The sequence below is a fragment of the Burkholderia reimsis genome (assembly GCF_003294055.1).
Taxonomy (GTDB): domain Bacteria; phylum Pseudomonadota; class Gammaproteobacteria; order Burkholderiales; family Burkholderiaceae; genus Burkholderia; species Burkholderia cepacia.
In genome coordinates, this window is sequence record NZ_QMFZ01000025.1 from 57,443 (window position 1) to 115,113 (window position 57,671).

Genomic DNA, 57,671 nt, shown 5'->3' on the forward strand with positions numbered 1-57,671 from the left:
GGCGGTGACGACCGCGGCCGCGTCGGGCGAACACACGTACGTGGTGAAGGCGGGCGACACGCTGAACATGATCGCGGCGAGCAAGCTCGGCAGCGGCCAGCGTTATCGCGAGATTCAACGCCGCAACAACCTCGCCAACCCGAACCTGATCCTGGCGGGCCAGCATCTGGTGATTCCGGTGCGCTGACGGCGGCGTGAAGTGAGCGAAATGGAAGGGACGTGAAGGACTGCGTGCGGCCCGGCGGAGGTGATTCGCCGGGCCGCGCGCAGGTGGGCGTCAGTGGGTGATCGACAGGAACAGGTACGCGGCGAACAGCGACAGGTGCACGACGCCGTGCAGCACCGTCGTGCGGCCCTGGCTGAGCGTCAGCGTGCTGACGAGCAGCGTCAGTGCCAGCAGCACGGTTTCCATCGGGCCGATGCCGAGCGTGAGCGGCTGGCCGACCCAGATGAACACGGCCGCGACGGTCGGGATCGTGAGCCCGATACTCGCGAGCGCCGACCCGAGCGCAAGGTTCATGCTGGTCTGCAGGCGATTCGCGCGTGCGGCGGTGACGGCCGCGAGCCCTTCCGGCAGCAGCACGAGCGCGGCGATCACGATACCGACCGCGGCTTCGGGCGCACCGAGCCGCAATACGGCATGCTCGACGGCCGGCGACAGCAGCTTCGCGAGCAGCACGACCGCGACGAGGCTCGCGAACAGCAGCAGCAGGCTGATCAGCGCGGTGCGGCTGCTCGGCGGCGCCGCGTGCACCGATTCGTTCGCGCTGTCGTGCGCGGTGAGAAAGTAGTCGCGGTGACGCACGGTCTGCACGAACACGAATGCGCCGTACAGCACGAGCGACGACACACCGGCGAACGCGAGCTGCGATTTCGAAAAGAACGGGCCCGGTGCGGCGTTCAGGTAGTTCGGCATCACGAGCGACAGCACGGACAGGGAAGCCAGCACCGCGAGCGCCTTGCTCGCGCCGCGCCCCTGGAAGTCCTGCTCGCCGTGCTTCCACGCGCCGACCAGCAGGCAGATGCCGACGATACCGTTGCAGATGATCATCACGGCGGCGAACACGGTGTCGCGTGCGAGGCCCGATTTCTCGGGGCCGGCGCCGAGCATTACCGACACGATCAGCGCGACTTCGATGACGGTCACGGCGACTGCGAGCACGAGCGTGCCGAACGGTTCGCCGACCCGATGGGCGACGACTTCGGCGTGGTGGACGGCGGCGAACACGGCGCCGGCGAGTGCGGCGGCGAACACCGCGATGACGAGGCCTTCGGCCGGCACGACGCGCGACAGCGCGAGGACCAGCCATGCGGCAAGCGGGGCCACGAGGGTCCAGCGCGGGAGCTGGTTGGACGAGAGCGGCATGGAGGGTTTCCTTATGCGAGTGGCGACGCGCGACGCGCCGTCACGGGTTGACGAAGCCCGGCCGTACTATCCGCCGAACGAGGGTGATGAAACCGAAGGGCGGCAGCACGCAACGGTGCTGCCCTGGGTTCGCTGCCGCGCGGCAGCGAGGGGCGCGGGCGGGCCGGAGCCCGTCGCGGGATGAAACGATTCGATGCGGCCGCCGCAAACGGCGAGGCGGGCGCGTGAGACGACGCGCGTGCCGGAGGCTCGATTCCGACCCCGGAAGGGCGGCCGGCAATGGACGGCGGTGGCGGCGTGACACGCGGTTTCCCCCTGAAATCCGGCGGTTTGCCGAATTTTATCAGGCGTTCGGGGGTCACTATCTCATATTCGAGTGCTTTCATTGACCTTTCGGTTTGCAAAAAGTGCCCCGATCGTTCGAATTTTTTGTCTTTGCAGTTTCCGTAACGGTCTCTTGCACGACAAATTCGGGCACGCCCTGACATAAATCTACCGACCGGTCGGTTTATAATCGCTCGCACTTCCACTTCATGACGGATCGCAAGCGATGGCTGTTTCTTCTGCACATTCGGTGAACTCGGGCGCGCTGGCGCCGTCGGCCGTCGTCGGCGTGATCGGTGCCGGCGCGATGGGCGCGGGCATTGCGCAGGTCGCGGCGGCGGCCGGCCATACGGTGCTGCTGTACGACCTGAACGAAGCCGCTTGCGACAAGGCACTGGCCGGCATCCGCGCGCAGTTCACGCGGCTCGCGGAGAAGGGGCGGCTCGAACCGGCCCAGGCCGATGCGGCAGGCAGCCGGCTCCGCGCGGTGCGTGCGCTGGCCGATTTCGCGGGTGCCGCGCTGATCGTCGAGGCGGCCGCCGAGCGGCTCGACGTGAAGCGCGAGATCTTCGCGACGCTCGAGCGCCATGTCGACGACGCGTGCCTGCTGGCGACCAACACGTCGTCGATCTCGATCACGTCGATCGCGGCCGGGCTGCGCGCGCCGCAGCGCGTCGCCGGCCTGCATTTCTTCAACCCGGCCCCGCTGATGGCGCTCGTCGAGGTGGTCAGCGGGCTCGCGACCGCGCCCGAAGTCGCACAGGTGCTGGTTGCGACCGCCGCCGCGTGGGGCAAGCAGCCCGTGATGGCCAAATCGACGCCGGGCTTCATCGTGAACCGCGTCGCACGGCCGTATTACGCGGAGGCGCTGCGCGTGCTGAACGAACAGGGTGGTGCGCCGGCGTCGATCGACGCGGTGATGCGCGAGGCCGGCGGCTTCCGGATGGGGCCGTTCGAGCTGATGGACCTGATCGGCCACGACGTGAACTTCGCGGTGACCGAATCGGTGTTCCGCGCGTACTTCAACGATCCGCGCTACACGCCGTCGCTGATCCAGCAGGAACTCGTGAACGCGGGTTTCCTCGGGCGCAAGTCGGGGCGCGGTTTCTACTCGTATGCGGACGGCGCGACGCCGCCCGCGCCCGATCTCGAAGCCCCGCGCGACGCGCCGGCCGACGTCGCGCTGTTTGCGCAGGACGGCCCGGCCGCCGCGCTGCATACGCGCTTCACCGCACGCATCGCGGGCGCCCGGCAGGCCGGCACGCATGCGGACGACCTGCTCGCGACGGCCGGCCGTGCATCGATCGCGCTGACCGACGGCCGCACCGCGACCGCGCGCGCCGCGCAGACGGGCGTGGCCGATCTCGTGCTGGTCGACCTGGCGCGCGATTACACGCAGGCCGGGCTCGTCGCGCTGACGCGTGCGCTCCAGTGCAGCGACGCGGCCTATGCGGACGCGGTCGGCCTGTTCCAGCAGGCGGGTTTTCGCGTCGTCGGCGTCGCGGACGTGCCGGGCATGGTCGCGATGCGCACCGTCGCGATGCTCGCGAACGAGGCGGCCGACACGGTGAACCAGGGCGTGTGCTCGCCCGCCGATCTCGATCTCGCGATGGAGAAGGGCGTGAACTACCCGTGCGGCCCGCTCGCGTGGGCCGATGCGATCGGCGTCGGCCGCGTGTTTCGCGTGCTGTCGAACCTCGCGGCGAGCTACGGCGAGGACCGCTATCGCGTGTCGCCGCGCATCGCCGCACTGCATGCGGCCGGCCGCACGTTCCGGTCGTAACGCCGGCTTCGTCACCTCGAACACGATAACGACATCACTCCATTGGAGGAGCACCCCGATGACCCACCCGACGCATCCCGCCGCCGCCCTCGAGCCGATCGAGACCGCCAGCCGCGACGAACTGCAGGCACTGCAGCTCGAGCGCATGAAGTGGTCGCTGCGCCACGCGTACGACAACGTCCCGCACTATCGCCGCACGTTCGACGCGGCGGGCGTGCATCCGGACGACCTGAAGTCGCTCGCCGATCTCGCGAAGTTCCCGTTCTCGACCAAGAGCGATTTGCGCGACAACTATCCGTTCGGGCTGTTCGCGGTGCCGCGCGAGCAGGTCGTGCGCGTGCACGCGTCGAGCGGTACGACGGGCAAGCCGACGGTGGTCGGCTACACCGCGCGCGACATCGATACCTGGGCGAACGTGACCGCGCGCTCGATCCGCGCGGCCGGCGGCCGCCCGGGCGACACGCTGCACAACGCGTTCGGCTACGGCCTCTTCACGGGCGGCCTCGGGATTCACTACGGCGCGGAGCGGCTCGGCTGCATGGTTGTGCCGATGTCGGGCGGGCAGACCGAGAAGCAGGTGCAACTGATCCGCGATTTCGAGCCGAAGATCATCCTCGTCACGCCGTCGTACATGCTGAACCTGATCGACGAGATGGTGCGACAGGGGATGGACCCGGCCGAGTCGTCGCTGAAGATCGGCGTCTTCGGTGCCGAGCCGTGGACGCAGGCGCTGCGCGAGGAAGTGGAGACGCGCGTGGGCATCGACGCGCTGGACATCTACGGGCTGTCGGAAGTGATGGGGCCGGGCGTCGCGTGCGAATGCGTCGAGACGAAGGACGGCCCGGTGATCTGGGAAGACCATTTCTATCCGGAGATCATCGATCCCGTCACGGGCGAAGTGCTGCCCGACGGCAGCCAGGGCGAGCTCGTGTTCACGTCGCTGACGAAGGAAGCGATGCCGGTGATCCGCTACCGCACGCGCGACCTCACCGCGCTGCTGCCGCCCACCGCGCGCGCGATGCGCCGGCTCGCGAAGATCACCGGCCGCTCCGACGACATGCTGATCGTGCGCGGCGTGAACGTGTTCCCGAGCCAGATCGAGGAGATCGTCGTCGCGCTGCCGCAGCTGTCGGGCCAGTTCCAGATCACGCTGTCGCGCGACGGTCACATGGACCGGCTCGACCTCGCGGTCGAACTGCGCTCCGAAGCGGCCGCGTCCGTCACCGAAAGCGATCGCGCGGCGCTCGCGCGCGAGCTGCAGCACCGGATCAAGACGATGGTCGGCGTGTCGTCCGGCGTGACGGTGCTGGCGGCCGGCGGCATTCCCGCGACCGCGACCGGCAAGGCCCGGCGCGTGATCGACCGCCGCCAGGCCGCGTAATTCCGATGTTTGCCGTTCTACCCGAGGAAACCTGTTCGATGGATGGATTGAAGACCCTGGCCGTCACGGTCGATGCGCGCGGCATCGCAACCGTCGCATTGCAGCGCGGCGACGTGCTCAACGCGTTCGACGAAACGATGATCGCCGAACTGACCGCCGCGTTCACCACGCTCGGCTCGCGCGACGACGTGCGCGCGATCGTGCTGCGTTCGGACGGCCGCGCGTTCTGCGCGGGCGCCGACCTGCAGTGGATGCAGCGCGCGAGCGCGAACGACGCGGCCGCGAACCTGCGCGATGCGGAGCGGTTCGCCGCGATGATGCGCGCGATCCGGCAATGCCCGAAGCCGACGGTGGCGCGCGTGCAAGGTCACGCGTTCGGCGGCGGCGTCGGCCTGTGCGCGGCGTGCGACATCGTGATTGCGAGCGATCACGCGCGTTTCTCGGTCAGCGAGGCACGCTTCGGGATCCTGCCGGCCGTGATCGGGCCGTATCTGGTCGAGGCGGTCGGCCAGCGCCAGGCGCGGCGGCTCGCGCTCACCGCGACGCAGCTCGCCGCCGGCGAGGCGGTCGCGATCGGCCTGATCCACCAGGCCGTGCCGCTCGATTCGCTCGACGAAGCACTCGACCGGACGCTCGCCGAATTCGGCCGGAACGGCCCGAACGCGCTGATGGAGATCAAGCGCTTCTTCGACACGATCGGCGAGTATCCGTCGTCCGACGAGCGCGCGGCGTTCACCGCGCAGACGATCTCCCGCGTGCGGGCGACGCCGGAAGCGAAGGAAGGCTTCGCCGCGTTTTTCGCGAAGCGGCCGCCGGCATGGGAGGCGGGCGCCGAATAAGCGCAAGCGGAGACGCTCGGCGGCGCAACGGGCGAGCCCGCATTTTGCGCCGCGGGCGCTTGCTCTACAATGCGTGACCCCCGGCGCCCCGCCGGCCCAGCCCCGACCGATTCTTCATCCGATGATCGTCAACCGCCTTATCTCCGAGATCCTGTTCGGCTTCACCGGCCTGATCGGCATCATCAACCCGATCGGCATCGCGTTCCTGTTTCTCGAGCGGACCGAGGCGCTCACCGAACACGAGCGGGACCTGCTCGCCCGGAAGGTCGCGTTCAACTCGTTCATCGTGCTGCTGGTCGCGTTTTTCGCCGGCACGCCGGTGCTGCATTTCTTCGGGATCTCGATGGAAGCGCTGCGGATCGGCGGCGGCTTCGCGGTTGCCGTGGCCGGCTGGCAGATGCTGAACGAACCCGACGGGCCGGGCGGCGGCGACACGCCGGTCAAGCCGATCGACGCGAACGCGATCATGACGCGCGCGTTCTTCCCGCTGACCGTGCCGCTGACGGTCGGCCCCGGCTCGATCGCGACCGCGATCGCGCTGAACGCGAACCGCACGCACAAGCTGTCGGAGTTCATGCTGTCGAGCATCGTGTCGATCGCCGTGTCCGTGCTGGTCGCGGTCGTGATCTGGCAGGTCTACAGCCGCTCCGCGCTGCTGTCGCGCTACCTCGGCAGCGAAGGCACCAAGGTCGCGAAGCGCGTGTCGGCGTTCCTGCTGCTGTGCATCGGCGTGCAGATCATGCTGACCGGCTTTTCCGCGTTCCTGCAGCCGATCGCCGACCAGGCCAAGTAAGCGGCCCGAGCCGCAGCGCACGTCCCGCGCAGACGGCGCCTCGCTCGGTCTCGCACGCCCTCGCGCCGGCGAACGCCCCTTCGTCCGACGCGGCGACGCCGCACGTCTTTTTGCCGCCCGGGATACCATGCGACGGTCCGGCGGATGCGCGGCGCGCAACCGGCCGTCAGCTCAACTTCAATCGCGAGGCGTGCAATGGAATACGTGAAATTCGGATCGACAGGGCTGGAAGTGTCCAGACTGGTGCTGGGTTGCATGACGTTCGGCGAACCGTCACGCGGCTCGCACCCGTGGACGCTGCCGGAAGCGGAGAGCCGCCCGATCATCCAGCGGGCGATCGAAGCCGGCATCAACTTCTTCGATACCGCGAACATCTATTCGGACGGCACGTCGGAGGAGATCGTCGGCCGCGCGCTGCGCGATTTCGCGAAACGCGACGAGATCGTGATCGCGACCAAGGTGTTCTACCGGATGCGGCCGGGGCCGAACGGCGCGGGGCTGTCGCGCAAGGCGATCATGACCGACATCGACCAGAGCCTGAAGCGGCTCGGCACCGATTACGTCGATCTCTACCAGATTCACCGCTGGGATTACGGCACGCCGATCGAGGAGACGCTCGAGGCGCTGCACGACGTCGTGAAGGCCGGCAAGGCGCGTTATATCGGCGCGTCGTCGATGTTCGCGTGGCAGTTCGCGAAGGCGCTGCATACGTCGAAGCAGCACGGCTGGACCCGCTTCGTCAGCATGCAGAACCACCTGAACCTGCTGTATCGGGAAGAAGAGCGCGAAATGCTGCCGCTGTGCGCAGACGAGGGGATCGCGGTGATTCCATGGAGCCCGCTCGCGCGTGGCCGCCTGACGCGCAACTGGGACGAGTCGACCGAGCGGCAGCAGAGCGACGAGGTCGGCCAGCGGCTTTACGATGCGACGGCGCAGTCGGACAGGGCGGTCGTCGACGCCGTTGCGACGATCGCGGCCGCACGGAACGTGCCGCGTGCGCAGGTGGCACTCGCGTGGGTCGCGCAGAAGGCCGGGGTCACCGCGCCGATCGTCGGTATTTCGAAGCCGCGGCAACTGGACGACGCACTGGCCGCGCTCGAACTGAAACTGACCGACGACGAGATCGCCACGCTCGAACGCCCGTACGTGCCGCACGCGATCGCCGGGTTCAACTGAGCGGCGGTGCCGCGCGGCCGTCAGCGCGCGGCGGCGAGCATCGGGTAGGTGAACAGTCCGAAGTGGATGACGTTGAGCCCCGCATGCGCGAGCGCGGACGCGAGCAGTCCGCCGCGCCGCCATGCGAGGCCGTAGCCGACGCCGGCCACCGTGCCGAGCACGATCCATGACCAGCCGCCGGCCGCATGCGCGGCGCCGAACAGCACCGCGCCGATCGCCAGCGCGGCCCAGGGCCCCCACGCGAACGCACCGAACGCGCGCGTCAGCCCGCCCTGCACGTAACCGCGGAACAGCGCTTCCTCGGCGAGCGTCACGAGCAGCAGGTTATTGACGAGCCACAGCCAGCCCGACGCCGGCCACTTGGGCGCCCAGCCGACCATGCCGAACGCGAGCGCGCCGGCCAGGCACGCGGCCGCCGTGGCGACGGCCGCCACCGCGCCGGTGCGCAGCGCGCGCGACAGCGGGACGTCGGGGGCGACCCACGGCAGCACCCACACCAGCCACAGGCCGACGAGCGGCTTGTCGAGGTTCAGGTACATCGTGAACGGGACGGCATCCGGCGTGAAGCGCGTCGGGGCGATCACGAGGGGATTGTGGAAGCCGGGAAGCAGGTGCAGGCTGAGCGCGATCGCGAGTGCGGCGAAGACGGCGTGCGCGGCGATGCGCACCGCGCGCGGGCGCCCGGGCATCACGCCCCAGGCGGCCCCGGCCAGCAACGCGAGCGGCGCCAGCGCGAGCGGCGCGAGCTTGCCGAACGCCAGCGCGCACGCATAACCGAGCGCGGCAAGGCCGACGCTCAGCCCGTGCTGCGGGCGATACCACGCAAACGCGGCGGCCGCGAACAGGGCGAGCCAGATCGTGGCGGATGGAAGGAGCGAGAGGGACATGACAGGAGCGGCATTCGTCGGACGAGACGCCGCGCATCATACAGCAGCCTTCCGGTCATGCCGGCCGGGAGCCGTCAGCGGCCGGCGGTTTCGGTGACGCCGTCGCGGCCCGGGATGTGGACGCTGTTGCGCACGCGCATCCGCCGCCGGTACCAGAACGTCCACGTTAGCAGACAGCCGAACACGGTATAGCCGATGATCGGCGACACGACCAGCACGCGTTCGACCGGCCAGGTCACGACCATCCAGCAGCGCAGCAGCATTTCCAGCGTCATGAACCCGCCCCAGACGAAGGTCATGCGCCGGAGCATCTGTCGCAGCCCCGGCTGCGCGTTCCAGACCGCTTCGAAATGCGCGGCACCGCCATCCATTTCGCGGGCGATGGTGGCGCGGGCGAGATAGAAGATCAGCGGGCGTTCGCGGAACAGCGACAGCAGGAACACGACGCCGATCGTGCCCGACGCGAGCGATTCGCGCATCAGCAGCGTGCGCGCGCTGCCGCCGAACGCCATCCCGATGATAGACAGCGCGATGCCGAGCAGCACGATGGCCGCCACCGCATCGACGCGGCGCGAGCGGATGAATTCGACGATCGACCAGATGACCGGTGGGACCGCCGACGCGTACAGCGCGCCGGTTTCGCCGAAATACGGCTGCGCGGCCCGGTAGGCAACCCAGGGCAGCACCAGGTTGACGAAGAGTTCGAGAATCAGTCCGGCTCGCGGTTTCACGGTGAGCAATTCCACGCAGGTTGGGGCGAACGCGCAATGGGTGTGGTGGCCACCGGTTGCCCCGAAAAGGGTTCGGTCCAGTATATCGAAGAATCGCGCGGGGCTGCGGCACGGCTTCGGCCGCTTTCCGCCGGCACCGGCGGCACCGTCGTCATGGTGCCGCCGCGGCCGGCAGCGTGATCGTGATGGTGGTGCCCTGCAGCACGACGCTGTGCACGTGGATGTGGCCTCCGTGCCGTTCGACGACGGCCTTGACGAACGCCATGCCGAGCCCGACGCCGCTGGTTTCCGGCTGGCCGGCGGTGCGGAAGCGCCGGTAGCGCTCGAACAGCCGCGTCTGGTCCCCGCTGCTGATTCCGCACCCGCTGTCGCGGATCGTGCAGCGCACGGTCTTGCCGTCGGCGCCCGGCTCGACCTTGCATTCGACGCTCGTCAGCGGCGCGCTGTACTTGATGGCGTTGTCCAGCAGGTTGATCAGCGCGCGCGACAGCAGCGCCGGGTCGCCCCGCACGATCGTGTCGTCGCGCCGCGGCACGTCGTCGATCGACATGGATTTCCGGTGCGCGAGCGGCCACACCGCATCGCGTGCCTCGTTCATCAGGTCGGCGAGGTTGACCGGCACGCGTTCGTATTCGCTCGCCTCCGCACGCGACAGCTGCGCGAAGCCGTCGGCCATCGCCAGCGTGTGCCGCGCCAGCCTGGCGATTCTCGCGAACTGCTGCTTCATCTGCGCGTCGCCCGCCCGCTGCGCCTGCGTGTCGATCAGGATGATCAGCGATGTCAGCGGGGCGCGCATGTCGTGCGAAAACAGCGTCAGCATGTCGTTGCGCTGGCGCTCGAGCATGTCGCGGCGGACGGTCGCGTTGCGCAACGTTTCCAGCGACGCGTGGATCCGCGCGATCTCGGGCCCGACGCCGCGCGGCAGCGCGACGTGCGACGTATCGCCTTCGCTGAGCGCGACGATCCGGCGGCCGAGCACATCGAGCGGCTTCGACAGCAGCCGCTGCATGCCGCGCGCGAGCGAGGCCAGGATCGCGATGCACAGCGTCGTGGCGAACGCCGACCCCCCGACCCTGACCCGCGCGGCGTTCCGGTCGCCGATCGCGCGATGCCGGGCAAGGTCGATCACGCGGTCGCGCAGCAGCTCGCTCGGCCGGAAATGCGGCACGATCGCGCGGGAGAAATCGGCGGCGCTCATGGCATACGCGCCGTCCCGGCCGCCGGCGACGGTCGCGTCGACGAGCGGCAGGATGCGCGCGTCGAAGGCCGCGTTGAGCTGTGCATATTCGCGTGCGACGTCGGGGTCGTCGAGCTGCGTGCCGATCGCGCCGTCGATCAGCGCACGCAACTGCTCGATGCGGCCGCGCATCCTCATGATGTCCGCGAACTGCGCGCGATCGAGCGCCTGCCGCGCGAACATCGGCGCGATCAGCAGCGAACCCGTGCGCCCCGCGTATTCCCGGAGATCGCCGAGGAGCCGCGCGAGCAGGATCGCACCGGACGTGCGCGGGTCGCGCATCGCCGTGTCGCTCATCGCGCCGTCGATCAGCAGCGACAGCGTGTCGACGATCCGGAACAGGCGCGCCTGCGCGTGCTGGATATCGTGAACGGTGCGTGACGCGAGCGGCCGCGCGTCGAGCGCATCGACTTCGGCACGCGCATCGGCAAGCATCATCCGGACGGAGTCGAGTGCATGCAGCAGGTTGCCGCGTTCGCGGTCGTCGAGCACGGCCGCCTGCGCGATGCCGGCGCGAAAACGTTCGAGCGCGTTGTCGGAACGCGCGCGCGCGGCGAGCAGGTTGCGGATCTCGGCGGCGCCGTCGTCCTGCAGGCGTACCAGCAGGTCGTTCGTCGGGCCGCGCTCGGCCGAGATCACGTTGGCGGCGCTCATCGCGCCGCGGACGAATTCGAAGCTCTGCAGGTCGGCGTTTTCCTGCCGGTATTGCCGGAAACTCCCCCAGATGATCGTGCCGCAGAGCAAGGCCAGCAGCGTGGTGACGAGCGCGAAGCCGATATGCGTCTTCTGCAGGATCGTCAGCGATCGAATGTTATATGCGTGTTCCCGGCTAAACGAGAATGAACGATTCATGACACACCATGTTTGCAAGCTATCCCGGGTGGGCCCGTATTCTCGGCCTGTCGGCGCCGTGACGCCGTAAGGTTTTGTGGGGGGCGCGGCCGCCTTCACGGGGCCGCCACGATCCCGGCCGGGAGGCCGGATCTCGCGTTGCACAGGATCGCCTTGCGTCAATGCGCTGTCGACATCGGGCGAATCGCGCTTGATCCGGAGAAACCCTGATCGCGTATCGAACCCTTGGCGCGCTACGGCAGATGGTTTGGATAACGAATATTTTTGATTCGCGCGTCTGTCGTGAGGTGCGGCATCAGGTCCGCTTAGGACGACGGCGGCAAGGAGGGAGCTGGACGGGAACGGAAGGCAGGTGCGCCGCCCATGTACGGGCGACGCTTCAGGACGATGCTGCGGCAGGCGTGCCGCGGCGCGAATCGGTGCCGCGGCCGCGCGAGCGGTCAGGCGACGGCGGGCCGAACGATGATCTTCACGTTACGGTCCTTGTGATTGACCAGTTCCTCGAAGCCGTGCGAGACGATGTCGCCGAGCGCGATGCGCCCGGTGATGAGCGGCTGCACGTCGATGCGGCCGTCCGCGATGAAGCGGATCACGTCCGCGAACTCGCCGTTGTATGCGAGCGAGCCGATCACTTCCTTTTCGGTCGACACGATGTCGAAGAAGTTGAACGGTGCCGGCTCCTCGAAGATGCCGACCATCACCGACTTGCCGGCCTTGCGGATCACGTCGATCGCGAGTTTCGCCGTGGCCGTGTGCCCGATGCACTCGAACGACACGTCGGCGCCGTAGCCGTCGGTCAGCGCCTTGACTTCGGCGATCGCGTCGGACGTCTTCGGGTCGATGACGACGCTCGCGCCGACCTCGAGCGCCTTCTGCTTGCGCGCGGCCGACATCTCCAGCGCGATCACGCGCCCGGCGCCCGCGGCCTTCGCGCACATGATCGTGCACAGGCCGATCGTGCCCGCGCCGACCACGACGACGGTCTGCCCGACGATGTTGCCGGCCTTCTTGACCGCATGCAGCCCGACTGCGAGCGGCTCGATCAGCGCGCCGGCCTCGGTCGGGAAACCGTCGGGCAGCTTGTACAGCAACTCGGCCGGCACGTTCACGTATTCGGCGAACGCGCCGTTGTTCATCAGCCCGGTGAACGCGAGGTTCTCGCAGATGTTGTACAGCCCGTGCCGGCAATACCAGCAGGTGCCGCAATGCTGGCATGCGTCGGCCGTCACGCGGTCGCCGACCGCGAAGCCCGTCACGCCCGCGCCGAGCTCGGCGATCTCGCCGCTGAACTCGTGGCCGAGGATGCACTGGCCCTTCAGGCCCGTCAGCGGATGAGGCGCGTCGACCGGGATGAAGACGGGGCCGGCGACGTATTCGTGCAGGTCGGAACCGCAGATCCCGCACCAGTGCACGCGAATCGTGACCCAGCCGGCCGGCGGGCGCGCCGGAACGGGAACCTGTTCGACGCGGATGTCGTGGCGGCCATGCCAGACGGCGGCTTTCATGCTGGGGGCGGTGGTCGATGCCGGTGTACTCACGTTGCTGTCTCCGTCAGGTTGTCGTCGGGCACGCGGCATGGCTGCCGATGCGCCCGTTGCGCGATTGCGCGATCGACCGGTATGCAGGAACGGGGCCAGCTCGAGCGGGTACGCCGGGTGGCGATTCGACGGAACGTGCGTGATGCGATGCACCATTCGCCTGTTCGTTGACAGGAGACGATTCGACGCGGGAGAGACGTGAAGCTTGCTGCAACCGCTGAACGGCACGCCGGTGAGACGCTGGGACGTTCGTCTCAGTGCAATGAGACGAATCGCGAGACGCGCGGCGATGGACAGCGCCGTTCGACGCGCGGTCAGGCGACGATTTCGTCGACCGCGACCGGTGCGAGCCGCGTGAATCCGGCGGCGCGGTACAGCGGCAGGCCGGCCTCGGTCGACACGAGCCACACGCGCTGCGCGCCGCGTTGCCGTGCGTGCGCGACGATCGCGGCGAGCAACTGCATCGCGAGACCCCGGCGGCGGTACGCATCTGCCGTCGCGACGCGGTCGACGACGATATCGTGCGCCGACGCAAAACCGTAGCGCGCGGTGGCGGCGATCTGCCCGTCCAGGCGGTGCGCGAACAGGAACGCGGCCGGATTCGGCTGGAATGGCGGGAACGGGGCGTCCGCATTGAACGTTTCGACGTCGCGCGGCGTGTGGCAACCGAGCGCCTGCGCGAGTGCATCGTCGCCGGACAGCGTGTCGATATCGGCGGCCATGAAATGCTCGTCCGACAACCGGCGTGTCCTGCCTTCCAGCGCGGGCGGCAGCGGCGCGGCGCCGAAGCGCGTGATCCATGCGCCGACGGTGAACGGGCCGTCGCCATACGCGGGCGCGCCCTCGATCACGAAGTGCTCGAAAGGCCGCCCCATGCCGGCGTCGAACCGCACGACCTGGCCGTCCGGGCTGTCGTGCAGCGGCGCATCGCGCCGGTCGCGTGCGGCGCAGTAGCCGGCGACGAAGATGCGCACGGCGGCCTTGCGGCGGGGGAAGGTCGACCAGGCTGCGTCGAGCGGAAGCGGGGCGGCGGGAGCGGGAGAGGCGGTCGGCATGCGGGCGCAACGTGGTCGGGGCGAAGCCGACAGCTTAAATCAGGCGGCCGCTCGCCGCCGCGCGGGCCCATTGCCGCGATCGGCGAAACGGATCGTTGCGCGCGATACCCCTTTACTTGAAGTTAACTTCAATTTGTATCATGTGCGCCAGTCCGATCGCGGACGCGTGACGCACCCCATTGCACGCGGCCGCTCCAACGGAGGTGGAGATGACCGAATCGCCTGTCGCGGCCGATGCCGCGACGCTGCCGTCGCGCAGCTACCGGGCCGCCGTCGCGAACGTCGTGCTGGCGAGCATCGTGTCCGCGTTGCACGTCGGCAAGGCGACGATCGCGTTGCCGTCGCTGCAGCACGAGTTCGGCGGCTCGCTCGCTTCGCTGAGCGGGATCATGTCGGTGTTTCCGTTCGTCGGCGTGTTCGGCGGCATCGCGGCCGGGCTGCTGGTACGGCGCTGGGGCGACCGGCGGATGCTGATCGCGGGCCTGGTGATCCTCGGCCTGTCGAGTGTCGCCGGCGCGTCGGCCGGCAGCTTCGCGCTGCTGCTCGCCACGCGCTTCGCGGAGGGGCTCGGTTTCGTGATCGTGGTGGTCGCCGCGCCGGCGGTGCTGAATCGCGTGACGCCGCCCGAGCGGCGCAATCTCGCGTTCGGGCTGTGGAGCACGTTCATGCCGGCCGGCATGGCGCTGTCGATGCTGGTCGGGCCGCTGCTCGGCGGCTGGCGCAACGGCTGGCTCGCGGCCTCGGCGCTGACGCTCGCCGCGGCGGCCGCGGTGCCCGTCACGACGTCCGCCGAAACGCCGGCCCGGCAGGCCGCGGCGCCGCGCATCGGGCCCGCGCTGCGCGACGTGCTCGCGTCGCGGTCGACCACGCTGCTCGCGCTGGGTTTCGCCACCTACAACGTGCAGTTCTTCGCGGCGATGACTTTCCTGCCGGTTTTCCTGATGCAGCGCCTCGGCGTCGCGGTCGGCGCGGCGGGGCTGATCAGCGCGGCGATCGTCGCCGCGTGCGTGATCGGCAACCTGACGGCCGGCTGGTTGCTGTCGCGCGGCGCACGGCCGGGGATCGTCATGGCTGCGACGTCAGTCGCGATCGGCGCGGCGGGCGCGGGACTCTTCAGCGCGGCCACACCGGCACCGCTCGCGGTCGCGCTGGGTTTCGCGTTCTCGGCGATCGCGGGGATGCTGCCGGCGACGATCCTCGCGTGCGCACCGGGCTCCGCGCCGACGCCGTCGCTGGCGCCGCTGAGCATCGGCTGGGTCGTGCAGGGCAACTATCTCGGACAGGTGATCGGGCCGCTGGCAATCGGCGCGATCGTCGGTGCATTCGGCTGGTCGGGCGGCATCGGACTGATGCTCGCGGCCGCCGTCACCGGCGCGGCGATCGGCCTGTCGCTGCTGCGCGAACCGATGGGCCGGCGCTGAGCGCGGCGCCGTTCAACCTGCACGGAAATCCGTCAAGCATGCTCAACACCATGGAAAGCCTGATTTGCGAAGAAGACGTGCCGTGCGATGCGCCGGCACGGATCGAACACGATGCGATGCCGCCGCGCGGCGGCGCCGCGCATCCGCTCGTGACGCCCGGCGGAGCGCCTGCTCCCGAGCATGCCGCGGCGGCCGTCTCGCCGTTGCGCCCGCAACTGTTCGTCACGGTGCTGGAGGCCGGCGACGACGCGTTGCTGGTTCGCTGGGTCGAGAGCGGCCGTTGCCATTACGGCGAACAGCGCTGGCGCTTGCGCGTCGCGTTGCAGCCGGGCCGCTGCGCGATCTCGGGGCAGCCGATCGAGCCGGGCGAGCCGGTGTTCCGGCCGGTGCGACGGCCCGTGCCGGCCAATGGCGACGAGATGATCTGCCCGGCGTCGGTGCCCGGTGCAACCGACGCGGCGTGTGGCGTCACGGCGGAGGGTGATGACGACGCATACGCGCCGGCCGACGTTCGCGGCTGAACGCCGGCCGGCCGGGGCATCCCGTCATTTCTTCACGTCGTGCCGGTACTGGATGAACCCGGCGTTGTTCGCGAGCTTGTCGTACAGCGCGCGCGCGGTCGTGTTGGTTTCGTGCGTGAGCCAGTACACGCGGCTCGCGCCGGCTTCGCGGGCATGGTCGTACACGGCTTCGATCAGCGCACCGCCTGCGCCTTGCCCGCGTGCGTCGGGCGCGGTGTACAGGTCCTGCAGGTAGCAGTACGGCCCTTCGGTCCAGCATGAGCGGTGGTAGATCGAATGCACGATCCCGACCAGCGCCCCCGATGCGTCGAATGCGCCGAGCACGAACATCGGCTCGGCAGGATCCATCAGGCGGGCCCACGTCGTCGCGAACACAGCGTCGCTCAGCGCGGTGTCGTAAAACTTCTGATAACCCTGCCACAGCGGGCGCCACGCGGCTTCGTCGGCGGCGACGAGCGGGCGCACCGTGACGCGCGTCGCGTCGTGCGCGCGGCCGGCCGCATCGCGCGCGCGCGCCTGCGCGTGGCGGATCGCGGTGAGCGACTGGCGCTGCTTGCCCTGCGCGTCGAAGTTTTCCGGTGCGAGCCACGCGTCGAACGCGGCGCGGACATCCGGCCATTCGCCGTCGATGATCGAGAACCACGCGGTGTCGCGATTGCGGCCGCGGTAGATGATCGCCTGCCGGAACGTGCCTTCGTAGCGGAAGCCGAGCCGTGCGGCGGCCTTGCGCGACGGCACGTTCAGGTCGTCGCATTTCCATTCGTAGCGCCGGTAGCCGAGCGTGTCGAACGCGTACTTCATCAGCAGGAACTGCGCTTCGGTCGAGACGGGCGTGCGCTTGAGCAGCGGCGAGAACGTGACGGAGCCGACCTCGATCACGCCGTTGGCCGGATCGATGCGCATCAGCGCGAGCGTGCCGACCGCGCGCCCCGTGGCACGGTCGATCACCGTGTAGTGCAGCGGATCCGCGCTCGCCTGCGCGCCGCGCGCGTAGTCGCGGTAGCTCGACTCGTCGGTGTACGGGCCGTGTGCGAGATAGGTCCAGTCGCTGCCGTCCGGCGCCTGGGCGTAGGCGGCGTACAGGTCGGCCGCGTGGCGCTCGGCGTCGAGCGGTTCGAGCCGGCAGTAGCGGCCTTCGAGCACGATGCGCTCCGGGCGCGGGCGCGCGGACCAGTCGGGGACGGGGTGGCCGATGGATTGCTGGAAAGCGTTGGTGAGCGTGGACAAGGTCGATCTCGCTTCGGTTGGCGGCCGGCGACATGCCGGCATGCAGACGATCGTAGTCGTGGCGAGGTACCATGAGAAGCGCCAGAGATTGGCGAATTTATGGTGCCACGAGCCACGAGCCACGAGCCACGAGCCACGAGCCACGAGCCACGAGCCAAGAGCCAAGAGCCAAGAGCCATGCGCCGTGCGCCGTGTGCCGCTGGCCGTCAGCAACCGGCCGTCCGCAACTAGCCGTCCGCCACGTTCCGACATTTTCACGCTGAGATGTTCCGATGACGACAATCCTGCCTTCCGGCGACGCGCCGTTATTGCCGCTCGACGCGCCGCTGGCGCGCACGCCGGGCGCGCCTTCGCTGCAGCGCCAGTTGCTGCGCCGCGTGCGCGATGCGATTCTCGGCGGCGCGATGCCGGCCGGCACCCGGCTGCCCGGCACGCGTGCGCTCGCCGAGACGCTCGGCGTGTCGCGCAACACGACGGCCGCCGTCTACGAGCAGCTCGTCGCCGAAGGCTTCCTGCAGTCCGACCGGCGCGGCACGCGTGTCGTCGGGTTGTCGCGGCCGGCGCCGCCGCGCCGGCGTGCCGCGCCGCCGGCCGTTGCGCAGCGGCTCGGCCGCATTCGCCCGAGCCGCATCGGCACCGGCGAAACGGAGGGTTTCCGGCCGGGCGTGCCCGCGCTGACGCATTTCCCGGTGGACGCGTGGCGCCACGCGATCGACCGTGCGCTGCGCCGCAGCGGCCGCGACCTGCTCGGTTATGGCGATCCGCTCGGCGAGCGCGCGCTGCGCGAATCGATCGCGCGCCATCTGGCCGTGACACGCGGCGTGCGCTGCGATCCCGAGCAGATCGTGATCACGGAGGGCGCACAGGGTGCGATCTCGTTGTGTGCGCAGCTGCTGACGAACCCGGGCGATACGGTGTGGGTCGAGGAGCCCGGCTATCGCGGCGCGCGCACCGCGATGCAGGCGGCCGATCTCGACGTCGTGCCGATGCCGGTCGACGCGGAAGGGCTGCGCGTCGAAGCGGACGACTGGCGCGAGCGGACGCCGCGCCTCGTCTATACGACGCCGTCGAACCAGTTCCCGACCGGCGCCGTGCTGTCGATCTCGCGCCGGCTCGCGCTGATCGATGCCGCGCGCCGGCATCGTGCGTGGATCATCGAGGACGACTACGACAGCGAATTCCGTCACACCGGCGAGCCGATCGGCGCGATGCACGGGCTCGCGGACGATTCGCCCGTCGTCTATCTCGGCTCGTTCAGCAAGACGATGTTTCCGGCGCTGCGCATCGGTTTTCTCGTGCTGCCCGACGCGCTGCTGGCCGCGGTGCGGCCGGTGCTGCCGGAGATGCTGCGCGGCGGCACGCGCCACGTGCAGCTCGCGCTGGCGGATTTCATCGAGACGGGCGAGTACGGCCGCCATCTCGGCCGCATGCGCCGGCTGTACCGCGACCGGCGGCGGTTGCTGCTCGCCGCGCTCGACGGCAGCCTGAGCGTGCCGCACCAGATCGAGGGCGGGCCGTGCGGGCTGCATCTTGCGCTGCGGCTGCCTGCGCGCTACCGCGATCGCGCGATCGTCGACGCGGCGCGCGCCCACGGCATCGGGCCGTTCCCGCTGTCGGGCTTTTCGATCGATGCGGCATCGGCAGGCAACGGGCTGGTGCTCGGTTTCGGCAATACGTCGGCCGACGCGTTCGAGCCGATGTTGCGGATGCTGTCGGCGATCGCGGAGCGGGTGGGCGGGGCGTGACGTGCGTACGCGTTGCCTGAGCCGGCGGCGCGGCGATCCGGTGAAGGAAGCCGCCAACCTTTGACTCGATACCGCTTCTCGGCGGTCGGCAGCAGCAAGTTCACCGCTGTCAGCGGGCTGTTCTTCGTACATCGACCGGATATGCAGCCGCCGGGTTCGGCTCCGCATACCAGCACACACCGCTCACCGCCGCGCACGACAATCGGACTTGTGCGGATTGACGAACCGCACACTTTGTTCGAAACGAACGCCGTCGCGGCTCCGCGCCTGCCGTGCTGCCCGGCATACGGGTTTCGATTCGTATGTTCGAACAGGCCGCGTGGACTATAAATGGATGCGTGTACCGGTGCTTGTCAGGCGCCTGCGCGTCTCGCGCATGTCGGTGCCGCGACGCCCGGGGGAGGTGCACCGTGGTTCGCCAGACGCTTGCTCGCGCCGTGCTTCGCACCGCGTTGATCGGGGGCGTGTTTGCCGGCTGTTTGCTGCCTTCGCCGGCCGCCGTTTCCGGAACCCTGTCGCCATCTGCCACGCCACCCGCGACGAAGCAAAGGCCGGGTGCGACGCCTTACGCGATGCCGGTCGATTTTCCGGCGATCGTCGACCGCTACGGCCCGGCGGTCGTGACCATCATGACCGCCGCACCCGACCAGCAGGCCGGTGCCCAGTCGTTCACGATCCTCGATCCCGACGATCCGCTCGCCGCATTCTTCCGGCGCGGCGCGCCGCCTCCCGCGCAGGGCCCGCAGACGCCGGCGCCCGACACGGCGCCGCGTGCGGTATCGGGCACCGGCTCGGGTTTCATCGTCAGCGCCGACGGCCTGATCCTCACCTCCGCGCACGTGGTCGACGATGCGACCGACGTGACCGTGCGGCTCACGGACCGCCGCGAATTCAAGGCGACCGTGCTGGCCGTCGATCCGCAAAGCGATGTCGCCGTGCTGCGCGTTACCGCGACGAAACTGCCGTTCGTGCGCATCGGCGATTCGGCGAAGGTACGCGCGGGCGAACCGGTGATGACGATCGGCGCGCCGGACGGATCGGGCAACACGGTCACGGCCGGCATCGTCAGCGCGACGTCGCACCGGCTGCCGGACGGCAGCGCGTTTCCGTTCTTCGAAACCGACATCGCCCCGAACCCCGACAACTCGGGCGGTCCCGTATTCAATCGCGCGGGCGACGTGATCGGCATCGCGGTGCAGGTGTATACGGGCACCGACCGCTACGCGAGCATGACGTTCGCGATTCCGATCGCGTTTGCCGCAAAGGTGCGTGCGCAACTGCAGAAGCAGATGCAGGCGCAGGCGCAGCAGTCCCAGGAGCCGGGCGAGCCGTCGTCCGGCAACGCGCTTGGCGTCGACGTGCAGGATGTCGGCATCGGGCTGGCCGCGGCGTTCGGGCTGCCGCGTCCGGCGGGCGCGCTCGTCAACGGCGTGGCGCCCGGCTCGCCGGCGGCCGCGGCCGGCGTGAGGCCCGGCGACGTGATCGTCAAGCTGGGCGACAAGTCGATCGGCCGTTCGGCCGAGCTGAACGACCTGGCCGCCGCGCTGCCGCCCGGCCAGAAGACGCCGCTGCGCGTGATCCGCAATCGCGCGCCGGTGAGGCTGACGATCACGGGCGCCGACGAGGCCGCCGGCAACGCGGGCACGACCGTCGGCATGGCCGCGCCGAAGGCGGCCGCACGACCGGGGCCGGGGGCGGGAGCGAGTGCGGGCGCGGGCGACGGCGGCGACCGCCTCGGGCTGACGATGCACGCGCTGAGCGACGACGAGCGCCGCTCGACCGGGCTCGCGGTCGGGATGATGGTGGACGCGGTGCACGGCCCGGCAGCCCACGCGGGCATCCAGCCGGGCGACGTCGTGCTGGAGCTCAACGACACGCTGCTCGAGACGCCGGACGACGTGCAGTCGCTCGAAGCGAACGGCGGCAGCGTGATCGCGGTGCTGATCCAGCGCAACAACGCGCGGAAGTTCGTGTCGGTGCGGGCGCGTTAGGGCGTTGACGCGGCCGGTATCGTCCGCCTACCATCGTCCGGTATCGTCCGACACCGCACCAGGCCAGCCCGGCAATCAGGAGCCATCCGGCATGAAAGCAGCAACCTTCATCGTAGTCGTACACAGGCGCAGGGTCCGGTAGCGGCACCGCGCCGGCATCCCTGCGCCCCCGACTCGTTCGGGGGCTTTTTTTTTTGCATTGCGCACGGCCGTGCGGCACGTGCGCGGAGGACATCCGCTTGCAACCGAACCTGCCGATCGCTTCCGAACGGGCGTCGCCGCGACACGCGACGCTGATCCTGCTGTGCGCGTGCTCGGTGCTGCCGCTGAGCCTGTTCCTGCCGTCGCTGCCGGCAATCGCGCGCGACCTGCGCGCGGACTACGCGCTCGTCGCGCTGTCGCTCGGCGGTTACGCGGCGGTGGCCGCGTCGCTGGAGTTCGTGATGGGGCCGCTGTCGGACCGGTTCGGGCGGCGGCCGGTCGTGCTGGCGAGCGTCGGCATCTTCGCGCTCGGCTCGCTCGGCTGTGCGATGGCGACCGATATCCGGGTGTTTCTGGCATGCCGGCTGATGCAGGCGGCGATCACGTCGGTCTATCCGGTGTCGATGGCGACGATCCGGGATACCGGCGGCGGTGCGCGCGCGGCGAGCCGGATCGGCTACGCGGCGATGGCGGCCGCGTTCGCGCCGATGCTCGGCCCGACGCTCGGCGGCGCGCTCGACCAGACGGCGGGCTGGCGCGCGAGCTTCTGGCTGCTCGGCGCGGCGGGCGTCGCGCTGTTCGTCTGGTGCGGGTTCGATTTCGTCGAAACCCATGCGAACCGGTCGTCGAGCCTCGGGCAGCAGCTGCGCGCGTATCCGGCGCTGCTGCGCGCGCGCCGTTTCTGGGCCTACGCGCTGTGCATGGCGTTTTCGACCGGCTCGTTCTACGCGTTCCTGGCCGGCGCGCCGCTGGCCGCGCAAACGGTGTTCGGCATCCCGCCCGCGGAAATCGGCTTCTACATGGGGACTATCACGGCCGGCTTCGTGTGCGGCAGCTTCCTGGCCGCGCGTTACGCGCGCCGCTTCGCGCTGGCCACGACGATCCTGTGCGGGCGGATCGTTGCATGCGCGGGACCGTTGATCGGCCTCGCGTCGATGTTCGGCGGCGCGACGCATGCGATCGCGTGGTTCGGGCCGTGCGTGCTGGTCGGCATCGGCAACGGGCTGACGAATCCCGGTGCCCATGCCGGCGCGGTGTCGGTGCGCCCGGCGCTGGCCGGGAGCGCGTCGGGGCTGGCCGGTGCGATGACGATCGCCGGCGGCGCCGCGCTTTCGTCGTTGACGGGGGCGGTACTGACGCCCGGCAACGCGGGCTATGCGCCGCTGGCGATGATGCTGCTGTCGGCCGCGATCGCGCTGGCGGCGGCCGTCTGCGTGCGGGTGTTCGACGCACGGGACGCCGGGCGGTGAACGCGAGTACGCGGTATCGCCGCGCAGAATCGGGCACCGGTGCGGGCATGGGCGCGGACATGGGTGCGGGTACCGCTACCGTCCCGCGGGCGATGGGCGGACAATCGATCGCATATCGGGAGACGACGAACCCGCCGCGCGCCGAGCATGCTCCGGCGCGCGAAGGTCGATTGGACGAGGGAACGATGAGCGACTTTTCTGATTTCCAGCGAGACATCGCCGACGCCGCGAGAGCGACATTCAGGGCGCTGCGGGCGCTGCACCCGGACGAGCATTTCTACGCGTTCGCGCTGTATACCGACAGCGGCGCGATGACGGTGGTGCCCGCAGCCAATTCGGTCGAGGGGCTGCGCCGGGTCCGCGAGCAGCAGGCTGTCGCGGACGACGACCCGTGGTATGCGTGGGGCTTTTCGGAATGGGCGTATGCGGCGGCGGAAGCGTCGCCGTTCAATGCGATCTGCGGCAAGCTCGCCGACGACGTGCTGAGCCCGCAGTTTGTCCGGTCGAGATTCCCGGAATTTTCGCGGCAACTGCACGCCGACATGATCGGTGCGTTGCGCCTGCTCGACCGCGAGGGCCTGTTCGGCACCGGCGACGAACGGGCGGCGATCACGCTGTTCGTGTCGATCAGCGACGACGACGCGGCCGAAGCGCTGGAAAACGAATCGGCGAAAGCGCTGAATCCGCCGGCCGTCGCCGACGCATTTCTGCGCCGCTACGACTGACCCAAATCGGGATATTGCCCGGCGGCCCCGCGCGGGCGGCCGCCGTGCTTGCTGCGGTACGGCTTACGGCTTACGGCTTATGGCTTACGGCTTCGCGCCCACCACGAACTCGAACGTCGCGACGCCGTCGACGCCGCCCGTCACGCGGTCACCGGGTTGCAGCGCGCCGACGCCGGCCGGCGTGCCCGTGAAGATCAAATCGCCGGCCTTCAACTCGACCGAGCGCGACACGTACGCGATGACATCGGGCACGGCCCAGATCATGTCGGCCAGGTCGCCTTGCTGGCGCGTGTCGCCGTTGACCGCGAGCCAGATGCGGCCCTTGGCCGGATGACCGGTGGCCGACGCCGCGCGCAACGCGGTCACGGGGCCCGACGCGTCGAAGCCTTTCGCCCAGTCCCACGGACGGCTCAGTTTCTTCGCTTCGGCCTGCAGGTCGCGGCGCGTGAGGTCGACGCCGACGCCGTAGCCCCATACGTGCGACAGCGCGTCGGCCGGGTCGATCGACCGCCCGTCCTTGCCGATCGCGACGACCAGCTCGATTTCGTGATGGAGGTCGTTCGTCAGCGGCGGATAGGGGACGGTGCCGCTGGCCGGGACGATCGCGTCGGCCGGCTTCGTGAAGAAGAACGGCGGTTCGCGGTCGGGATCGGCGCCCATTTCGCGCGCGTGGTCGGCGTAGTTGCGGCCGACGCAGAAGACGCGGCGCACCGGAAAGCGCGCGGACGACTGGTCGACTTCGACGGAAGGACGCTCGGCAGCGTCGATGACAAATGCGGACATCGGATGGCCTCGTTCGGTGGGAAGACGGATGCCGCGCCCGTGCGGCGCACGGGCCGGCATGCGTGCAACGATACCCGACACCCGTGCGGCCGGATGCGACGCAACTGCGTTTTACCGGGACAAAACTACGCGTCGGGCGCTGCCGGCGTGTCGTCGCCGTCCGGCAGCGCGGCGTTCGCGTCGCGATACGCCTTCGGCGACACGCCGACCCGCGCGCGGAAGCGCCGCGCGAAATACCCTTCGTCGCGGAAGCCGACCGAGCGGGCGATGTCTGCGATGCGCCGGCTCGTGTGAGCCAGCAGCGACTGCGCGAGCGCGATCCGGCGCTCCGTCACGAGATCGGTGAAGGTGCTGCCGGTTTCCTTGCGGACCAGGTGCGCGAGGTAGTTGGGCGACAGGAACGCGGCTTCGGCGGTCGCGGCGAGCGTCAGGTCCTCGCGGGTGAGGTTGGCGCGGACGTGCCGCAGCACGCGCGCGAGCGCATCGCGCCGGCCGGCGCGCTGGGCGCCGCGCTGCGCGAGCTTGTCGAGCGCGCCCGCGTACTGCGTGCAGACGAGCCCGATCAACTGCAGCAGGTAGCCGCGCAGCAACGTGGTCGAGCCGAACGTGCGCACGCGATCGGTGTCGAGCATGCACAGCGCGAGGCGGCGCGCTTCGTCGTAGGTGTCGCCGGTCAGGATGAAGTCGAGGTGTTCCTGGAAGCGGAACGGCGTCAGCTCGGGAAAACGGTGGGCGGGCACGTCCTCCAGATCGAGCGGGTCGACGTCGAGATCGGCGCGCAGGAACGCCTGGCTGAAGTTGATCACGATGAAGTGCGCGCCTTCCGGATGCGGGATCAGGTGCTCGCGGTGCGGCAGCACGAACGCGAGCGCGCCGCGCGGAAACGGCCGCGTGACGCCGCCGATCCGCTGCTCGGTGTCGCCGCCGAGATTGAACTGGATCTGGAAATACGCGTGCCGGTGCGGCTCGGTGATCGCCTGGCGCGACGCCTGGTCGCGGATGTAGAAGTCGAGCCGGTCGCTGCGTTCGGGCATCCCGTACAGGCGCGGCGGGGCGGTGGAGGGCATGAAGGATTCTGCTGGTCGTGACGCGGTTGAGCCGCGATGGTACAGCGAACCGGGCGCGGCGGCGATCCGCGCCACCTTGCGGCCTGGCTCGGAACCGCTCGCGGCGTGCCGCGAGGCGGTCATTCGTCCGGGTGGAAACCGAGGTAGCGGGCGTGCGGGCTGTCGCCGCCGGCGCGCCGGCTTGCCCCGCCGACCGATGCGAGCGCGTCCACCGTCGTCGCGCGGTTCGAGATCAGCGTCCACGCGACGGCGTCGTCGGCGTCGGCCGGTGCCGACGCGCGCAAATCCGTCAGCGCGGCGAGCAGCGTGGCGGCCGGCGGCGCGTGGATCGCGAATCCTTCGTTGGCCACGGCCGCCGTCTCGATCCCCAGCACCTTGCACAACCGTGCCCGCAGCGGCGTTTCGGCTTCGCTCGCCGCACGCGAGCGCGCGATGTTCTCGCGGGTGGCCGCGTCGACGATCGTGCCGCCGCGGACGAAGGGCGCCTGCTGCCACGCGTCGGGCGTGCATTGCTTGCCGGCCGGTACCAGCGGTACGAACGGATTCACTTCGGCCGGGTAGATCCGGCACACGAGCGGGCGCTCGTCGTAGATCGCGCATCGCAGGTCGTCGCGCAGGTTCGGGCACGGCCCCGCATGGGACGCCGTGAGCATGACCGTCACGCGGACGGGCAGCGAGCCGCTGAGCGCGGCGCTCGAGCGTGCGCGTTTGTACGCGGCGAACGCGTTGTCGGGCTCGGGCTCGACGAGCCATGGCATCGCGTCGCACAGCAGCTCCACGTGGCCGCCGCGCTGCAGCCATGCGGTGGCCTCGTCGATCGTGAGCGGAATGCGCAGGTCGCGGCAGCATCCGCCGCAGCCGTTGCAGGCAAAGTCGAGGTCGGTAGGGGTGTCGTTCATGCTTGATTCGATACGGATGACGGGGTGTCGCGAAGCGTCGCGACACGGCGGTGATTTCGTTTACCGGGCGACTAGCGGCGCGATCCGGCGTCGCAGCTCGGGCACGACGTCGGCGTCGAACCACGGATGGTGCTTGAACCACGCCTGGTTGCGCGGCGACGGATGCGGCAGCGGCAGCACGCCGGGGCCGTAGTCGCGCCACGCATGTACGGTGTCCGTCAGCGTGGCCTTGCGCGCGTCGCGCAGGAAGTGCCGCTGCGCATACTGGCCGATCAGCAGCGTGAGCCGGATCGACGGCAACCCGGCGAGCAGCCGGTCTATCCACAGCGGCGCGCATTCGGGGCGCGGCGGGTTGTCGCCGCTCGCGCCGCGGCCCGGGTAGCAGAAGCCCATCGGCACGATCGCGAAGCGGGTTTCGTCGTAGAACGTGTCGGCGTCGACGTCGAGCCAGCCGCGCAGCCGCTTGCCGCTCGCATCGTCCCACGGGATGCCGCTCGCATGGACGCGTGCGCCCGGTGCCTGCCCGACGATCAGGATGCGCGCGTCGCGATGGGCACGCACGACCGGGCGCGGGCCGAGCGGCAGGTCGGCTTCGCAGGCACGGCACGCGCGGATTTCAGTGAGCAGCACCTCGAGCGGCGCGCGCGTGGGTTTCGGCATCGAATCGGATCGGGGACGGAGTGGTCATGCGGCGCCCCGGGAACCGCGCGCCCGGCGCCGACAGGCGGCCCGGGCAGGCGTGGCGCGGGAGCGCGCGCCGCCTGCATCACGCGGCGCGCCTCACGCCCGCGACCGGCCCGGTGCGCCGCTTTCGGCGACGGCAGCATCATACAACGCGGTTTGCGCGATCGCGCGGGCGATCGCCGCGTCGTCGTGCGAACCGTCGAGCATGCCCCAGCGCCGGTATTGCGACAGGAACCACTCGCCTTCGCGCGGATCGGGGCGGTTCACGGCGCCGCCGTCGTGGAAGCGGATCGGCAGCGGCGGCACGGCGAACGGCCCCGATCCGTAGTCGCCGAGCAGGCGCGGCGCGATCAGCCGGGCCGGCACGCCGAGCGCGTCGGGCGACGCGAGCCAGCCGGCCGCCTCGCGACGGTGCGCGGCACTGTCGAGCCACGCGCACGCATCGACGAGCGTGCGGATCAGCGCGCGCGCGGTGGCCGGATACAGCGCGACGAAATCGCGCCGGGCCGCGAGCACCTTTTCCGGATGATCGGGCCAGATCTCGCTCGTGACGGCGACGGTCCGCCCCGCGTTGCAGGCCTCGGCCACGGCATGCCACGGTTCGCCAGCGCAGAAGCCGTCGAGTTCGCCGCCCGCGAGCGCGGCCACCATCTCGGGCGGCGGGATCACGACACTGCGCACGTCGCGCAGCGGATCGACGCCGTGCGACGCGAGCCAGTGGTTCAGCCACATCGCGTGCGTGCCGGTCGGGAACGTCTGCGCGAGGAGCGGCTTGCGGCCGAGCGTCGCGAACGCGTCGCGCACGCTGCCGCTTTCGCGATAGGCGTCGGCGAGGCCGCGCGACAACGAGATCGCCTGACCGTTGCGGTTCAGCACCATCAGCGCGGCCATGTCGGCCTGCGGGCCGCCGATCCCGAGCTGCAGCCCGCAGACCAGCCCGTACAACGCATGCGCGGCGTCGAGCTCGCCGCTCAGCAGCTTGTCGCGGACGGCGGCCCACGACGGCTGGCGGCTGAGTTCGAGCGTGAGGCCGTGCCGCGCACCGAGGTCCAGGCGCTGTGCGACGATCAGCGGGGCCGCGTCGCTCAGCGCGACGAACCCGAGGCGAAGATGCGCGCGTTCCGGCGCGACGGGAGAGGTGGTATCCATGGCGGTCATGACTGGGGTGACGCGTCGAGCAATTGCCGCGCGACGTCGACGATGCGCAGGCCCTGATCCATCGCGCGCTTGCGCAGCGCCGCATACGCGTCGTGTTCGGACAGCCTGCGCTGGTCCATCAGCATCCGCTTCGCGCGGTCGATCAGCTTGCGTTCGGCGAGTTCGCGCTCGACATCGGCAAGCCGGCGGCGCAGCGCGTCGTCGTGCGAGAAGCGCGCGAGCGCGACTTCGAGAATCGGTGCAAGGCGTTCGGCCGACAGCCCTTCGACGAGATACGCGCTGACGCCCGCGCCGACCGCCGCGCGGATCAGCGACTGGTTGGCGTCGTGGCTGAACATCAGCACGGGGCGCGGCGCGGTCGCATGCATGACCGCGAGCTGCTCGAGCGTGTCGCGCGACGGCGAATCGGTATCGATGATCACGACGTCGGGATGCTGCTCCTCGACGGCGGCCGGCAGGCGCGCGGGCGTCGCGACGTCGTTCAGCATGTCGTAGCCGAGCTGCGCGAGCGCGTCGCCGAGCTCGCCGATCGGTTTGTCGGTATCGGTGACGAGCAGCACGCGCAGGCGGGGGGAGGAAGCGGGCGCACTCATGATGCGAACGGCGGCGGAGAAATCGTAGCGCAATGCGCGGAACGGAGGCGGCCCCGCGCGCACGTCGTGCCGGTGCCGCGCGTGGCGACCGGGCTGCCGGTGCGAACGGCGCCGCTGTTTTCATGACAGGTGGGCGGCCGGTGCCGCGTGGTGTCGCGCATGCTACGCGGCCCGGGAGAGGGCCGTGTCGATCGCGGCCCCCGCTGCGCCCGCGTCCGGCACCTCCCGCACGGCCGTTTCGCCGATCGCGCCGCCGACGAGGATCACGGCCGGACTGCCGAGCCGTGCTGCGTCGATGCCGCGCGCGAGATCGCCGAGCGTGCCGGTCCAGCGGCGTTCGTCGGGCGTGCCGGCCCATTGCACGGCCGCGGCCGGCGTCGATGCCGGCAGCACGGCGAGCAGGCCGGCGGCGATGCTGTCGACGCGGCTCATGCCCATGTAGATCGCGAGCGTGGTGCCGGTCGCGGCGAGACGCGCCCAGTCGGGTTCGCCGTGGTCCTGACGATGGGCGGTGACGAACGTGACGCCGTGGCAATGCGCGCGGTGCGTGAGCGAGATGCCGAGGCTCGCGGCGGCGGCGAACCCCGACGAGATGCCGTTGACGATCTCGACCGGAATCGCGGCGGCGCGCAGCGTCGCGAGTTCTTCGCCGGCGCGCCCGAACAGCAGCGCCTCGCCGCCTTTCACGCGCACCACGTGCGCGCCGCGCAGTGCGTAACGGCGCATCAGCTTCTCGATGAATGCCTGTGGCGTGGAGCGGCAACCGCCGCGCTTGCCGACGCGGATGACGCGCGCCTGCGGCGCGAGTTCGACGATGCCGGGCGCGACGAGATCGTCGAGCAGCAGCAGGTCGGCAGCGGCCAGCGCTTTCACGGCTTTGAGCGTGAGGAGATCGGGATCGCCGGGGCCGGCGCCCAGCAGGGTGACTTTGCCTGTCGTCATGTCGTGTTCCAGTGCCGCCTGCATGCGGCGGCCGATAGCGCGTTGTTGCGCGGCGGCGGCGGGCGGTCGACGTATCGGTATCCGGCCGTGCCGCGCACGGAAGGACGCCGTTGTCCTGAGCGGCCCGCCTGTGCGACGGGCCCGGTTTTGCGGGGGACTGCCCACCGGCGCCGTTGCCGGTGTCATGCAGCGGGTTCAGCAATATCCGGGCCAACCGGTATTGCCCGTCGCGCCCGCGCGGCGGGAACGGTGCGCACCGCGCCGCGCGATGGCCACGTGCGGGCGAAATGCGGGCCGAGTATGGGCCGAATACGGGCCAATTGCGGGCCAATTGCGGGCCAAGTACGGCCCCCGTGCCCGCCGGCGGCCGCCGCGTGCCGGCAGCCGCAATGCCGCATCCGCGTGCATCGTGCCCCGCCCGCGCGCACCGCGATGTCGCACGGCGACAGTGCTGCATCGCACCACATCTGTGCCTCGCTGCATCACCACGCATCGTGTGCCGGCTGTCGCCGCGCGCCGCACGACGCCGGACGAGCCTTGCGCGGCGGGGCGGCAGGCCCGATTCGCGGCGACATGGCACGGCGTTTGCGTAAGCCGGTTCGGGCGAATCAATGGCGATTCGTCCGGCAGTACCGATTACAGACGCGCCCGGCAACGGGCTTCATGGGCAACGGCGTCCTACGCATCGGGTCTCGACGAGACCGGGTGCGCAGGACGCCGTTTTTCGTTTGGCGGATGACATGACCGACAAAGCTACCCGTATCGATCTCTTCAGCCTCCACACCGCGCCGATGCGCGCGTTCCACCTGACGTGGATGGCGTTTTTCGTGTGCTTCTTCGCATGGTTCGCGTGCGCGCCGCTGATGCCGCTGATCGCACGCGAATTCCACCTGAGCGCGGCGCAGGTCGCCAACATCAACATCGCGGCCGTGGCCGCGACGATCGCCGTGCGGCTGCTGGTCGGCCCGCTGTGCGACCGCTTCGGCCCGCGCCGCGTGTACGTCGGCCTGCTGCTGCTCGGCGCGATCCCCGTGTTCGCGGTGTCGTTCACGCACGACTACCTGTCGTTCCTGATCTGCCGGCTCGGCATCGGCGCGATCGGCGCGGGCTTCGTGATCACGCAGTACCACACGTCGGTGATGTTCGCGCCGAACGTGGTCGGCACCGCGAACGCGACGACGGCCGGCTGGGGCAATGCCGGCGCGGGCGCGACGCAGGCGCTGATGCCGCTGCTCGTCGCCGCCGGCCTGATGCTCGGCTTCGGCGAGGAATCGTCGTGGCGTGTCGCGCTGGTCGTGCCGGGCGTCGCGATGCTCGCGATGGCCTGGGCGTACTGGCGCTTCACGCAGGATTGCCCGCAAGGCGACTTCGTCGCGCTGCGCAAGGAAGGCGTGACGGTCGACAGCGGCAAGAAGGGCGGCTGGGCGAGTTTCTTCGCGGCCTGCGGCAACTATCGCGTGTGGATGCTGTTCATCACGTACGGCGCGTGCTTCGGCGTCGAGGTGTTCATCCACAACATCGCCGCGCTGTACTACGTCGATCACTTCAGCCTGTCGCTGAAGGACGCCGGTTTCGCGGTCGGCATGTTCGGGCTGCTCGCCCTGTTCGCCCGTGCGCTCGGCGGCTGGCTGTCCGACAAGGTCGCCGCGCGCCGCAGCCTCGACGTGCGCGCGATGCTGCTGTGCGCGTTGATCGTCGGCGAAGGGCTCGGGCTGATCTGGTTCTCGCATGCGCAAAGCGTCGGCATCGCACTCGTCGCGATGCTCGCGTTCGGCCTCTTCACGCACATGGCGTGCGGCGCGACCTACGCGCTGGTGCCCTTCATCGACCGCAAGGCACTCGGCGGCGTCGCGGGGATCGTCGGCGCGGGCGGCAACGTCGGCGCGGTCGCCGCGAGCTTCCTGCTCAAAGGCGTCGGCGACGTGCAGCACACGCTCAGCCTGCTCGGCCTTGCCGTCACCGCGACCGCGCTGTGCGCGATGGCCGTGCGCTTCAGCGAAGAACACAAGACGCGCGAAGCCGAGCTGCGCGACCGCGCGCTGGCTGCCGGCAGCGTCGCGAACTGATCGACCGAGGGAAACGTCATCATGAAACTCATCGTCATCGGCCACGGGATGGTCGGCCACAAGCTGCTCGAGTGCGTCGCGGCGGAAGCGGGCGCCGCGGGCGCGCTGCAGGTCACCGTGCTCGGCGAGGAACCGCGCCCGGCCTACGACCGCGTGCACCTGTCCGAGTTCTTCGCGGGCAAGTCGGCGGACGACCTGTCGCTCGTCGAACCCGGCTTCTTCGAGCGTCATCCGCAGTTCGACCTGCGCCTGAATGCGCGCGTCGCGTCGATCGACCGCGCCGCGCATACGGTCACGCTCGCGTCCGGGGAAACGCTCGCGTACGACAAGCTGGTGCTGGCGACGGGTTCGCGCCCGTTCGTGCCGCCGATGCCGGGGCACGATCGTGAGGGCTGCTTCGTGTACCGGACGATCGAGGATCTCGAGGCGATGCAGGCGTGCGGCACGCACGCGAAGCGCGGCGTCGTGATCGGCGGCGGGCTGCTGGGCCTCGAATGCGCGAAGGCGCTGCGCGACATGGGGCTCGACACGCACGTCGTCGAATTCGCGCCGCGGCTGATGGCCGTGCAGGTCGACGACGGCGGCGGCCGGATGCTGCGTGCGAAGATCGAGGCGCTCGGCGTGACCGTGCATACGGGCAAGAACACGCTCGAGATCGTAGGCGGCGAAGAGGGCACGCACCGGATGGCGTTCGCCGACGACTCCCATCTCGACGCCGACATGATCGTGTTTTCGGCCGGCATTCGCGCACGCGACGAACTGGCGCGTGCGTGCGGCCTGGAAATCGGCCCGCGCGGCGGCGTCGCGATCGACGACGCGTGCCGCACGAGCGACGTCGACATCTACGCGATCGGCGAATGCGCGGCCTGGAACGGCATGGTGTACGGCCTCGTCGCCCCCGGCTACGACATGGCGCGCGTGGTGGCGAAGCAACTGGGCGGCGATGCGGACGGCGAGGCCGGGGCTACGTTCGCGGGCGCCGACATGAGCACGAAGCTGAAGCTGATGGGCGTCGACGTCGCGAGCATCGGCGACGCGCACGGCACGACGGCCGGCAGCCGCACCTACCAGTACGCGGACGAGCGCCGCCAGGTCTACAAGAAGCTCGTCGTGTCCGACTGCGGCAAGTTCCTGCACGGCGCGGTGATGGTCGGCGACGCGGCCGAATACGGCACGCTGCTGCAGATGATGCTGAACCGCATCGAGCTGCCCGAGTCGCCGGAATTCCTGATCCTGCCGTCGTCGGACGGCGCCGCGAAGCCGGCGCTCGGCGTCGACGCGCTGCCTGACGGCGCCCAGATCTGCTCGTGCAACAACGTGTCGAAGTCGCAGATCTGCACGGCGGTCGCCGACGGCGCGACGAGCCTCGGCGCGCTGAAGTCGTGCACGGGCGCCGGCACGTCGTGCGGCGGCTGCGTGCCGCTCGTCACGCAGATCATGAAGGCCGAGATGAAGAAGCAGGGCCTCGCGGTCAACAACCATATCTGCGAGCACTTCCCGTATTCGCGCCAGGAGCTGTTCCACCTGATCCGCGTCGAGCGCATCACGACCTTCGACGCGCTGCTCGCGAAGCACGGCCATGGTCTCGGCTGCGACGTGTGCAAGCCGGCGGTGGCGGGCATCCTCGCGTCGTGCTTCAACGAGTTCGTGCTGAAGAAGGAGCACGCGGGGCTGCAGGATTCGAACGACTACTACCTCGCGAACATCCAGCGCGACGGCACGTATTCGGTCGTGCCGCGCATGCCGGGCGGCGAGGTCACGCCGGAAGGGCTGATCGCGGTCGGTCAGGTCGCGAAGAAGTACGGGCTCTACACGAAGATCACCGGCGGCCAGCGCGTCGACCTGTTCGGTGCGCGCGTCGAGCAGCTGCCGTCGATCTGGGAGGAACTGATCGCGGCCGGTTTCGAATCGGGCCACGCATACGGCAAGGCGCTGCGCACCGTGAAGTCGTGTGTCGGCTCGACGTGGTGCCGTTACGGCGTCGGCGATTCGGTCGGCCTCGCGATCGACCTCGAGAATCGCTACAAGGGGCTGCGCGCGCCGCACAAGATCAAGTTCGGCGTGTCCGGCTGCACGCGCGAGTGTGCGGAAGCGCAGGGCAAGGACGTCGGCATCATCGCGACCGAGAAGGGCTGGAACCTGTACGTGTGCGGCAATGGCGGGATGAAGCCGCGCCACGCGGAACTGCTCGCGTCCGACCTCGACCGCGCGACGCTGGTTCGCTACATCGACCGTTTGCTGATGTTCTACGTGCGCACGGCCGACCGGCTGCAGCGCACGAGCGTTTGGCGCGACAACCTCGAAGGCGGCCTCGATTACCTGATCAACGTCGTCGTGCACGACCGGCTCGGGATCGGCGCCGAACTCGAAGCCGACATGCAGCACGTGGTCGACACCTACGAGTGCGAGTGGAAGCGGGCCGTCACCGATCCCGACACGCGCAAGCGCTTCCGTCACTTCGTGAACAGCGATGCGCCGGACACGACCATCGAATTCGTCGAGACGCGCGGTCAGATCCGGCCCGCGATGCCCGGCGAACGGGTGGGCGGCAAGCCCGTGTCGATTCCTGTCGTCGCCGAAAGCGCGGCGCAAGCCGTGACCGAACCCGCAACCGCCTGACCGATATCCGCATCACTTCAAGGAGCCCATCATGAACGATCGTCTTCCGCCGTCCTGGACCCGCGTATGCGCGCTCGACGACATCGTGCCGAACACCGGCGTGTGTGCACTCGTCAACGGCGAGCAGGTCGCGGTCTTTCACGTCGCGCATGCCGAGGAAGGCGGCGTGTTCGCGATCGACAACGTCGATCCCGTGTCGCGGGCGGCCGTGATGTCGCGCGGGCTGATCGGCAGCCTCGGCGAGCGCGTCGTCGTCGCGTCGCCGCTGTACAAGCAGCATTTCGACCTGCGCACCGGCGAATGCCTGGAGGCACCCGAGCAGTCGGTGAGCACGTATCCGTCGCGGGTCGAGGACGGCTTCGTGTGGATCGCGGCCTGACCGCCCCGGAGCGCGCATGACCGCCACCCCCGTCAAGAGCGTGTGCCCGTACTGCGGCGTCGGCTGCGGGATGGTGCTGCACGTCGAGGAAGGCGAAGTCGTCAAGGTGTCCGGCGACGCCGACCATCCGGCCAACTTCGGGCGGCTGTGCACGAAGGGTTCGTCGGCGCACGTCGCGCTGCGCCGCTCGGGGCGGCTCGACCGCGCGTTCGTGCGCCGCGCGCGCGAGGACGACCTCGTGCCGCTGCCGGCGCGCGACGCGATCGCCGACACCGCGCGCCGCCTGCGGGCGGTGCTCGATGCGCACGGGCCGGACGCGCTGTCGTTCTACGTGTCGGGGCAGATGTCGATCGAGGCGCAATACCTCGTCAACAAGCTCGCGAAGGGTTTCGTCGGCACCAACAACATCGAGTCGAACTCGCGCCTCTGCATGGCGAGCGCGAGCACCGGCTACAAGCAGTCGCTCGGCGCGGACGGCCCGCCCGGGTCGTACCAGGACTTCGATCGCGCGAACCTGTTCTTCGTGATCGGCGCGAACATGGCCGACTGCCATCCGATCCTGTTCCTGCGGATGATGGACCGCGTGAAGGCCGGCGCGAAGCTGATCGTCGTCGATCCGCGCCGCACCGGCACCGCCGACAAGGCCGACCTGTTCCTGCAGATCCGGCCGGGCACCGATCTCGCGCTGACCAACGGGCTGCTGCACCTGCTGCATGCGAACGGCCGCACCGACGGCGCGTTCATCGACGCGTACACCGAAGGCTGGGACGCGATGCCCGCGTTCCTCGCCAACTACACGCCCGGGCGCGTGGCTGAAATCACGGGGCTCGCGGAAGCTGACCTGCGCACGGCCGCGCAATGGATCGGCGACGCGCAGGAATGGATGAGCTGCTGGACGATGGGGCTCAACCAGAGCACGCACGGCGTGTGGAACACCAACGCGATCTGCAACCTGCATCTCGCGACGGGCAGGATCTGCCGTGCCGGCAGCGGGCCGTTCTCGCTGACCGGCCAGCCGAACGCGATGGGCGGGCGCGAGATGGGCTACATGGGCCCCGGCCTGCCGGGCCAGCGCTCGGTGGCGTCCGACGACGATCGCCGTTTCGTCGAGCACCTGTGGCGCGTGCCGGCCGGCACGCTGCGCAAGGAAACCGGCAACGGCACCGTCGACCTGTTCGAGCGGATGGCGGCCGGCGACATCAAGGCATGCTGGATCATCTGCACGAACCCGGTCGCCACGGTGCCGAACCGGCAGAACGTGATCGCCGGATTGCAGGCCGCGGAACTCGTGATCGCACAGGACGCGTTCCTCGATACCGAAACCAACCGCTACGCGGACATCCTGCTGCCCGGCGCGCTGTGGGCCGAGGGCGACGGTGTGATGATCAACTCCGAGCGCAACATGACGCTGATGCGCGCGGCGGTCGCGCCGCCGGGCGACGCGCTGCCCGATTGGCGCATCGTCGCGGAAGTCGCGCGCGCGATGGGGTTCGGCGATGCGTTCGACTATGCGTCGGCGGCCGATGTGTTCGACGAGATCGTCCGCTTCTCGAATCCGGCGACGGGCTACGACCTGCGCGGCGCGAGCCATGCGGCGCTGCGCGACGGGCCCGTGCAGTGGCCGGTCGCGCCGGGCACCGCGCGCGAGCGGCGCCCGATCCGCTACCTGAACGACGGCGTGAGCCAGCCGCTGCGCCCGGCCGCCGACGGCGACGACGCGCCGCGCATCGCGTTCCCGACGCCGTCGGGCAAGGCGCGCTTCTTCGCCCGGCCGCACGTCGATCCGGCCGAATTGCCCGACGACACGTTCCCGATCGTGCTGAACACGGGGCGGCTGCAGCATCAGTGGCACACGATGACCAAGACGGGCAAGGTCGCGATGCTGAACAAGCTGAACCCGCGCCCGTTCGTCGAGCTGCATCCGGACGACGCGAGCGCGCTCGGCATCGCCGCGAAGGACAGTGTCGAGATCCGCTCGGCGCGCGGCCGCGCGGTGCTGCCGGCCGTCGTGACCGAGCGCGTGCGGCGCGGCGACTGCTTCGCGCCGATGCACTGGAACGACGTGTACGGCGACGACCTGTGCATCAACGCGGTGACGAACGACGCGATCGATCCCGAATCTCGGCAACCCGAACTGAAATACTGCGCGGTCGCGCTGCGGCGCGTCGAGACCGCTGCGTTCGCGTCCGCCGACGACCAGACGGCGCAACCCGATGCCCGCGCCGACGACGCACGGCCCGCGCCGGCGACGGTGCAGGCGACTGCTTCACAGGAATCCGACATGGCAGACATCGACACTTTCGCGGCCGCGCTCAGCATCGCCGACTTCGCGCCGCCGCCGTTGACGGACACCGAACGGCTGTATGTGGCCGGGTTCGTCAGCGGGCTGAAGGCAAGCGCCGGCCGGCGCGAGGGCGGCGTGCCGGTGCTGCCGGCCGGCGCGCCGCTCACGCCGCCGGTGCGGTTCTGGTTCGACGGGATGCTCGCCGGGTTGTTCAGCCGCTCGCTGCCGGCGAGCTTGCCGGGCGCCGCGGCCCCCGTGCTGCCGGCCGATGCCGCCGCGTCCGGCGGCGTGCGGATCGTGCGCACGCGGCCGAAGGTCGTGCTGCTGTGGGCGTCGCAGACCGGCAACATCGAATCGTTGACCGAGGATTACGCGACGCAGCTGATGAACGCGGGCTTCGAGATCCGCACCGCGTGCATGTCCGACTATCCGGTGGCGTCGCTCGCCGGTGCGCAATACGTGCTGCTGATGACGAGCACGTTCGGCGACGGCGACGCGCCCGACAACGGCAGCGAATTCTGGGAAGCGCTGCAGGCCGGCGGCGCCGCGCGCCTCGACGGCGTGCACTTCGCGGTGCTCGCGTTCGGCGACCGCAACTACGACCAGTTCTGCGGCCATGGCCGCCGGCTCGACGCGCGGCTTGCGGAACTCGGCGCGGCGCGCCTGTGCGCGCGCGTCGATTGCGACGTCGAATTCCAGCGCGATGCCGACCAGTGGCTCGAACGCGTCGTCGCGCGGATCAAGGAGGCCGATGCCGCACTGCACGCGGTGCCGACCGGCGGCCTGGGCCCGTCAGGGCTGCTGCCGACGAAGGCGCATCCGGCGCCGTCGAAGCTCGTCGCGAACCTGAGGCTCAACCGTCCGGGCGCGGCGAAGGACACACGCTACGTGTCGTTGTCGACCGAAGGCGCGAACCTCGAATACGAAACCGGCGACGCGCTCGGCGTGTGGCCGACCAACTGCCCGGAACTGGTCGACGAACTGCTGTCCGTTACCGCGCTGAAGGCCGATGCACCCGTGTCGGTGGCGGGTGTCGGCGACGTGCGCCTCGGCGACGCACTCGCTCGTCATTTCGACATCACGCGCCCGCATCCGGACACGCTCGCGTTCATCGCGTCGCGCAGCGCGAACGGCGCGCTGAAGGCGCTGCTCGGCGACGACCGCAAGGGCGACCTGAAGCAATGGTTGTGGGGGCAACAACTCGCGGACGTGCTGCACGAGTTTCCGGTCGATCTGTCGGGCAACGAACTCGTCGGGATGCTGAAGCGCATGCAGCCGCGTCTTTATTCGATCGCGTCGAGCCCGAGCGCGCACCCCGGCGAGATCCACCTGACCGTGTCGGCCGTGCGCTATCACAACGGCCGGCGCGCGCGCAAAGGTGTCGCATCGACGTTCCTCGCCGATCGCGCGGACGACGGCCGCGTGCCCGTGTTCGTGCAGAAATCCGCGCATTTCCGGCCGCCGGTGAACGGCGACGTGCCGATCGTGATGGTCGGCCCCGGCACCGGCGTCGCGCCGTTCCGCGGCTTCCTGCACGAACGGCAGGCGCGCGGCGCGCGCGGGCGCAACTGGCTGTTCTTCGGTGAACAGCATGCGCAGACGGACTTCTACTACGGCGACGAGCTGGGCGCGATGCGCGACAGCGGTTTCCTGACGCGGCTCGATCTCGCGTTCTCGCGCGACCAGGCCGACAAGATCTACGTGCAGGACCGGATGCGCGAGCAGGGCGCCGAGCTGTTCGCGTGGCTGGAGGAAGGCGCGCACTTCTACGTGTGCGGCGACGCCGCGCGGATGGCGAAGGACGTCGATGCCGCGCTGAAGGCCGTCGTCGCCGAGCACGGCGGCATGTCGGACGAAGCCGCGAACGACTACGTCGCGCGGCTCGCGAAGGCGCGCCGCTACATGCGGGACGTGTACTGACCGCGAGCGGTGCGGTGCGGCGCGGCCCGCCGGTTTGCGGGCCCGTCCCCGGGCGACGCGTTGGCCTGCGACGAGCCGCGCCGGGCCGTCCGTCGCGAAGGCCGTCGACGGCGAACGTCGCACGCGACAGGCCGGGCGGCGGGCACGGCGTTCCTGCATGACATGAACCGCCGGGCCGCCGCCGGTTTGCGTTACTGCTGACGCTCCCACGCGCGCGCCTGTTCGGCACGGACGAGTGTTTCCGACGACCGCGGCAGCAGGTTGCGGAACGCGCCGCCGTCGCTGTCGATCACGTCGACCATCTTCGCGATCATTTCTTCCGGATCGTGCTGTTCGAGCGGGAACGTCAGCCGCTCGGGCGTCACCGTGTGGACGGCCGGATCGTGCCAGCGCCGCGTCGTTTCCATCATCCGGTCGTTGAAACCCGTGCTGTACGGGCCGGGGTTCACGACCGCGACACGGATTCCGTGCGGCGCCAGCTCCGCGTGCATCGCCTCGGCGATCGATTCGACCGCGTGCTTCGACGCGCAATAGGCGCCCGTGAACGGCCCGGTGATCAGGCCCGCGATCGACGACACGAACACGATCTTGCCGTGCCGGCGCGCGAGCATCCCGCGCGCGATGTGCTGCGTGAGTTCGAGCGGCCCGAACACGTTGACGTCGAACAGGTCGCGGACGATCCCGACCGGCAGGTCGACGAGCGCGCCGGCTTCGCCGACGCCCGCGTTGTTCACGAGCACGTCGACGTCCAGCTCGGCCGCGCGGGCGCGATCGTGGGCCGACGTGACATCGAGCTTGATGGCGCGCAGCGTGGTGCCGCGTTGCGCGGCGGCGTCCGTCAGTGCGTCGATCTCGACGGTGACGCGCACGCCGGCCGTCACGTCGTGGCCGCGTTCTGCGAGCCGCAGCGCCACTTCCCGGCCGAAGCCGGTGCCTGCGCCGGTAATGAGGATGCGTTTCCGTGCCATGTTGCTTACCTTGTGGTGGGAAGGGTTGCCTGAAAGCGGTCGCGGCCGTGCCGGGCGATCGCGGTGTCTTCGTCGACGCTGCCGCCCGAAACGCCGATTGCGCCGACGCAGCGTCCGCTACCGTCGACGAGCGGTTCGCCGCCGCCGAACGTGACGAGCCCGCCGTGGCTGTACTCGATCCCGCGCAGCGGCCCGTCGCCCGACATCGCACCGAGCGCGCCGGTCGATATGCGGAAGCGGACCGCCGTCAGCGCCTTGCGCTGCGCGAGATCGATCGCGCCGAGGAAACAGTCGTCGGTGCGCGCGAACGCGAGCAGGTTCGCGCCGGCATCGACGATTGCGATGGCGACGCCGGCAACCTGCAGCGACGCCGCATGCGCGAGTGCTGCGTCGATCGTACGGCGGGCGGCTGCGAGCGGCAGCGCGGCGGTGAGCGGGTCCATGCGAGGCTCCGGAGGGACGACAGGCCCCAGTGTAGGCAGTTGCGGTATATGGGAGAATCCGCATTCCGCTCGAAAGAGTTTCAAGTTTTTCTAATGATGAGCCGACGTGATCCGATGGCCGGGCTGCACGTGTTCATGACGGTCGCGACGGCCGGCAACTTCACGCGGGCGGCTGCCGCGCTCGGCCTGACGCCGGCTGCCGTCAGCCTCGCGATCGGGCAGCTCGAGGGCGAGCTGAACGTGAAGCTGTTCAATCGCAGCACGCGCGGCGTGAGCCTGACGGAAGCCGGGCAGCACTACTGGCGGCAGACGGAGGCCGCGTACCGGCAGGTCGTGCACGCGCGCGACGCGCTGAAGGATGCGCGCAGCGAGCCGAGCGGCGTGTTGCGCGTCACCGCGCTGCCGCTGGCGCGCACGCTCGTGATCGCGCCGGTGCTGGCCGTATTCCGCGAGCGTTATCCGAAAGTGCGGCTCGAGATCCGCTACGAGAACGAACTCGTCGACATCGCGAAGGACGGGTTCGATGCGGGGATTCGCCTCGCCGACCGGCTGCAGCCGGGGACGATCGGCGTGCGGATCGCGCCGGCGCTTTCGTGCGCGCTGGTCGCGTCGCCCGGTTATCTGGCGCGGTACGGCACGCCGGCGTCGATCGCGGCGCTCGAACGTCATGCATGTATCCGCTTCCGGTTTTCGGAGAGCGGGCGGCTGCACAAATGGCTGCTGCACGACGGGCGCCGCGATGTCGATCTCGATCCGGAAGGCGTATTCGTGACGAACGATGCCGATGCGGTGATCGACGCGGCGCGTGCCGGTGTCGGGATCGCGTTTGCGTTCATGCGCGAGCGCATCGAGCAGGACTTGCGCGACGCCACGCTCGTCGAGGTGTTGCCGGGCGCGTGCCGGACGCTGCCGCCGATGTGGCTGTATTACGTGAATCGCAAGCACGTGCCGGCGAAGCTGCGCGCGTTCATCGACGTGCTGCGGGAGCGCGACGGCACGGGCGCGGCGTAAGCGTTGCATCGGCCGGTTGACTGCAGCGCTGGCCGAGGCGGCGCATGATGGCGGCTCCAGCCACGAAACGAAGGAGTCGCGTCATGACGGTATCTCTTCATTTTCCGGTTCGTACTTTGGCCATTGCCGCGGCGTTGGTGGCGGCCGTGACCTGCAGCGCGCCGGCCATCGGCCAGACATCGACCGTACCCGCCGGTTCGGCTGCGGCAACGCCCGACAACGCGGTGCTGCTCACCGTCTTCCTGAAACACGACCAGTCGCGCCCGCTCGCCGAGCTGAACGCGCAACTGGCGAAGCAGGGGTTCTACAAGGCGTTTCCGCCGCCGGGCGTCGAAGTGGTGAGCTGGACCGTGACGATGGGGATCGGGCAGATCGTCGTGTTGCGGTTGCCGGCATCGCGGGTGCGCGAGGTCAATCGGGTGCTCGAAGATACGGCTTGGGGTGCGTATCGGACGGAGTTCTACCCGACTTACGACTACAAGGCGATCGGGTTGGGGGAGCATGAGCGGGCGAAGTGAGGCTCGAGTTTTTGTATTGTTGCCTCGTAATGGCGCCGACATCGGCCAGATTACCCGACAGGGCGTTGGGCTCGACGTACTTTAATCCAGGCGTTTTTCTTAATATTGGCGGGTGCCGGGAATGCCCGTCATTCGACCGAAAAATGAATGAAGTGTAATTAAAATAAATTCCGGTTGATTTGAAGTGGAAATATGTAATTTGTTTAATTAAAATTATTTCAATAATAAAAACACAAAAAACAAGATTGCCAGGTTTGTCGCTTTTGAAAAGACTTGCAGCTCATCTCGACGGAGCGGCCCTTTCCTTGTGGGATTCCGCGTCCGGCACGCGATCCTGTTGATCGATTGTCATCTTCATTGGCCTGTTTTCTGGTAATATCCGCGCGCTTCGGGCGAGGCACGCAATGAGGTCAGGGGCGAAAATCGTCGAAGCTACGTTGCTGTCGCCTTCGCGACGGCAGCAGTCGTGCACATAACAGATTGACCAGTTTGACATCCATGTCAAACGGAAATGACTCACGAATAATGCGAGAGACCAGAAAACTTCCGCTTGTCGTCGATCTCGACGGCACGCTGACGACATCTGACACGTTGATGGAATCCGTGCTAAGTGTCGTCAAGCATCAACCGGCGAATCTGTTGCGGCTGCCTTTCTGGCTCGCTGGCGGTCGCGCCGCATTCAAGGGCAAGGTTGCGGAGCAGGCCGATTTCCGGGCGGAGACGATTCCTTACCGCGAGTCGCTTGTCGATTACCTGGCTCACGAACGCAAAGGCGGCCGCAAGATCGTGCTGGCGACGGCCGCTCATCGTTCGATTGCCGAGCGGGTAGACGCCCATCTTGGCCTGTTCGATCTCGTCATCGCGACTCACGGCGACACCAACCTGAAAAGCGAAACCAAGCTCGCGGGCATCCGCGAGCAGGTCGGCGACGACTTCGTCTATGCCGGCGACAGCAAGGCCGACATGCCGATCTGGGCCGGTGCGAAGGGCGCCATTCTCGCTGGCGTTTCGCCCGATATTGCCGCAGATATCCGGAGCAGCATTCCCGTCGAGCGGGAATTTTCGAACGAGTGTGCCAGCTTCTCGACATGGTGCAAGGCGCTGCGCGTCCATCAATGGTTGAAAAACCTGCTGTTGTTCGTCCCGCTGCTGACGGCTTTTGCGTTCTTCGACGCCGACAAGGTCGCCACGCTCGTGCTCGCATTTCTGGCGATGTCGCTGGGCGCATCGGCAACCTACATCGGCAACGATCTTTGGGATCTGGACAACGACCGGCGCCATCCTCGCAAGCGCAATCGCGCGTTCGCGAACGGGACGTTGTCGATTGCCCGGGGTATGGGCGCCGCCGCGCTGCTGCTCGCGGTGGCGTTTGCGCTGGCATTCGCGGTATCGGCCGAGTTTGCCGGCATGTTCGCGCTCTATCTGCTGCTGACGACCGCCTATAGCTGGCGCCTGAAATCGGTCGTGCTGCTCGATGTCGTCGTGTTGTCGCTGTTGTACACGCACCGGATCGTTGCGGGCGCCATTGCGTCGCGCATCGCGGTCAGCCGCTGGCTCCTCGCATTTTCCGTGCTTGCCTTTCTCAGTCTTGCGCTCGTGAAGCGCTGCTCCGAACTCGTGTTCTTGCGCCAGAACGACAAGCGTGTATCGGCGGGCCGGGATTACCGAGTGGGGGACCTCGAGGTGCTCTGGCCGTTCGGGATCGGCGCGTCGCTGGCCGCCGTGGTCGTGTTCGGCCTGTTCATCAATGCTCCCGAAACCGCCGCGCGCTACACCGTTCCGCATTTGCTTTGGCTCGTGCAGATCGGTCTGATCTACCTGTTCGGCCGGCTGTGGATCGCGACGGTCCGCGGCACGATGAACGACGATCCGATCGTTCATATTCTCGAAAATCGCGGTAGTTTCGGCATGCTTTGCGCGATGGTGGCGCTGGTGCTGGCCGCTCACTTCATGCCTGCGCTGTAAGCGACACCCATCCTATGACGGAAAAGAACCGAAACCGCGTGCGGGCATTCTGCCGCTTTGCCATCGTCTACGTGCTGCTGTTCGTGTGCGCAGGAAATATCACCAACAGCATGCTGTTGAAGTGGGGGTTCCGTGACGACCAGAAGGGCACTTTCGCCACGAGCTACAGCCTCGTCGGGATGATGAACGGCGACGCACCGAAGCCGTTCGTCTACCGCTCGTCGTTTCCGAAGGCCGCGAAAGCGCTGGCCGAACGCCTCGACGGGGCGACGCGGGACAAGCTGTTCAAATCGATCTCACGGCATGATTCACTGCGCAACGCGTATTTCACGAGCGTGCCGGGCGAGTACTGGACGCCGGTCGTGGCGATCGTCTATCACCTGACCTACATCGCGATTGTGCTGTCGACGCTGTTTGCGCTGTTGCTGGTCTACAAGCTGGCAAGGCTGCACGGCCTGAGCTTTGGGCATTCGGTCGGTTTTCTGGCGGCATTCAGTTTCGTCTATCCGCTCACGTTTCAGCAGGGCGGCTACTACTACGATTTCTTCGAACTGCTCGGGGTGCTCGGTGCGTGCTATTTCCTGCTGACGAAACGGCTGCTGGCCTGCACGCTGATGATCGCCGTCTTTTCCCTGAACAAGGAGACGTTCTTCCTGGTTCCGCTCGCGCTGTTCTTCCTGCACGACCGCGACGTTGCAATGTTCAAGCGCCTGATGTGGCTCGTGCTGCAACTGGGTATCTGCGTGGCGACCCGTCAGTTCATCATGAGCGGGTATGGTGCCAATGCCGGCGGATTCGTCGAATATCACGTGTGGGACAACATACGGTTCTGGCTGAATCCGGCTTCCTATCTGTCGTTCTACAACCTCATCGGCAAAGGCATCTTTACCCCGAGCCTCGAGAACCCGTTGATGCTCGTGCCGCTTGCGGTGTTCTTCAGGGCGGCATGGCGTGCGACGCCAGGCCGTTACCGTGCCTACTTCGGCGCAGCGTTCATGCCGGTGCTCGTGCTGTTCTTCTTTTTCGGTTACCGGGACGAAGCGCGAAACTTCTCGGTCGTCTTTCCCGCAATCGTATTGATCGCACTGCACGGTGCGAACCGCTTCAATGCGATTTTTGGCGGCAGCGCGGTGGTGCCGGACGCGGTTCGTGCCCCGGCCGGTCGCCGATTCGACGCAGCAACGGCGACGGAGGCCGCGCAATGAACGGGTTGATCGTGATTGCGAGCGGTGTTTTCGGTGGACTCGCCAGCGTGTTGCTCAGGGTGGCAGCGCTCAAGGGAATCGCGCTCGGCGAATCGAGCTTATGGCCGTGGATTGCGCGTGGCGCGGCCGTTGGCGCTTACGGCATCGGGTTCGTGCTTTATGCGCTCGCGCTGCGCAAGGCGTCGCTCGGCATTGCCTACCCGACCATGGTGGCGGTTTCGATGCTCGTCGTGCTGTCGTTCACGGCGGTGCACGAGCATCTGCTGCGGCCCATGCAGGCGGTTGGGGCGCTCATCATCCTGGTCGGCGTCTGGATGGTCACGCGGGCTGCGTAATCCGGACGGCCGTCAAGGAATTCCCGGGAAAGGGCGCGGTCGGGGCGCCCCGGCAGTGTCGATTTTTGTGCTCTGCCTGAAATGGGCGCTACATTACCGTACCTGTCCCCATTCCCCAAATAGCGTGCCGCCGCGAATTCGTGCTCGCCCGTTCGGCGCGGCCGGAAGAATTTTCCCTAAATGCGCGGCCCGTCATTCGTCCGACGAAAAACCGGCCCCGGTTCCCTGTATCATGCGCACCTTGCGTTTTTCGGTCGCACGATTTTGATGCCGTGTTTACGTGCTCCGATAGCCACAAAACCGCACAATGCGAACCAGAAAGATTTTGTAATATAAGATCCGTATACTCGTAAGTTCTGATCCAGGCGCCGCCTGCCATTTTCTTCGGCCGACCGCCCACGCAGAACAACCAGATACGTCGCCGCCTGGCCGTCTTGCGCCGCGACACGCTATGCACCACCACTGAACATCTATGTCTTCCCGCCACTCTGGTTCGCCCGGCCTCGCCGCGGCGGTGATCGCCCGTGTCCGGGCGCTGATCCGCAACGAGCGCGTGCTGTCGCCGCTGCTCGCGCTCGGTATCGGCCTGCTGCTGATCGTGGTTTTCCAGCACCTGTCGGAATCCGTCGACTACCGGTCGGTGATCCGCGAGTTGCGTCACATGTCCGTCGGCGAGTGGGGCGCATCGCTGGCCGCGACGGCCCTCAGTTATCTCGCGCTCGTCGCCCGCGATGCGGTCGGCCTGCGTTATGTCGCCGCGAAGGTGCCGCGCGTCGCGTTGTGGATCGGCGCGATCGCCGGGTCCGCGCTCGGTAACGCGACCGGCTTCGGCGCACTGACGGGCGGCGCGGTCCGCGCACGCGTGTACGGCGTGTCGGGCGTCACGCCTGCGCAGATTGGCCGGATGACGGTGTTCACGAGCGGCACGCTGGCGCTCGCCATGGTGTTGATGACGGCGGTCGGCATGGTCTGCGTGCCGGAGGCGCTCGCCGCGATGCTGCACGTCGCGCCCGGCGTGCTGACGTGGACCGGCGCCGCGCTGCTCGTGATACTGGCCGCGATCGTCGCGATGTGCGGCAACACGGCGCGCCCGGTCGTCACGCGCTTCAAGTGGCTGTCGTTCGACGTGCCTGCGCGGCGCGATCTCGTCGCGCAGGTCGTCTACGCGGTGCTCGACGTCGTTGCCGCGGGCCTGACGCTGTGGGTGCTGCTGCCGGCCGCGCCGGTCGGCTTCCCGACCTTCATCACGGTGTATGCGGCCGCGCTGCTGCTCGGGATGATCGGCCATACGCCGGGCGGGATCGGCGTGTTCGAAGCCGCGATGGTCTTCACGCTCGGTCGCGAAGTGCCCCCGCACGCGATGGTCGCCGCGCTCATCGCGTATCGCGCAATCTATTTCGGCGTGCCGCTCGTGCTGTCGGCCGGCCTGCTGGCCGGTTTCGAGGGCCGCGCGCTGCGCCGCCGGCTCGTCACGCGGCAGGCCGTGCGCGTGTCGCAACTCGCGCCGGTGTTCCTGAGCCTCGTGACGTTCGCGGTCGGTAGCATGCTGGTGATCTCGAGCGCGACGCCCGCGTTCTGGCACCGGATCGCGATCCTGCGCCACCTCGTGCCGCTGTGGGTGCTCGAAGGCTCGCAGGTGATCTGCAGCGTGCTCGGCGTCGCGCTGCTGTTCGTCGCGCGCGGGCTGCTGCGCCGCCTCGACGGTGCGTGGTGGATGACCTTCGCGCTGACGCTCGCAAGCCTCGCGCTGTCACTCGCGAAAGGCCTCGCGTTCGTCGAGGCCGGCGTGCTCGGCACGCTGCTCGTGCTGCTGCTCGTCAGCCGCCGCCGTTTCAACCGCCATTCGTCGCTGCTCGCCGAGCGCTTCACGGTGAGCTGGTTCGTGTCGGTGACCATGGTGCTGATGCTGGCCGTGTGGGTGCTGTTCTTCGCGTTCCGCGACGTGCCGTACACGCGCGAGCTGTGGTCGCATTTCTCGTTCGACGCGCGCGCGCCGCGGGCGCTGCGTGCGACGCTTGCGTCCGGCGTGTTCGTCGCGCTGTTCGCGCTCTGGCAACTGCTGCGCCCGGCGCCCGGCCGTTTCGTGAAGCCCGCGGCGCAGGACCTGTCGGACGCCGAACGGATCATCCGCGCGCAGGAGTGCAGCGATGCGGGCCTCGCGTTGATGGGCGACAAGTCGTTCCTGTTCTCGGAATCCCGCCGGGCGTTCCTGATGTATGCCAAGAACGGCCGCACGTGGGCCGCGCTCCACGACCCGGTCGGGCCGCGCGAGGAGTGGCCGGGGCTGATCAGCAAGTTCATCGCGCTCGCACACGCGCACAGCGGCCGTGCGGCGTTCTACCAGGTGCGCGCCAACGCGCTGCCGCTGTATCTCGACGCGGGGCTCACGCTGATGAAGCTCGGCGAGGAAGCGCATATCGCGCTCGACCAGTTCGACCTGAAGGGTTCGAACCGGTCGCACCTGCGCTACGCGCTGCGCCGTGGCGACAAGGATGCGCTGACGGTCGAGGTGATCGCACCGCCCGACGTGCCGGCCACGTTGCCGGCTTTGCGCGACATCTCCGACGGCTGGCTCGACAGCCGCGACGCGCGCGAGAAGAGCTTCTCGGTGGCGGCGTTCCACGACGGTTATCTCGCGACGCAGTCCGTGATGCTCGTGCGGCAGGCCGACAAGCCGATCGCGTTCGTCACGTTCATGACGACCGACCTCAACACCGAGGCGACGGTCGGCGTGATGCGCCATCTTCCGGACGCGTCGCCGTACGCGATGGAATATCTGTTTACGCAGCTCGCGCTGCATCTGAAGGAAGCGGGCTTCCGCAAGCTGAGCCTGGGTATCGCGCCGTTCTCGGGGATGGGGGCGGCGAAGATGCCGTCGCCGTTGCACCGGATCGGCCTGATGGTCTGGCGCTTCGGCGGCCGTTTCTACAACTTCCGCGGCTTGCGCGCTTTCAAGAGCAAGTTTGAACCGCACTGGGAGCCGCGTTACCTCGCGGCCTCGGGCACGGTCGGCGTGTTCGTCACGCTCGCGGATCTGTCATTGCTGGCTGGAGGTCGGCGTTCATGAGTTTGAAGAAGGGAATCGCGCGGGCGGCAGCCGCCTGCGCGGGGATGATGCTGGCCGGCGCCGCGTGCGCCACGCAGCCTGCCGCCGTAAAAGCAGAAACCGTGTCGGGCGGTCGTTATGGGCCCGTCACCGTGACCAAACCCAGCGGGCCGCTGCGCGGATTCGTCGTACTGTTCTCGCGTGAGGCGGGCTGGAATGCCGCCGATCAGCAGGCGGCCGACGCGCTCGCGAAAGCCGGTGCGATGACGGTCGGCGTCGGTTCGGAGCGTTACGCGACGAATCTCGCCGCGAAGCAGGAGACCTGCCACCACCTCGACGGCGACGCCGAAGCGGTCAGCCACCAGCTCGAACGCCTCGCGCAGTCGTCGCGTTATTTCACGCCGATCGTCGCGGGCGTGGGCCAGGGCGGCGCGATCGCGAAGCAGATCCTGTCGATGGCGCCGGAGAACACGATTGCCGGCGTCGTATCGGTCGATCCGGCCGCGAAGCTCGATCCGCGTTTCAAGCCGTGTCCGCCCGATCCGACGATCGTGCGCCGCGCGATGCCGGGTTTCGTCGAAACGGCGGCCGCGGGCGATTCCGCGAAGCTCGTGTCGCTCGTCACGTCGCACCTGCGGGACACCACCAGCAGCGACGAACTCGACGTGTCGGATCTGCCGCTCGTCGAGCTGCCGGCCAAGGGCGGCAACGGCCAGCTCGCGATCGTGATCTCGGGCGACGGCGGCTGGCGCGATCTCGACAAGACGATCGCCGAGGCGCTGCAGCGCGACGGCGTGTCGGTGGTCGGCATCGACAGCCTGCGCTATTTCTGGAGCGAGAAGCCGCCGGCGCAGGTGAGCCGCGATCTCGCGCGCGTGATGCGCACCTACATGGCGCGCTGGCATGCGAATCGCGTGGCGCTGGTCGGCTACTCGTTCGGTGCCGACGTGATGCCGTTCGCGTACAACCGGCTGCCGGCCGACCTGCGCGACAAGGTCGCCGTGATGTCGCTGCTCGGCTTCGCGCCGGCCGCCGATTTCCAGATCCGCGTGACGGGCTGGCTCGGCATGCCCGCGAGCGACAAGGCGCTGAAGGTCGCGCCGGAAATCGCGAAGGTGCCGCCGCAGCTCGTGCAGTGCTTCTATGGCGCGGAGGAGAAGGACACGATGTGTCCGGCGCTCGTGAACACGGGCGCCGACGTGATCAAGACGCAGGGCGATCACCACTTCGGCCGCGACTACATCGCGCTCGAGAAGAAGATTCTCGGCGCGTTCGGCAAGCCGGTGGCGGCGCGCTGAACGCCGGCGCCCGCTTCGCGGCGGGCGCCGGCCGGACCTTTCCGGTTCTTCGTACGGGCGGCCAGCGTGCCGCCCGTTTCATTTTGCGGCGGGCGTTGCCGCGTTCTGCTGCGGCATCGTTGTTCTCGCATCGCGCTGATAGAAACCCGGGAACCGGTCGAGCTGCCGCCGCGCGGCCGTGATGTCCGTGCCGTCGCCGAGCACCGCGCTCGAGAACCCCGTGCGCTCCATCAGCAGCAACTGGTCGACCAGCACCTCGCCGGTCGCGCGCAGGTCGCCGGTGAAGCCGTAGCGCTTGCGCAGCAGGTACGCCTGGCTGTATGCGCGGCCGTCGGTGAACGACGGGAACTGCAGGTCGATGCGCGTGACTTGCGCGATCCGCCCGGCAAGCGGCGGCAGTTCCTCGTCGTTGCCGATCGTCAGCATCGTGTCGTCGTGCGGCTGCGTGTTGCCGGCGTGTTCGGCCGGCGTCAGCAGGCGGATGCGCGCGTGTGCGTTCGAAGCTTGCTGGTTCATGCGGGCTCCACCTGATGGCGCGCGTCGTTCGCGGCGGCCTTGAAGGGTTCCGTGCCGATGCGGCGGACGGTGTCGATGAACCGTTCGCTGCGGCCGTCGTTGTCGATCCGTGCGTCGAGGTACGCGTTGACGATCGCGTCGACGACATCGACGATCTCGTCCGCCGAAAACGACGGGCCGATCACCTTGCCCGGCCGCGCCGGGCCGCTCGCGGTCGAGCCGTCCGAGCCGCCGAGCGTGACCTGGTACCACTCGGCGCCGTCCTTGTCGACGCCGAGGATGCCGAGGTGGCCGCTGTGATGATGGCCGCACGAGTTGATGCAGCCGCTGATGTGCAGGTCGATGTCGCCGACGTCGTGCAGCATGTCGAGATCCTGGAAGCGCTCGGCGATCGCATCGGCGATCGGGATCGAGCGTGCATTCGCCAGCGCGCAGAAGTCACCGCCCGGGCACGCGATCATGTCCGTCAGGAGTCCGACGTTCGCGCTGGCGAGCCCGATCGCGCGGGCGTTTTCCCACAGCGGGAACAGGTCGTCGACATGCACCCACGGCAGCACGACGTTCTGCGTATGCGTGACGCGCGCCTCGCCGGCCGAGAAACGGTCGGCGAGATCGGCGAGCGCGTCGAGCTGGTCCGGCGATGCGTCGCCCGGGGCCTGCAGGCGGCGCTTGAACGACAGCGTGACGATGCGCAGCGCCGGGTCGCGGTGATCGGCGACATTGCGCGCGAGCCAGCGCGCGAAGGCCGGATGGTGTGCCGCCTGGGCCGACACGCGCAGGTTCGCGTCGCGCAGGCTGACCGTGCGCGGCTTGAGGCGCGGCGCGACGAACGACGCGGCGACGCGGTCGAACTCGACCTGGGCGATCGTGTGCAGCCCGCCGTCGTGTTCGACGATCTGGCGGAACTCTTCCTCGACGTCGTCGATGTAGCGTTGCCCCTCGGTCTTCACGAGGATCTTGATGCGCGCCTTGTACTTGTTGTCGCGCCGTCCGTAGCGGTTGTACACGCGGACGATCGCCTCGATGTAGTTCATCACGTGCTGCCAGGGCAGGAACGCGCGCAGCAGCGTCGCGATCGTCGGCGTGCGGCCCATTCCGCCGCCGACGCTCACGCGAAAGCCGAGTGCGCCCGTGTCGTCGCGCACGAGCTTGAGGCCGACGTCGTGCCAGTCGGTCGCGGCGCGATCCTCGGCCGCCCCGGTGATCGCGATCTTGAACTTGCGCGGCAGGAACGCGAATTCGGGGTGCAGCGTCGTCCACTGGCGCATCACTTCGGCGAACGGGCGCGGATCGGCGATCTCGTCCGGCGCGACGCCGGCGCGCTCGTCGCACGAGATATTGCGGATGCAGTTGCCGCTCGTCTGGATGCCGTGCATGTCGACGGTCGCGAGCAGGTCCATCACGTCGGCGGCCTTCGTGAGCGGAATCCAGTTGAACTGCACGTTGGTGCGCGTCGTGAAGTGCGCGCTGCGGGTCGGCAGGCGCATCGTGCCGAGCAGGGCCTGCGCGTCGCATGCGGCGCGGTAGGTGGCATCGTCGGGCACATCGTAGTCGCGCGCGATCCGCGCGAGCACGCGCAGCTGCGCGCTGGACAGTTCGCCGTACGGCACGGCCACGCGCAGCATCGGCGCGTGGCGCTGCACGTACCAGCCGTTCTGCAGGCGCAGCGGCCGGAACGCGTCTTCGCTCAGCGTGCCGAGCTGCCAGCGCTCGAGCTGGTCGCGAAACTGGGCGGCGCGGCTGTGCACGAGCGCCCGGTCGAAAACGGTATATCGATACATGACGTGATACGCGAGAGGAGCCGCGGCGCGATGCGGGCGGCTCGAGGGGACGTTGCGACGGGTGTCAGGCAACCGGAGACAGCGTAGGGAACGCGGCGCGGCGGGACAAGCAGCAGATCGGGACGAAAAGGGCGCAGCAGATGGCCGGCGAGAGGCCGGTGGTGGCCGGTGCAGGCCGGCGCGGGCCGGGCATGCGTGCATGCCCGCGACGGGTGCTTACGCGTCGGCTTCGACGACGAGCGCCGGATCGAGCGCGCGGATGCGCTGGTCGATGAAGTAGCCGCCGCCTTCCTGGTAGCGCAGGAACAAGCGACCGCACGCGCGGCAGCGGCTCACGGTGCAGCGGTTGTACGGGAAATGGCGCAGTGCGATCGGCGCGTCGTCCGACGCGTAGCGCGTGCCGGCCGGATGATATTCGGCGTAGGTCGGCTCAGCCTCGCCGGGCGGCGTGAGCGTGGCGACTTCGGTCAATTGCGCGTCCTGCAGCGACAGCGGCAGGGTCGTCCATCCGGCGAGCGGCGTTTTCGTGCAGGTGCACGGCTGCGTGACGTGCGCTGCGTCGGTGGCCAGTTTCAACAGCGCGTCGTGATCGAGGTAGGGCAGTTGACTCATGGGAAATCATGAAGAGGCGGCGGGATCAGCACTGTAACCCGCGCACCGGTTGCATGCATGGTCGTGACGCAGGCGGCGCACCGTCGGCGCTTCAATCGCCCTTGCGGACCGACGGCTGCGCGACCAGCTCGCCGAGCACGCGGATCGCGCGTTCGATGTCGCGGCTCCACGGATGGCCGAAGTTCACGCGCACGCAACGTTCGAAGCCGTGCGCGGCCGAAAACAGCGGCCCCGGCGCGAAACTGATCCCGCGTGCGATCGCCTGGCGATGCAGCTCCATCGCGTCGATCGCGTCGGGAAACGCGAGCCACAGAAAATAGCCGCCTTCGGGCCGCACCCATTCGACGCCGGCCGGCAGCCAGCGCCGCAGCGCGTCGTCCATCCGGTCGAGCTGCGCGTGCAGCGCGCCGCGCAGCTTGCGCAAGTGCCGGTCGTAGCCGCCGTGCTCGAGATAGTTCGCGATGCCGGCCTGCGCGGGAATGCTGGCCGACAGCGTCGTCATCAGCTTGAGCCGCTGCACCTTCTCCGCGAACCGGCCGGCGGCGGCCCAGCCGATCCGGTAGCCGGGCGCGAGCGTCTTCGAGAACGAGCTGCAGTGCATCACGAGCCCGTGCCGATCGAACGCCCGGGCGGGCAGCGGGTAGTCGGGGCCGAAATGCAGCTCGCCGTATACGTCGTCCTCGATCAGCGGCACGTCGCGTGTGGCGAGCAATTCGACGAGCGCACGCTTTTTTTCGGTGGACAGCGTGACGCCGGTCGGATTCTGGAAATTGGTCATGAACCAGCACGCGCGAATGTCGTGCCGGTCGAGTGCGTTCGCGAGCGCATCGAGATCGAGGCCCGTGCGCGGATCGACGGGAATCTCGACCGCGCGCAGGTCGAGCCGTTCGATCGCCTGCAGCGCCGCATAGAAGCCGGGCGCTTCGACGGCCACGACGTCGCCGGGCCGCGTGACGGCCATCAGGCACAGGTTCAGCGCTTCGAGCGCGCCGTTCGTGACGACGATCTCGTCGATGGGCTGCGAGATGCCCGTCGCGAGATAGCGCCGGGCGATCTGCTGGCGCAGCGCCTCGTTGCCAGGCGGCAGGTCGACGACCGTGCTCCACGGGCTGACGAGCCGCGTGGCCTGCGCAAGCGATTTCGCGAGGCGCGGCAACGGAAACAGTTGCGGCGACGGGAATGCGGAGCCGAGCGGCACGATGCCGGGCTGCGTGGCCGCGTCGAGGACGGAGAACACGAGGCTGCTGATGTCGACCTTGCGTGTGGCGCCGGCCCGTTTCGCGCGGCGCGTGGGCGCCGGGCCCGCCTCCGGCGTTGCGCCGGGCGCGACGTAGTAGCCCGAGCGTTCGCGCGCGCGGATCAGCCCCCACTGTTCGAGCAGGTAGTACGCGCGAAACACCGTCGACTGGCTCACGCCGTGCTGCGCGATGATCTGCCGCAGCGACGGCAGGCGCGTGCCGACGGCGAGGTTGCCGTTGCGGATGTCGTCGGCGATCGTGTGGGCGAGGGTTTCGTAGCGTTTCATCGAAGTGGACGGAAGCCGCTCACCGGGCGCGGGCCGGACGGGCCGTGCACGCGGCAAGCGGGCTCATTGTCCGATGGCCGTCGCCAAAAGAAAAGCGCATCCGCCCCCCCGTGACGGACGCGGGCGGCGCGCTCAGGTCGCGCATCAGCCACATGCCGGCCCGCTGCGCGAGGCTCACGTGCACGCCGACGGCGTCGAGGCCGCGCTCCGCGCGAATGCTCGGCGGGGCGATCGCGAGGCTCGCGCTGTAATCAGAATGCGCGCCGAATCTCGTGGTTCAGGGCGGGGAAGGATGACCCAAGGCCACTTTCTTCGGAGCATAGCGCGAGTACCGCAGGAGTCCTTGACAGCACGCTTTCTCTGGCTGATAGGATTGAATCATGCAACGTCTTCAAGCCTTCAAGTTCGAACTGATGCCGACCGGCGAGCAGCGGGGTGATATGTGTCGCTTTGCCGGGGTATGCCGATTTATCTTCAACAAGGCGTTGGCGTTGCAACAGAAGAACCGTGAGGCGGGCGGCAAGTTCATCGGGTACGTGGCGATGGCAAAGCACCTGACGGCGTGGCGCAATAGCACGGAAACACCGTGGCTCAAAGACGCCCCGGTGCATCCGCTCCAACACGCACTCAAGAACCTGGAACGAGCCTACAGGAATTTCTTTGCCGGCCGCACAGCTTATCCGCGCTTCAAGAAGCGGGGCCGGTGCGATAGCTTTCGCTACCCCGATGCGAAGCAGATCAAGATCGACCAGGCCAACGACCGCATCTTCCTGCCGAAGCTCGGCTGGCTGCGCTATCGCAATAGCCGGGATGTGTTGGGCGAAGTGCGCAATGCCACCGTGTCTCAGAACGCAGGCAAATGGTTCGTTTCGATCCAGACCGCACGTGAAGTCGAGCAGCCGGTATCGAAGGCAACCAGCGCGATTGGCATCGATATGGGCATCGCACGGTTTGCCACGATGAGCGACGGCAGCTACCTCGCACCGCTGAACAGCTTCAAGCTGCATGAAGCGAGACTGTGCCGCGCGCAGCGGGCGATGAGCCGCAAGACGAAGTTCAGCAACAACTGGAAGAAGGCCAAGGCCCGAATCCAGCGTATCCATGCCCGCATCGGCAACTCTCGCCGCGACTACCTACACAAAGCCACGACCACGATCAGCCAAAACCACGCGATGGTGTGCATCGAGGACTTGCAGGTACGAAACATGTCGAGGTCGGCGGCCGGCAGCCGCGATGCGCCGGGTCAAAATGTTCGGGCCAAGTCCGGTCTGAACAAATCCATCCTCGATCAGGGCTGGTTCGAATTCCGCCGTCAACTGGACTACAAGCTGGCCTGGCCTGGCGTGGCGGCTGGCTCATTGCCGTGCCGCCGCGGAACACGAGCCGGACGTGCCCGGCCTGCGACCATGTGTCGGCTGATAATCGGCGGACACAAGCGCGGTTTGCGTGCGTGGCCTGCGGCTTCGAGGAAAACGCCGATGTGGTCGGCGCGATCAACATACTGGCGCGGGGACACCGCGTTGCAGCCTGTGGAGAGCCGGTGCAGTCGGGCCGCTCCGTGAAGCAGGAACCCGCCGAGGCGATCTGAGATAGGCATCAACATTTCAGACGCAGTAGGAATCTCCTGCGTTTAAGCAGGGAGGATGTCAAGACGTTGGCCAGGAAGCACATCAGGATCATGGCCCATCGGATGCGTGGCATGCGGTGTCTCCGCGCGGAATGTCGTGACGGGCGGCCGGCGATCCGCTGCGCCGGTCGCCGCGATGGGCGGGTTATCGCGTGACTGGCGACGGCGTGCGGTCGAACTTCGCGAGCGCTTCCCACAGGCCGTTCAGGTAGACCGCGCCGAGCGCGCGGTCATAGAGGCCGTAACCGGGCTTGCCCGTCTCGCCCCAGATCATGCGGCCGTGGTCGGGGCGCACGTAGCCGGTGAAGCCGGTGTCGTGGTACGCCTTCACGATCGCGGCGATGTCGAGCGAGCCGCAGCTCGACAGATGCGCCGTTTCCTCGAAATCGCCGTTCGCGTCGACCTTCACGTTGCGGATATGCGCGAAGTGGATGCGACCCATCGCGCCGAATTCGCGCACGAGCGCCTCGACGTCGTTCTGCGGGCCCGCGCCGAGCGAGCCCGAGCACAGCGTCAGCCCGTTCGCGGGCGTGTCGACGATGCGCACGATCCGCGCGAGATCGTCGCGGTTCTTCACGATGCGCGGCAGCCCGAAGATCGGGCGCGGCGGATCGTCGGGGTGGATCGCCATCTTCACGCCGGCTTCCTCGGCGACCGGGACGATCGCCTTCAGGAAGTATTCGAGGTTCGCCCACAGTGCCGCTTCGTCGACGTCGCGATACTCGGCGAGCAGCGCCTGCAACTGTTCGGGCTGGTAGCTCGAATCCCAGCCCGGCAGCGCGATGCCGTCGTCCGGATCGATCCGGTCGACCGCGTCGGTGCTGAACGCGAGGCAGGTCGAGCCGTCGTCGAGCGTCTTCGACAGCTCGGTGCGCGTCCAGTCGAAGACAGGCATGAAGTTGTAGCAGATGACGCGCACGCCGGCCGCGCCGAGGTGGCGAATCGTCTGACGGTAGTTGTCGATCAGGCGGTCGCGGCCCGGCTTGCCGAGCTTGATGTCCTCGTGCACCGGCACCGATTCGACGACTTCGAACTGCAGGCCGGCGCGTTCGATCGTCGCCTTCAGCGCGTCGATCTTGTGCGCGGGCCAGACTTCGCCCACCGGTTCGTCGTAGATCGCCGACACGATATGCGTGACGCCCGGGATCTGGCGGATGTATTGCAGCGAGACCGGATCGGACTCGCCGTACCAACGGAAAGACATCTTCACTGGAGCGGCTCCTGGCTGGCGGTTGATGCATCGGGCGGACGGGCGGCGGCGTGCCGGCCCGTCTCCGGTGTGCGGATTATGATTGGTATGCCAGTTGCGCGGGATAGTGGTTTACCAGTTGTCGGGATCGCAACCGGCGGCATGACGCTTCGGCGCGCACCCTCGCGCGCTGGCCAATACGTCGAACCGGACGCTGGCCGAAATTGGTGTACCATTTTGCCGATCCGGCGCCGCGACGGCGCCGGCCAGCCTGTTGCGAGCCTTTCGATGACCGATCTTTCCAGCCAGCCAGCCAGCCGCGATACCGATGCCGCGGACCGCTCCTATATCGGCCTCGCGCGGCAGATTCACGCGATGGTGGCTGCCGGTGCGTTCGAGGCCGGCGCGCGGCTGCCGTCCGAGCGCAGCCTGGCCGACCAGTTCGGCGTGAGCCGCACGCAGGTGCGTGAGGCGATCATCGCGCTCGAGGTGCAGGGGATCGTCGAGGTGCGGATCGGTTCGGGCATCTACGTATCGGCGGCCGATGCCGCGCGACCGGTGACGTTCGAGGTGCCGCGCGGCCCCGGGCCGATCGAGACGCTGCGCGCGCGCGGATTGATCGAGGCGGAAGTCGCCGCGCTCGCGGCGACCGAGCGCAAGGATGCGGATCTCGACCGGCTGTTCTTCTCGCTGACGACGATGCGCGAACAGATGGCCGACAAGGCCGCGTACGACGCGGCCGATCGGCAGTTTCACCTGCGCATCGCGGAGTCGACCGGCAACACGGTGCTGCTGCACATGGTCACCGCGATGTGGGACTGCGCGCGCAGCGATCCGCTGTGGGACAAGATCGAGGAGCACTTTCACTCGAGCGCGCTGCGCGAGGCATCGCAGGAGGATCACCAGCGGATCTTCGCGGCGATCATGGCGCGCGACGCGGCGGCTGCACGCGAGGCGATGGGCGCGCACCTGTCGCGCGTGATCGCGGAATTCACGCAGGCGTGGCGCTGACGTTCGTTCCGGTCGACGGAAACGGCCCGCCGTAACGGCACCGGCATGCGGCGTCGCTGATGGCGCGCGGGCGCCGTATACGGCTTCTTCCAATTGCGCGACCGTAGGTTTTATGGTCTTGTTGCGTGATATCGCATCGACTCGAAAAAGGACAGTCGAATGCAGCGGGGCGATTCACGCGGGG

The 57,671-nt window shown here is 68.7% G+C and carries 46 protein-coding genes and 1 pseudogene (2 of these 47 running past the window's edge); 26 read left to right on the top strand and 21 right to left on the bottom strand.

Annotation, left to right across the window (positions count from 1 at the left end; translation table 11 throughout):
* Positions 1–187 carry the 3' portion of a transporter substrate-binding and LysM peptidoglycan-binding domain-containing protein gene (locus DPV79_RS26010; protein ID WP_113046813.1) on the top strand. It extends 947 nt beyond the left edge of the window, so 187 of the gene's 1,134 nt are visible here — the last part of the coding sequence; its start codon lies off the left edge, out of view; its stop codon occupies positions 185–187.
* A 90-nt stretch (positions 188–277) separates the two neighbouring features.
* On the opposite strand, the gene DPV79_RS26015 is transcribed toward DPV79_RS26010, so the two are convergent.
* Positions 278–1,366, bottom strand: a complete 1,089-nt coding sequence (locus DPV79_RS26015; RefSeq protein WP_021162015.1) for a calcium:cation antiporter — start codon at positions 1,364–1,366, stop codon at positions 278–280.
* A 550-nt stretch (positions 1,367–1,916) separates the two neighbouring features.
* Here DPV79_RS26015 and DPV79_RS26025 point away from each other — a divergent pair.
* The 5 genes from DPV79_RS26025 to DPV79_RS26045 all read left to right on the top strand — a co-directional run bounded on the left by DPV79_RS26025 (position 1,917) and on the right by DPV79_RS26045 (position 7,662).
* The gene (locus DPV79_RS26025) at positions 1,917–3,473 is read left to right on the top strand and encodes a 3-hydroxyacyl-CoA dehydrogenase (protein ID WP_113046814.1); all 1,557 of its coding nucleotides are present in this window, start codon (positions 1,917–1,919) and stop codon (positions 3,471–3,473) included.
* A gap of 58 nt (positions 3,474–3,531) precedes the next feature.
* Positions 3,532–4,854: a phenylacetate--CoA ligase PaaK gene (gene paaK / locus DPV79_RS26030; RefSeq protein ID WP_113046815.1), complete on the top strand. Its 1,323-nt coding sequence runs from the start codon at positions 3,532–3,534 to the stop codon at positions 4,852–4,854.
* Between the two features lie 38 nt (positions 4,855–4,892).
* Positions 4,893–5,693, top strand: coding sequence for an enoyl-CoA hydratase-related protein (locus tag DPV79_RS26035; RefSeq protein ID WP_113046816.1), 801 nt, complete (start codon positions 4,893–4,895; stop codon positions 5,691–5,693).
* Positions 5,694–5,814: 121 nt separating this feature from the next.
* Positions 5,815–6,486, top strand: coding sequence for a MarC family protein (locus DPV79_RS26040; RefSeq protein ID WP_021162011.1), 672 nt, complete (start codon positions 5,815–5,817; stop codon positions 6,484–6,486).
* 195 nt (positions 6,487–6,681) lie between these two features.
* Positions 6,682–7,662, top strand: coding sequence for an aldo/keto reductase (locus DPV79_RS26045; protein WP_059496827.1), 981 nt, complete (start codon positions 6,682–6,684; stop codon positions 7,660–7,662).
* 20 nt (positions 7,663–7,682) lie between these two features.
* Here the strand turns inward: DPV79_RS26045 and DPV79_RS26050 are convergent, their stop codons facing one another.
* The 5 genes from DPV79_RS26050 to DPV79_RS26080 all read right to left on the bottom strand — a co-directional run bounded on the left by DPV79_RS26050 (position 7,683) and on the right by DPV79_RS26080 (position 13,962).
* Complete coding sequence (locus DPV79_RS26050) at positions 7,683–8,549, bottom strand: CPBP family intramembrane glutamic endopeptidase (RefSeq protein ID WP_059488036.1); 867 nt, start codon at positions 8,547–8,549, stop codon at positions 7,683–7,685.
* Positions 8,550–8,623: 74 nt separating this feature from the next.
* A complete protein-coding gene (locus DPV79_RS26055; protein ID WP_027791830.1) occupies positions 8,624–9,280 on the bottom strand; it encodes a VC0807 family protein in 657 nt (218 codons plus the stop codon).
* Between the two features lie 151 nt (positions 9,281–9,431).
* Positions 9,432–11,369 carry a sensor histidine kinase gene (locus DPV79_RS26060; protein WP_113046817.1) on the bottom strand — a complete coding sequence of 646 codons (1,938 nt, stop codon included), beginning with the start codon at positions 11,367–11,369 and terminating at the stop codon, positions 9,432–9,434.
* 440 nt (positions 11,370–11,809) lie between these two features.
* Positions 11,810–12,874, bottom strand: a complete 1,065-nt coding sequence (locus DPV79_RS26070) for a 2,3-butanediol dehydrogenase (protein ID WP_042978224.1) — start codon at positions 12,872–12,874, stop codon at positions 11,810–11,812.
* A 347-nt stretch (positions 12,875–13,221) separates the two neighbouring features.
* Positions 13,222–13,962, bottom strand: coding sequence for a GNAT family N-acetyltransferase (locus tag DPV79_RS26080; RefSeq protein WP_113046819.1), 741 nt, complete (start codon positions 13,960–13,962; stop codon positions 13,222–13,224).
* 209 nt (positions 13,963–14,171) lie between these two features.
* Here DPV79_RS26080 and DPV79_RS26085 point away from each other — a divergent pair, with 209 nt between their 5' ends.
* The gene (locus tag DPV79_RS26085; protein WP_059687047.1) at positions 14,172–15,383 is read left to right on the top strand and encodes an MFS transporter; all 1,212 of its coding nucleotides are present in this window, start codon (positions 14,172–14,174) and stop codon (positions 15,381–15,383) included.
* Between the two features lie 38 nt (positions 15,384–15,421).
* Positions 15,422–15,904, top strand: coding sequence for a DUF3331 domain-containing protein (locus tag DPV79_RS26090; RefSeq protein ID WP_059650461.1), 483 nt, complete (start codon positions 15,422–15,424; stop codon positions 15,902–15,904).
* A 24-nt stretch (positions 15,905–15,928) separates the two neighbouring features.
* Here the strand turns inward: DPV79_RS26090 and DPV79_RS26095 are convergent, their stop codons facing one another.
* The gene (locus DPV79_RS26095; protein ID WP_042978223.1) at positions 15,929–17,131 is read right to left on the bottom strand and encodes a GNAT family N-acetyltransferase; all 1,203 of its coding nucleotides are present in this window, start codon (positions 17,129–17,131) and stop codon (positions 15,929–15,931) included.
* A gap of 272 nt (positions 17,132–17,403) precedes the next feature.
* Here DPV79_RS26095 and pdxR point away from each other — a divergent pair, with 272 nt between their 5' ends.
* From pdxR to DPV79_RS26115, 4 genes are all read left to right on the top strand, one after another.
* Positions 17,404–18,876: a MocR-like pyridoxine biosynthesis transcription factor PdxR gene (pdxR, locus tag DPV79_RS26100; protein WP_059496816.1), complete on the top strand. Its 1,473-nt coding sequence runs from the start codon at positions 17,404–17,406 to the stop codon at positions 18,874–18,876.
* 410 nt (positions 18,877–19,286) lie between these two features.
* Complete coding sequence (locus DPV79_RS26105) at positions 19,287–20,867, top strand: trypsin-like peptidase domain-containing protein (RefSeq protein ID WP_113046820.1); 1,581 nt, start codon at positions 19,287–19,289, stop codon at positions 20,865–20,867.
* A gap of 239 nt (positions 20,868–21,106) precedes the next feature.
* Positions 21,107–22,318 carry an MFS transporter gene (locus tag DPV79_RS26110; RefSeq protein ID WP_113046846.1) on the top strand — a complete coding sequence of 404 codons (1,212 nt, stop codon included), beginning with the start codon at positions 21,107–21,109 and terminating at the stop codon, positions 22,316–22,318.
* Positions 22,319–22,503: 185 nt separating this feature from the next.
* A complete protein-coding gene (locus DPV79_RS26115) occupies positions 22,504–23,043 on the top strand; it encodes a DUF4303 domain-containing protein (RefSeq protein ID WP_059488020.1) in 540 nt (179 codons plus the stop codon).
* Between the two features lie 84 nt (positions 23,044–23,127).
* Here the strand turns inward: DPV79_RS26115 and DPV79_RS26120 are convergent, their stop codons facing one another.
* The 7 genes from DPV79_RS26120 to cobA all read right to left on the bottom strand — a co-directional run bounded on the left by DPV79_RS26120 (position 23,128) and on the right by cobA (position 29,169).
* Positions 23,128–23,826 (bottom strand): fumarylacetoacetate hydrolase family protein, encoded by a 699-nt coding sequence (locus DPV79_RS26120; RefSeq protein ID WP_060061613.1) that lies wholly within the window; start codon positions 23,824–23,826, stop codon positions 23,128–23,130.
* Between the two features lie 125 nt (positions 23,827–23,951).
* Positions 23,952–24,893 (bottom strand): helix-turn-helix transcriptional regulator, encoded by a 942-nt coding sequence (locus tag DPV79_RS26125; RefSeq protein WP_027791818.1) that lies wholly within the window; start codon positions 24,891–24,893, stop codon positions 23,952–23,954.
* Positions 24,894–25,012: 119 nt separating this feature from the next.
* Positions 25,013–25,792: a YkgJ family cysteine cluster protein gene (locus tag DPV79_RS26130; protein ID WP_060052386.1), complete on the bottom strand. Its 780-nt coding sequence runs from the start codon at positions 25,790–25,792 to the stop codon at positions 25,013–25,015.
* Between the two features lie 60 nt (positions 25,793–25,852).
* The gene (locus DPV79_RS26135; protein ID WP_113046821.1) at positions 25,853–26,452 is read right to left on the bottom strand and encodes a uracil-DNA glycosylase family protein; all 600 of its coding nucleotides are present in this window, start codon (positions 26,450–26,452) and stop codon (positions 25,853–25,855) included.
* A gap of 120 nt (positions 26,453–26,572) precedes the next feature.
* Positions 26,573–27,625 (bottom strand): CmpA/NrtA family ABC transporter substrate-binding protein, encoded by a 1,053-nt coding sequence (locus DPV79_RS26140; RefSeq protein WP_113046822.1) that lies wholly within the window; start codon positions 27,623–27,625, stop codon positions 26,573–26,575.
* A gap of 5 nt (positions 27,626–27,630) precedes the next feature.
* Positions 27,631–28,227, bottom strand: a complete 597-nt coding sequence (locus DPV79_RS26145) for an ANTAR domain-containing response regulator (protein ID WP_042977474.1) — start codon at positions 28,225–28,227, stop codon at positions 27,631–27,633.
* Positions 28,228–28,389: 162 nt separating this feature from the next.
* Entirely contained in the window at positions 28,390–29,169 is a 780-nt protein-coding gene (gene cobA / locus DPV79_RS26150) for a uroporphyrinogen-III C-methyltransferase (RefSeq protein ID WP_113046847.1), read from the bottom strand.
* Positions 29,170–29,909: 740 nt separating this feature from the next.
* Between cobA and DPV79_RS26160 the strand changes: the two genes are divergently transcribed.
* The 4 genes from DPV79_RS26160 to DPV79_RS26175 are packed head-to-tail and all read left to right on the top strand — an operon-like array spanning position 29,910 to position 38,437.
* The gene (locus DPV79_RS26160; RefSeq protein WP_113046823.1) at positions 29,910–31,235 is read left to right on the top strand and encodes an MFS transporter; all 1,326 of its coding nucleotides are present in this window, start codon (positions 29,910–29,912) and stop codon (positions 31,233–31,235) included.
* Positions 31,236–31,256: 21 nt separating this feature from the next.
* Complete coding sequence (gene nirB, locus DPV79_RS26165; protein ID WP_113046824.1) at positions 31,257–33,854, top strand: nitrite reductase large subunit NirB; 2,598 nt, start codon at positions 31,257–31,259, stop codon at positions 33,852–33,854.
* Positions 33,855–33,885: 31 nt separating this feature from the next.
* Entirely contained in the window at positions 33,886–34,233 is a 348-nt protein-coding gene (gene nirD / locus DPV79_RS26170; RefSeq protein WP_060061619.1) for a nitrite reductase small subunit NirD, read from the top strand.
* A gap of 16 nt (positions 34,234–34,249) precedes the next feature.
* Positions 34,250–38,437 carry a bifunctional nitrate reductase/sulfite reductase flavoprotein subunit alpha gene (locus tag DPV79_RS26175; protein ID WP_113046825.1) on the top strand — a complete coding sequence of 1,396 codons (4,188 nt, stop codon included), beginning with the start codon at positions 34,250–34,252 and terminating at the stop codon, positions 38,435–38,437.
* Positions 38,438–38,628: 191 nt separating this feature from the next.
* On the opposite strand, the gene DPV79_RS26180 is transcribed toward DPV79_RS26175, so the two are convergent.
* Complete coding sequence (locus DPV79_RS26180) at positions 38,629–39,405, bottom strand: SDR family oxidoreductase (protein ID WP_113046826.1); 777 nt, start codon at positions 39,403–39,405, stop codon at positions 38,629–38,631.
* Positions 39,406–39,410: 5 nt separating this feature from the next.
* The gene (locus tag DPV79_RS26185; protein ID WP_113046827.1) at positions 39,411–39,848 is read right to left on the bottom strand and encodes a GlcG/HbpS family heme-binding protein; all 438 of its coding nucleotides are present in this window, start codon (positions 39,846–39,848) and stop codon (positions 39,411–39,413) included.
* 96 nt (positions 39,849–39,944) lie between these two features.
* Between DPV79_RS26185 and DPV79_RS26190 the strand changes: the two genes are divergently transcribed.
* The 7 genes from DPV79_RS26190 (at position 39,945) to DPV79_RS26220 (ending at position 49,226) form a co-directional block, all read left to right on the top strand.
* Positions 39,945–40,859: a LysR family transcriptional regulator gene (locus tag DPV79_RS26190; protein WP_113046848.1), complete on the top strand. Its 915-nt coding sequence runs from the start codon at positions 39,945–39,947 to the stop codon at positions 40,857–40,859.
* Between the two features lie 83 nt (positions 40,860–40,942).
* Positions 40,943–41,377: a hypothetical protein gene (locus tag DPV79_RS26195; RefSeq protein ID WP_021162920.1), complete on the top strand. Its 435-nt coding sequence runs from the start codon at positions 40,943–40,945 to the stop codon at positions 41,375–41,377.
* 525 nt (positions 41,378–41,902) lie between these two features.
* Complete coding sequence (locus tag DPV79_RS26200; protein ID WP_060220398.1) at positions 41,903–43,342, top strand: UbiA family prenyltransferase; 1,440 nt, start codon at positions 41,903–41,905, stop codon at positions 43,340–43,342.
* Between the two features lie 14 nt (positions 43,343–43,356).
* On the top strand, positions 43,357–44,547 hold the full coding sequence (locus DPV79_RS26205) for a hypothetical protein (RefSeq protein WP_113046828.1): 1,191 nt from the start codon (positions 43,357–43,359) through the stop codon (positions 44,545–44,547).
* Positions 44,544–44,882, top strand: coding sequence for a small multidrug resistance protein (locus DPV79_RS26210; RefSeq protein WP_113046829.1), 339 nt, complete (start codon positions 44,544–44,546; stop codon positions 44,880–44,882). Before DPV79_RS26205 ends, DPV79_RS26210 begins: the two co-directional genes overlap by 4 nt.
* 472 nt (positions 44,883–45,354) lie before the next feature.
* Complete coding sequence (gene mprF, locus DPV79_RS26215; RefSeq protein WP_113046830.1) at positions 45,355–47,949, top strand: bifunctional lysylphosphatidylglycerol flippase/synthetase MprF; 2,595 nt, start codon at positions 45,355–45,357, stop codon at positions 47,947–47,949.
* Positions 47,946–49,226 (top strand): virulence factor family protein, encoded by a 1,281-nt coding sequence (locus DPV79_RS26220; protein ID WP_113046831.1) that lies wholly within the window; start codon positions 47,946–47,948, stop codon positions 49,224–49,226. Before mprF ends, DPV79_RS26220 begins: the two co-directional genes overlap by 4 nt.
* Positions 49,227–49,304: 78 nt before the next feature.
* Here the strand turns inward: DPV79_RS26220 and DPV79_RS26225 are convergent, their stop codons facing one another.
* The 4 genes from DPV79_RS26225 to DPV79_RS26240 all read right to left on the bottom strand — a co-directional run bounded on the left by DPV79_RS26225 (position 49,305) and on the right by DPV79_RS26240 (position 53,660).
* Positions 49,305–49,742: a DUF934 domain-containing protein gene (locus tag DPV79_RS26225; protein WP_059496786.1), complete on the bottom strand. Its 438-nt coding sequence runs from the start codon at positions 49,740–49,742 to the stop codon at positions 49,305–49,307.
* Positions 49,739–51,523 (bottom strand): nitrite/sulfite reductase, encoded by a 1,785-nt coding sequence (locus DPV79_RS26230; protein WP_113046832.1) that lies wholly within the window; start codon positions 51,521–51,523, stop codon positions 49,739–49,741. Before DPV79_RS26230 ends, DPV79_RS26225 begins: the two co-directional genes overlap by 4 nt.
* A 216-nt stretch (positions 51,524–51,739) precedes the next feature.
* Positions 51,740–52,135 (bottom strand): hypothetical protein, encoded by a 396-nt coding sequence (locus DPV79_RS26235; protein WP_113046833.1) that lies wholly within the window; start codon positions 52,133–52,135, stop codon positions 51,740–51,742.
* Between the two features lie 91 nt (positions 52,136–52,226).
* A complete protein-coding gene (locus tag DPV79_RS26240; RefSeq protein ID WP_113046834.1) occupies positions 52,227–53,660 on the bottom strand; it encodes an aminotransferase-like domain-containing protein in 1,434 nt (477 codons plus the stop codon).
* A gap of 380 nt (positions 53,661–54,040) precedes the next feature.
* Between DPV79_RS26240 and DPV79_RS26245 the strand changes: the two are divergent.
* Positions 54,041–55,248: pseudogene (locus DPV79_RS26245) on the top strand (RNA-guided endonuclease InsQ/TnpB family protein).
* 184 nt (positions 55,249–55,432) lie between these two features.
* Here DPV79_RS26245 and uxuA read toward each other — a convergent pair.
* Positions 55,433–56,497 (bottom strand): mannonate dehydratase, encoded by a 1,065-nt coding sequence (gene uxuA / locus DPV79_RS26250; RefSeq protein WP_185735585.1) that lies wholly within the window; start codon positions 56,495–56,497, stop codon positions 55,433–55,435.
* A gap of 267 nt (positions 56,498–56,764) precedes the next feature.
* Here uxuA and DPV79_RS26255 point away from each other — a divergent pair, with 267 nt between their 5' ends.
* Together DPV79_RS26255 and DPV79_RS26260 are read left to right on the top strand one after the other, a co-directional pair.
* A complete protein-coding gene (locus tag DPV79_RS26255) occupies positions 56,765–57,487 on the top strand; it encodes a FadR/GntR family transcriptional regulator (protein WP_059651056.1) in 723 nt (240 codons plus the stop codon).
* Between the two features lie 159 nt (positions 57,488–57,646).
* Positions 57,647–57,671, top strand: partial view of an extracellular solute-binding protein gene (locus tag DPV79_RS26260; protein WP_113046835.1) — the 5' end (the start) only. The gene runs 1,106 nt beyond the window's last position; only the first 25 of its 1,131 coding nucleotides appear in the window; it begins with the start codon at positions 57,647–57,649; its stop codon lies beyond the right edge, outside the window.

Coding starts and splice junctions, on each gene's coding strand:
- DPV79_RS26015 (WP_021162015.1), bottom strand. CDS start 1,366: ATGCCGCTCTCGTCCAACCAGCTCCCGCGCTGGACCCTCGTGGCCCCG.
- DPV79_RS26025 (WP_113046814.1), top strand. CDS start 1,917: ATGGCTGTTTCTTCTGCACATTCGGTGAACTCGGGCGCGCTGGCGCCG.
- paaK (WP_113046815.1), top strand. CDS start 3,532: ATGACCCACCCGACGCATCCCGCCGCCGCCCTCGAGCCGATCGAGACC.
- DPV79_RS26035 (WP_113046816.1), top strand. CDS start 4,893: ATGGATGGATTGAAGACCCTGGCCGTCACGGTCGATGCGCGCGGCATC.
- DPV79_RS26040 (WP_021162011.1), top strand. CDS start 5,815: ATGATCGTCAACCGCCTTATCTCCGAGATCCTGTTCGGCTTCACCGGC.
- DPV79_RS26045 (WP_059496827.1), top strand. CDS start 6,682: ATGGAATACGTGAAATTCGGATCGACAGGGCTGGAAGTGTCCAGACTG.
- DPV79_RS26050 (WP_059488036.1), bottom strand. CDS start 8,549: ATGTCCCTCTCGCTCCTTCCATCCGCCACGATCTGGCTCGCCCTGTTC.
- DPV79_RS26060 (WP_113046817.1), bottom strand. CDS start 11,369: ATGAATCGTTCATTCTCGTTTAGCCGGGAACACGCATATAACATTCGA.
- DPV79_RS26070 (WP_042978224.1), bottom strand. CDS start 12,874: ATGAAAGCCGCCGTCTGGCATGGCCGCCACGACATCCGCGTCGAACAG.
- DPV79_RS26080 (WP_113046819.1), bottom strand. CDS start 13,962: ATGCCGACCGCCTCTCCCGCTCCCGCCGCCCCGCTTCCGCTCGACGCA.
- DPV79_RS26085 (WP_059687047.1), top strand. CDS start 14,172: ATGACCGAATCGCCTGTCGCGGCCGATGCCGCGACGCTGCCGTCGCGC.
- DPV79_RS26090 (WP_059650461.1), top strand. CDS start 15,422: ATGCTCAACACCATGGAAAGCCTGATTTGCGAAGAAGACGTGCCGTGC.
- pdxR (WP_059496816.1), top strand. CDS start 17,404: ATGACGACAATCCTGCCTTCCGGCGACGCGCCGTTATTGCCGCTCGAC.
- DPV79_RS26115 (WP_059488020.1), top strand. CDS start 22,504: ATGAGCGACTTTTCTGATTTCCAGCGAGACATCGCCGACGCCGCGAGA.
- DPV79_RS26120 (WP_060061613.1), bottom strand. CDS start 23,826: ATGTCCGCATTTGTCATCGACGCTGCCGAGCGTCCTTCCGTCGAAGTC.
- DPV79_RS26125 (WP_027791818.1), bottom strand. CDS start 24,893: ATGCCCTCCACCGCCCCGCCGCGCCTGTACGGGATGCCCGAACGCAGC.
- DPV79_RS26130 (WP_060052386.1), bottom strand. CDS start 25,792: ATGAACGACACCCCTACCGACCTCGACTTTGCCTGCAACGGCTGCGGC.
- DPV79_RS26135 (WP_113046821.1), bottom strand. CDS start 26,452: ATGCCGAAACCCACGCGCGCGCCGCTCGAGGTGCTGCTCACTGAAATC.
- DPV79_RS26140 (WP_113046822.1), bottom strand. CDS start 27,625: ATGGATACCACCTCTCCCGTCGCGCCGGAACGCGCGCATCTTCGCCTC.
- DPV79_RS26145 (WP_042977474.1), bottom strand. CDS start 28,227: ATGAGTGCGCCCGCTTCCTCCCCCCGCCTGCGCGTGCTGCTCGTCACC.
- cobA (WP_113046847.1), bottom strand. CDS start 29,169: ATGACGACAGGCAAAGTCACCCTGCTGGGCGCCGGCCCCGGCGATCCC.
- DPV79_RS26160 (WP_113046823.1), top strand. CDS start 29,910: ATGACCGACAAAGCTACCCGTATCGATCTCTTCAGCCTCCACACCGCG.
- nirB (WP_113046824.1), top strand. CDS start 31,257: ATGAAACTCATCGTCATCGGCCACGGGATGGTCGGCCACAAGCTGCTC.
- nirD (WP_060061619.1), top strand. CDS start 33,886: ATGAACGATCGTCTTCCGCCGTCCTGGACCCGCGTATGCGCGCTCGAC.
- DPV79_RS26175 (WP_113046825.1), top strand. CDS start 34,250: ATGACCGCCACCCCCGTCAAGAGCGTGTGCCCGTACTGCGGCGTCGGC.
- DPV79_RS26180 (WP_113046826.1), bottom strand. CDS start 39,405: ATGGCACGGAAACGCATCCTCATTACCGGCGCAGGCACCGGCTTCGGC.
- DPV79_RS26185 (WP_113046827.1), bottom strand. CDS start 39,848: ATGGACCCGCTCACCGCCGCGCTGCCGCTCGCAGCCGCCCGCCGTACG.
- DPV79_RS26190 (WP_113046848.1), top strand. CDS start 39,945: ATGAGCCGACGTGATCCGATGGCCGGGCTGCACGTGTTCATGACGGTC.
- DPV79_RS26195 (WP_021162920.1), top strand. CDS start 40,943: ATGACGGTATCTCTTCATTTTCCGGTTCGTACTTTGGCCATTGCCGCG.
- DPV79_RS26200 (WP_060220398.1), top strand. CDS start 41,903: ATGCGAGAGACCAGAAAACTTCCGCTTGTCGTCGATCTCGACGGCACG.
- DPV79_RS26205 (WP_113046828.1), top strand. CDS start 43,357: ATGACGGAAAAGAACCGAAACCGCGTGCGGGCATTCTGCCGCTTTGCC.
- DPV79_RS26210 (WP_113046829.1), top strand. CDS start 44,544: ATGAACGGGTTGATCGTGATTGCGAGCGGTGTTTTCGGTGGACTCGCC.
- mprF (WP_113046830.1), top strand. CDS start 45,355: ATGTCTTCCCGCCACTCTGGTTCGCCCGGCCTCGCCGCGGCGGTGATC.
- DPV79_RS26220 (WP_113046831.1), top strand. CDS start 47,946: ATGAGTTTGAAGAAGGGAATCGCGCGGGCGGCAGCCGCCTGCGCGGGG.
- DPV79_RS26225 (WP_059496786.1), bottom strand. CDS start 49,742: ATGAACCAGCAAGCTTCGAACGCACACGCGCGCATCCGCCTGCTGACG.
- DPV79_RS26230 (WP_113046832.1), bottom strand. CDS start 51,523: ATGTATCGATATACCGTTTTCGACCGGGCGCTCGTGCACAGCCGCGCC.
- DPV79_RS26235 (WP_113046833.1), bottom strand. CDS start 52,135: ATGAGTCAACTGCCCTACCTCGATCACGACGCGCTGTTGAAACTGGCC.
- DPV79_RS26240 (WP_113046834.1), bottom strand. CDS start 53,660: ATGAAACGCTACGAAACCCTCGCCCACACGATCGCCGACGACATCCGC.
- DPV79_RS26255 (WP_059651056.1), top strand. CDS start 56,765: ATGACCGATCTTTCCAGCCAGCCAGCCAGCCGCGATACCGATGCCGCG.